Genomic DNA, 56607 nt, shown 5'->3' with positions numbered 1-56607 from the left:
AATCATACTGGGCATTTTCCGGATCACTGCCGTATCATTCACATATTGGATGTCCAGCATCCGCACAATAGGGTTGTCATCTACAAAATCGTAGAGTTTTCTGGAGCCAAGCATAAACCCTGCAACAATGACATCTTTGTGCTTGGGTTTAAACTTATTGGTAATAATACCTTTTTCTACCAGAGGTACTACCCCATCAGAAAACATTTCCGTATGTACGCCCAGGTCTTTATGATTACCCAGACAACTCAAGACCGCATCAGGTATGGCTCCTATACCCATCTGCAGGGTAGCATGGTCAGGGATCATACCGGCGATAAACTCACCCATCTTCTTCTCTTCATCTGTCAGCGTATGCGGCTTCAGCTCAGGCAGGGGCACATCCACCTCGATGCAGGCATCAAACTTACTGATGTGAACCAATCCGTCTCCATGAGTACGCGGCATCTGCGGATTGATCTGAGCGATCACTATTCCAGCTGTATCCACCGCCGCCTTGCTGGCATCCACTGAGATGCCCATAGAACAAAAACCATGTTTATCCGGTGGAGATACGTGGATAAGGGCCACATCTATATTGATGATACCGTTTCGGATCATTAAGGGTATTTCACTCAAAAAACACGGAATATAATCAGCATAACCTTCATTCGTCGCCTGTCTGCAATTGGCCCCCAGAAAAAAAGAATTAACCTGAAAGCTCTTATTGTAATCCGGATTGGTGTAAGGGGCCTTTCCTTCAGTATGCAAATGATAAATTTTCACATTCCGTAACTCATCATGCCGAGCGGCCAATGCATCCACCAAAACATTAGGGGTAGCACCCGCGGTATGCACGAAAACATGATCATTTGATTTTATGTGTTGCACTGCCTGTGCAGGAGTCGTTGCGTTTTTCATATTGCAAAAGTCAGCTTTTCAAAGTACATATCTCAATGATGAATCCAAATCATAAACCTGATTTATATCAGTTTTCGAGACTTCAGGGCAGCTTCCAAAAACGTTTGATGAAATAATGAACCGAGATGCAGGTAGATATACTCCGGCAATGCTGGCAGAGTCCGGCGGTTAGTATATCAACTGGCTAAAAGTAAGCAGTACCGGAAATGCTCGCATTACAAAGAGATAGAAAAACAGTAACAAACGTGCATAATAAATAAGAAGACACCCGGTTTATCCATCTGATAGCCGGGCGTCTAAACGTTTGCGCTTATGATATTTTATTCCATTCTCAAAGTAAAATTGATGGGGACAGTCATATAAACCCTTACAGGATGCCCTCTCTGTTTACCGGGAATCCAGGCTGGAGAACTTTCAATCACACGGATGGCTTCTTCATCACAGCCCGCACCTATTCCTTTTACTACATGTACCTGGGTAGGTTTACCGTCTTTCTCAATCACAAACCGCACAAATACCCTACCGGAAACGCCCAGACGCCTGGCAGCTTCGGGGTATTTGATATTATCAGCTACATATTGGTAAAACTGGCTAATGCCACCGGGAAATGTAGGTTGATCCTCCACTACCTGGAAGATCTCTTCAGCCTTCTCCTCTTCCATTTCCACAGGTATATCTTCATAAACCACATCCTTCACAGACATCTCCTCTGTAAGCTCAACATCCAGGTTAATTTCTACCTGCTCTATGATCTCTTCATCCGGCACTACTTCGATGTTCATAACCTCTAGTTGCTTAGGAGGAGGTGGGGGTGGCTGGGTACTGACCGGTACCTCCAGCATCTCATCAAAGCTATCCTCCACCTGGCCTAAATCAATCACCCCTGAATCGTCAAAAGTCTTCCAGTTAAAAATTATAGTGATTAATAGTAAGCTGATACTCAGCCCGATAAAAAAGAAGAGGGGCTTCAATTCTTTATCTCGTTTTGCCCGCGCTCGTTTTATATCCATTAACCCCTGATACTCTTTTTTTGAGAGTTTTTCAGGATGCAGCACTTCCACTGCTTTCAGACTTTCTGCAAGGCTACCATCCGTGGGTTTAAAAGGATATACAGGATGATCGAATAGCGTTTTCATGGTTGTCCTTGTTTAGTTGATAGTACTAAGGTTAGCATTATCCCCCAGAAATCTTATGACGTTACTCAAGCACCTCATTGATTGTAATCATCTCCTTTTTTTAGTTAAGAATGAGCATAGGAACATGAGAAGTCTTCACAAGCTCATAAACAAGCCTTCCTTCTGACATCATTACATTGTGCCCGTGATCTCTTGTCAGCAGGGTGAGCAGATCGATGTGATGGTTCTCTACAAATTCATTGATGGCATTTACCGTGCCAGTCTCTACTACCGTATAATAATCATGATCTGTACTTTCCAGGTAGTATTCCAGTACGGGTTCTGTATGATCTTCAGCAAATGTCTCCCTGTCAGGATAAAGGTGAAATATGTAAACTTTAGAGTTAAACTTCTGCGCAAAATACCGGATGTTATCAAAAACTTCTGAAAATGCCACATCCCTGTGGTCATTGGCGTAAGTAATGCGTTTTAGCTGATGAGCCACATAATTTTCCGGTACGGTAATCACCGGGCACTCCAGGTTTTTCAGCAAAATCTCTGAGATGGAGGCATGAAATACCTGAGAGGCATCCTTGATCCCCAGTACAACTAGGTTTACATTATTATGCTTTGCAGCTTTGAGGATCTCATTCTGAGGATCTCCATTCACTACCGTCTGGGTGATCAAAAAGGGAGAACCCGATAACTCCAGTTTTCTGAGCCGTTCAAAATTCCTCTCTCCTTCCTCCTGACCATCCGTAGACTCATTAACATGAAGCAGCACTAACTGGACCCGCTCGCCTTTAAAGATCCTGGAAACATACCGCAACGCATTTTTGCTGGCATTGGTAAAATCTACAGGCATTAGTATCTTTTTGATCTGAGTTTTCATGACTATGATATATTACTTCCCTTTTTTAAACAAAGTAATTAGTCAAACACTATGAAAACCTTGATATGGATCACCAGAATATATGATTTAGAGCAAGGGATAAACCTTCATGTGCATATAATTTAGCTTTTTAGCTCTTAGCCTTTGGCTGTTTGATAATTTGACTTCATCATTTTTAAATCTTTTATCTTTTTTGCCTATTGCGTTATTGCCTATTGACTATGGCTTTTGGCCGAAAACTTATATTCATATTCAGTTGGACTACGTGTCCCGGACTACGCGTCCCGGACTACGCGTCACCGAGTCCTAAAATTGCTTCGGCCATGCCGATTTCATGCCTTATAAGTCATTAAATCGGTTGACTTCTATCATATAAACGACCTGACACGTATATTACATTAGAACCAAAATAAAATTCAACGTCATGAAAAAGATCTTAGTACCTACTGATTTTTCCAATGAGGCCACGAATGCCCATATATTTGCTAAACAGGTTGCAAAAAAGATGAATTCAGAGGTCCTTTTCCTTCATGTGCTGGAGGTTCCCTATGGATCGTTCAGCGTTATGGGAGAAGTAGTCACCAACTATTCTTACGAGCACCTGTATGAAACACAGCTGATAGATCGTTCAGAAAAACGCCTGGGAGAATTGGTAGAAGATTTCAAAATAGATGGGGTTTCTGCCAGCTACAAATTGATCTTTGGAAACCCATTTGTACACATAAAAGACACTATTACAGATCAAAAAGTAGATCTGGTGATCATGGGATCCAAAGGAGCCTCAGGACTTACAGAAATATTCATAGGATCCAACGCAGAAAGAGTCATACGCCATGCCAACTGTCCTGTGATCACTATAAAAGGAAGAAGTGACCTTGAAAACATTAAGAGCATTGCCCTGGCAACTGATACTACAGCTGAGCAGGATCTGATAGTTCCTGAAATCAAAAAGTTCCAAAAACTATTTGGCGTGAACCTCCACCTTGTGAGGGTGTGCACTCCCTATAATTACCTCACCGAAGAAAAAGCAAAAGAAGAACTCAAGGAGTTTGCCGAACGAAACAAGCTGGAAAACTATACCATAGGTGTTGCGCATGCTGATTTCACCGATGAGGGAGTGGTGGACTTTGCACTCAAAAATGATATCCACATGATCGCCATGGGAACACATGGCCGAACTGGTCTGGGTCACTTTTTTGGAGGTAGTATTACCGAAGATGTGGCAAACCACGCCCACATTCCGATTCTGACTTTTAAAATACCCAAGAAATAAACTTTTCTCCTGGTCAATAGATTGAATTCACGGACTTTTACTTTATTTAAGTCCGTGAATTATCATCAGATTTTTGCCCGCTTTGTACCCGAAGAAGCCGTCTCCTATTGTGTGAAACTCTGGGAGTACTTTGGCTTTGAATTTAAAATCAAAAAAAGTCGTCAAACCAAGCTGGGAGACTACAGGTACAACCCACAAAGCAAAAAACACAGCATCAGTATCAATAATGACTTAAACCAGTTTTCTTTTCTGGTCACATACCTGCACGAGGTAGCACACTTGATTACTTTTGACAAATATGGTCACAGGGCAAATCCACATGGCACTGAATGGAAACAAAACTTTAAACGAGTTGCCCGGCCTATCTTAAACGAAAAGGTATTTCCCGCACCGGTGCTTTTGGCGCTTCAGAGCTACTTCAAGAATCCAAAAGCTGCTTCTTGCTCAGATCCTGTTCTGTATAACGTTTTAAAAAAATTTGATGCCCCTAATGGCAAAATAGCTCTTAAACAAATAGAGATCGGGTCTGCATTTGACTTCAATGGACGAACGTTCAAAAAGCTGGAGAGGAAGAGAACGCGTGCCGTTTGTCTCGAACTAAAAACCAACAGAAGGTATCTGATCTCTGAAATAGCTGAGGTAAAGCCCGTTTCGGAGTAAAATATAATTATTCAAATAAGTATTATACCTTTTTCAACTCATGTTACGATTGTTTATATTTAAGGATCAATGCCTTAGGATATGTATCCGGAATGTATGCTCAGTCGGGGAATCTTTATTGAATTGAGCGTTTTCGTTTCAGTAATTTATGGATTTCATAGCGGAATGACACTTTCTGTGATGTTATAGACTTATTTTAAGAACATTGATTCAATAGTGAAAATTACCAGCCATGGCTAACACAATCTCCGTGTACAATTTTAAGGGGGGAGTAGGCAAGACTACTACGTCTTTAAACTTAGGGTTTAGTTGGTCGCGATCTTTTAAAGTATTGCTGATTGATTTTGATCCTCAGTGCAACCTCACCAATGCACTTGCAGTAGATAGCCCAAAGCATACACTTTATCATCACATAAAGAGCATCCTGCACGATCATCCGGTAGATATACGCCCGGTAGAGGTGTCACCTTACCTCCATTTGCTACCAGGCGATTATTCCATGGTCAATGCGGAGTCTAATAATCAGTTTATTTCTTTTGGCCCTACAATCATCCAAAAATTGATCTGGGCAGTGAAGAAAGATTATGACTTCATCATTATGGACTGCCCTACTAATTTTGGAATACTGGTGAAAGCTATCCTTGCGGGCTCAAAGAGTATTTTAATTCCTGCTGTAGCAGACACCTTCTCCATAGCCGGAGTACAAAAGCTCCTTACGCACCTGGCTAGCGTAGACCAGACCTACACCCTCAATATCTTAGGTGTTTTCTTCAATATGTACAATCCGCAGCTGCTTAGAAGTCAGGAAAAATTCAGGCAGGCTAAGGAGGCATTTGGGGACCTCATTATAGACCGTACGATAAGCCGGTCAATACGAGTGGGTGAAGCAACGGATATCGGAAAGTCTATTAACCAGTACGATCCTGAAAATCGTGTGGCTCAGGAGTTTATGGAGCTAAGTGATGAGCTGTTAGCTAAGTTTGACAGCCAGTTTTTAAAGTCAGATTACATCATCCCGGATCTCCTGGAAAAAGTCAGGTCTCAAAGCAACTAGCCAATAGAGAGTCTCCGCTGCATCATCTGGCTCACGATCTTATAAAGGCTTACAGGGGTCATCGTCCTCCAGTTTAGTATCTGAAGCTTCCCGCCAAAATTGATGTACTGGTCTATTTCGTAGGCAGCCATCTCCTGCTCCACAAAATCCCTGAAGTTAACCGCTGCTATCCAGCCGTCTTCCACTTCCTCAAACCACTCCTCATAATAGCTATCATCACTTCCGTGAAAGTTAAGGATGTTCTCCCCTACCAGTATAAACTTATTAATTCCCGATGACAGGATATGCTCGACAAGGTTTCGCTTCAGATGCATGATGTCATTGTTGATTGCATCGTTCCACTCACCGATGAACTCGATCACAATAAAACCCTCATTGTAGTTGGCATAAAGTATCTTTAGATAGAGGGTTTCCGAACCAAAGAAGTCCCACCCCGGATCAATAAAATAGCCATAAATATTTTCCGAATAGAGGTCATAATTGTACTCCTTTCCATAGAATGGAGATTCCGGGTCCTCGCTCGGATCATAGAACTGATTCCAACCGTAGTATGGTTCTATCTCATGCACACTGCAAAAGTAAAAAAGGTGCTGGAAGGAGCGTCTTTATAAGGGATTTATATGCGCTTAAGAATCTGATTTAATATTTGATTTAGGTTTTACGACGTTTGGAAATGTCATTATAAAGGATCCGCACTGCATACGAGGAGTGGATAGGGAATGACCCGACGCTATTGCTCCGCTTCATCCATCTCTACGGCCATCCAAATGATCCCGCCAAGAGCCAAAACCCCAAGGACCGCGCCAGCGCCCGTTGGTTCAGAAGTGTAAAAGCTCTGACCGAGACACATCAATGAATTAGGGTCTGATATGGATTGATGCGCTTCAGCTACCCAGAAATAGTGGTCATAATGAAAAAAAACCGAACTTTCATTCAGTCTGAAACTCAAATAGCTTCTAAATACAAGCGGGGTGTCTTCGGTGGAAAAAGTGTACCTCTTCGCTTCAATACCCTGACAGTTGACACGTTCAGAAGTAGTATTTGCGCCAAAATCCATTGGTTTTGTTATGACTTGATCCCATTTGACCTCTAAAGAAGAATGTGGCGGCACAAAACTGTCCTCCGTAGGCCTGGTGATAACTCCGGAAATGTTGAAAGCATAATCATTCGCATTAAACGTAGCCTCATCTCTCCAATGGGGTCTGGAATAACCATCAAGAATGATCGAGGACTTTTTCCAGTCAATGATCAGCGGAACATCCAGTTTGTTTGATATTTCGATTTGAACGGGCCCTCCATAACCACTAAAAGTATACTCTAGTAAAAGGGTATCATTTTCAAAAACAAACGCACCTTGATTATTTTCAGATAGTGAGTTATTTAAGGTATAGTACTGATAAGAAGTACAGGCAGACACAGCCAATAGCGGAATCAGGATCAGGAGTCGCATGTTTGGTTTTACACAAAAAACATACCAATTGTATGCAAAATGCTTGCTGCTCAACTTTGATTGCGGCCGGCCAGGCATACCTGGTTGGACTTGGCGTCCCCGTATTCTCTCCCGATAGCTATCGGGATTGGGTTGAGACTACGCGTCCCGGCATCATGCTCATTTCATGGGTAAGATGTGACAATATACACTGGATATCATGAAAACAGCACCCATCAGCTACTTAAAGAAAAAGACCCGACTTTAATCCAGTCGGGTCTTTTATAAACCTTAATATTTTCCTAGAAATTAAATCTCAATGTAGCATTCCATGTTCTGCCAAAACCAAACCATACGAAGTTTCTTTTATCTATCCCATTCCAGGTTTCAGAAGATGAATCAGCATGGATATTAGTATTGGACTCTGCAATGTAGGTCTCATCAAGAAGATTATTAACGTTTATTCTAAAGGTTCCATTCAAACCAAAAACGTCAAACCTGGCAGTAGTACCTACGTTTACCAGTCCGAATGATGGTAGCTTAAGCGCTCCGTCATTATCAGGATTTTGAAAACCTGAGTCTTCATCAGAAATATCATAATCCGCATAAAGGCCATCAACAAACCTGAAACCTAAATCCACATTTAAGAATCTTGCTACCCGATAATCTGCCTCAACATAAGAGGTAAATTGTGCTGCATCACCTACTTTAGCATCCTTGGTGTATAACGTACCTGTACCGATCTGCTGCTGGCTATCATCAAAAATAGTTGCTGAAAAATCTTTAGTGTATCTCCAGTCTCCCATGGAAAGCATTCCTCTCAGCTTAAGATTATCAATCGGCCTGTAAGTTGTTTCCAATTCGATTCCCTGGTGCAGGACATCCACATCCTTGAACTGGGCAGTACCTTCTACTGAGTTCCCACCTCCAACATCAACATCAAACGACTGGGAGATGAATCGGTTAGCCCATGAAGTAGAGTAAGCATTTAGATTAACTGTCAGGTATCTTCCGAAAAAACCATAACCTAATTCTACGGAGGTAATGATCTCATTTTGAAGGTCAGGGTTTACATCATTGGCGAACCCTGGGAATACAGCATCAAAAAGAGGCTGCCGTGAGATATACCCAGCATTGAAGAACACGTTTGATTCGCCACTGAAGTTATAGTTAGCTCCACCTTTTACGTATCCGCCAATCAGGCTCTTTTTCTCAGAAAGCGGATTACCTACCTGGTCAAAGAAATCTTCTCTCTGGAAAACCTGGTTAGAAACTCCTCCTTGCAATACAGCTGTGATTTTCGAATTATCATTGTATTCAATCAATCCGTTCACACCCTGCCAGTCAACATACCCTATATTGTAGTAGTCGATTTTAGGACCGTTTAACCCGGTATTTTTGAAAGGAGAGGCAGGAATGGTTGTTTCAATAATGAGACCACCGGAGTTTTGATTACCTGTAGAATAATATCCATCAAGACCCAGGAAGTCATTGAGAACTCTATAATGATATCCAGTATATTTTCGCAGATCAACACCAATGGAATATCTGAAATTACCAGCAGTGTAATCCAATGTTGAAATCCCACCAAACCAGTTGTGGGAGTTCATAGATGATCTCCTAATCAAAACGGCTCTATTTACACTATCAGCATTGTAGCCATTAGAACCTATCCTTAAGCCCTCATACCCTGAAATATCTCCACCATAAGGAAGAGTTGTATTTCGATTTACATTGACAACTTCATCAAAATTTATGAAACCATCAGCATCTCTTGGCCCTCTACCGTTTTCCTGGTAATGAGTTGTTAAATCTATATTGAAAGGTAGAATGTCAATATCTCCATTTCTGAAGTTATTTCCTCTAGGCCCCGTTCCTCCACCTCTACCAGCAGATCCGTAAAGTGACGTAGCTAATTTAAGATTGTCAGTAATGTCCCAATCCCAGTTAAGGGTAGCCAATGGTTTGTTGTAGAAATTACGACGCATATTGTACTCTTCTCCATTTAGAGTCCCTCCGTTGGTATTCCACCGGGGATCGATCCCGTCTTCACCAAAGTTTTCATAGTCGCGTATTGAAACCCATGCATCTCTTTGATGGTGCCATTGACCAGCACCTAATACTGAAAGGTTAAATGAGTGATCAGTACCTATTGGATCATATCCAACAGCAGCAAAATAGGTCCATCCCTCACCAGAAGTATTGTAAACATAACCATCGCCAGCCCACCTGCTCAATAAAAATGATGTGGCCCATCCTTTTTCATTTTTGCCTGTTGAGTAACTTAGAGAGGTTTTAGTATACCCATCATTTCCAACAATCTGAGATACAGTCCCATTTCGAGCCAGGTCAGCTGCTTTAGTGAAAATGGATACCGTACCACCAACTGAAGGAACAGCTAGTCTCGATGCTCCAAGCCCTCGCTGGATTTGAATGCCTGATGCAACATCAGTCAGTCCCTGCCAGTTTGACCAGTATACCCAGCCATTTTCCATGTCGTTTACTGGCTGACCATTGATCAGGAATGAAGTATTCCTTTGGTCAAAACCACGAAGAGAGATTCGTGAGTCACCATACCCACCGCCCTGCTTAGTGGCATATACACCAGGTGTACGGTTCATTATTTCGGGGAACTCGAGGTTTCCAACTTTAAGTGTAATATCAGCTGGTGAAATAGAAGAAACAGCCACTGGTGTCTCCCTGGTTTTCGCAACATCAATTACACTGGTAGTAATGACCACCTCTCCAAGAATGCTGGTTCCGGGATTCATCGTAATGGTCATGTTGTTTTCTGCCTGAGCTTCTACAGACTCAAAACCAATAAACGAAACAACCAATGTTGTGCCTTCAGGCACGCTTAGTGTAAAGTTTCCTTCTACATCAGTTATTGTACCTTGCTGTGTTCCTTTTTTGGTAACAGTGGCTCCGGGCAACCCATCTCCTTCATTATCCAACACCCTTCCGCTGACAGAAACGGTCTCCTGCCCAAACACGGCTCCAGATGCTACAAACATCATAAAGGTCAAGGCGAGATTTAGTAAGTTTTTCCTCATTTTGCGATTACTATTTTTGTTGTTAAGCTGTACAAAAGTAGAATTAAACTTTGCACACCTCTTAAGCTGTGAATTATTTTTTCGGTGTAAGTTGTCATGTTAAGTTAACATCTTCAGAGCATAATAGCTTACCGCCAAAAGAAAAATAGAAAGGGTGCAACAGATCCATTAGTAAATTTTGAAAACGATAAAAAGATATTTGTCAATTCCTCCGATATTCAAAATTTCGTACTTAATAATTTGATAATAACTGCTATTTTGAAAGGATTATTTAATGGTGGATTCAGCCTCCATTGCGGCTCTTACAGAACCGTATTTTTGAAGTAGCTCTGCAGCCCTGCTTTCATCTATCTCCAAAGCCTTCGAAAGCATTCTTGCGCCCCTTTTTTCAAGCTTCTTATTTGACAGCTGCATATCCACCATCCGGTTGCCTTTCACCCTCCCCAGCTTCACCATCAGAGAAGTGGAAATCATATTCAGGATCAGCTTTTGGGCCGTGCCTGACTTCATCCTCGTACTCCCGGTAATAAACTCCGGTCCTACAGCTACCTCCATAGGATGAGCGCCCTCCTTACCCAGAGGAGATCCCGGGTTACATGTGATAGCTCCTGTCAGCAGGCCCTTATCCCGGGCAGCTCGTACCCCACCGATGACGTAAGGGGTCGTTCCCGAAGCAGCTATTCCTACTAAAGTGTCCCTGGAGTCAGGTAAATGGTTCTCCAGATCCCTCCAGGCCTGACCGGGGTCATCCTCGGCAAACTCCACAGCTTTTCGGATAGCTCCATCCCCGCCTGCTATCAGGCCAATAACCAGATCATGAGATACCCCAAACGTAGGTGGGCACTCCGATGCATCCACTATGCCCAGTCTGCCGCTGGTACCCGCTCCAAGATAAAAGAGCCGACCACCCCCCTTCATTCTCAGGTAAGCTTCATCTACGAAAGTTTCTATTTCAGGAATAATGCCTTTTACAGCTTCCGCTACTTTAGCATCTTCCCGGTTGATGCTGGTGAGGATCTCCTGAGTAGACATTTTTTCAATGTCGTCATAGTTAGAGGTATTTTCTGTTACCGGAAGTTCAGCCATTTTTTTGATGGTATAAGGTTAACCCTGCGATCGGACTTTGTGCTATCAAATCTACAGTTAAGTTTTTATCCCGGGCAACCTTCAGGAGGACATTACTCAGCAGGTAGGCAACAGATCCTGTAAAGCGAATCTTTTCTCCCTCCAGTCTGTCAACATCACCAAGATAACTGGTAAAGAAAGTCTCGAAAGCTCTATAGACCATTTGATAAATGAAAGGGTCTGCCTGGTTATCAACCATAAAGGATGAGAAACCGGCAATGTATGTATTTCCCTTTCCCTGATAGGTATTTTCTAAAATGGCCGCTTCACTCAGCTGCCCGAATTCCTGAATGAATTTCTCTTTTATTGAAGATGGCAATTGATCCCGCAGGTATCCGGACAAAAGCTGCTTACCCAGATAAAAGCCACTGCCCTCATCTCCCAGGATATAACCTAAAGAAGGAATCCTTTTCGTGACCGACTGGCCATCATAGAAACATGCTGCAGAACCTGTGCCCAGGATACATGCTACCCCTTGTTCCTTTCCCAACAGTGCTCGGGCAGCACCCTGAAGGTCCGAAGCAACGTAAATTTCAGCTGTCTTAAACAGCGTCTGTAAAGAATTATCAACTGTGTGCTTAGTGGAGTCTTCTACTATGCCAGCTCCATAGAAATAAAGTTTTCCTACAGAATCCTGACTGATTGCATCAGGAATAATGTCCAGGATCTTCCCAGGTTTATCTACCTTGGGGTTATACCCCTCAGTTTTAAATTGCGAAACCTTCTGTCCTGTAAGTAACCTCCAGTCGGTTTTAGTGGCTCCGGCATCCGCTATCAGCATTACGTTTGTATCCATGGCTGCACTTAATAGCTCATATTAACATTCACTATCCGTTGTCTATTCCGATCAGAGTCAAACGAAAAATTTAAAGAAACAAATATTTAAATTAGTTCCAGATTCTTTATTCTTTCAAAATGTTTCTTGTTGAGTGTAGCAAGTGTCATACCGTGAGTCAAAGCTCTTTTTTCGGAAAAGATCAATCAGGATGGAAGAGTCTAACAAGATCATGCCATTCTTGAACTATTTAAATGGTCCCTGGCTTCTTGAAAATCTCCAAGCTCTTCTTCTGTCCAGGTAGGAGCGTTCAAGATTAACTTTTCCAGCGTTTCTTTTGAGGTTGCTTTTCTTACCCTTAATTCTGCCTGCAACGTTTTTGTCAACATTTCAAATTTATCCTGAGGAAGCTGTTGAATTAGTTTTAGGATCTGGTTATACTCCACATTAAGTTTTAATTCCATAATTGCTTCTTTACTTCAAAGGTACGAGGTTTGTTAAAATATGTCCAATGATTAATTAAACGAATATCCTCTAACTGAACCCATACAAATTATAGCATACTACACTTTAAATCAATAATTCATCAGTTTCCCTATCTGTTTAAACCGCTTAAAAACCTCATCGGTATGGGGAGCATCTGGTAGTTCTTCGGTCAGGTCCTGTCCTGCCCAATGTTCGTAATGCTTCCCTTCCCGCCACAATCCGGACCCGGATACATCATAAATAATTCCCTGATAAGCCACCCATACTTCATCTCTATCCTGTCCATTGCGTAGGGCTAGTTGTTGCACTGAATAAACATTCATCATTTGAAAGTTACCAAAGTAATCCCACTGCCGCCAAACTCAATATGCTCATCAACAGCTTTCTCCACACTGGAATGTCCCTTTAAGTGGGTGCGAATAACATCCCGCAATATCCCATGCCCTTTACCATGCAGTATGCGTACCTGGTCCGTTCCCAGAAGTAATGCTTCGTCAATATACTCATCAACACGAACAAGGGCCTCTTCCGCTCGCATTCCGCGAATATCAATCTCTCCATTAAATCGAGCCATCTTATCCGTAATATTTATTCCTCCAATCTTTTTTGATCGCTTTTCTTCCTCCCTGAGCTGTTTTGCGGAAGTTTTCTTTAGTTTTTTCAGGTCAATGAATGAAATGATATTACCAAACCGCACCTGCGCCTGCTTTCCCTTTACATTCATCACCTCTCCGGCCGTATCCTGACCATCGATTGTCACTACATCTCCCTGCTTTATTTCTTCTTTCTTTTTGGAGACCTGCTCTTTCGCGGGATCCAGTTTACCAGCCCTGTATTGCTCTAGAGCCCCTCTTGATTGTCTGGTCTTTTCTTTATCAGCTTTGCTTTCCCTGATCTCCCTGATCGTATTTTCAATCCTTTGATTGGCCTCAGAAACTATCCTTCTCGCTTCATCTTTGGCATTCCTTATGAGTTCCTTTCGCTCTTCCTCTACCATAGTCCTCAAAGATTCGTAATCTGCCTTAATACCTGCAATCTCCGTTTCCTCTTTTTCCAGCTTCTTGCTTAGTTTCTGGTATTTGGTTCGCTCCTTTTCCAGCTCATTGAGCAGGTTTTCATAATCTACCTGGCTGGTCCCGACCATGCCCTGAGCGTCTTTGATAATAAAATCCGGTAGCCCGATCTTTTTCGCAATTTCAAAAGCAAACGAGCTCCCCGGCTTACCTACTTCCAGCTCAAAAAGCGGCTCCAATGCGGCCACATCATATTTCATTGCTCCGTTAACAACGCCCTCATTATTTTCCGCAAACTTTTTCAGGTTTTGGTAGTGGGTGGTGATCACTCCAAAAGACTTGCGCTCACTAAGCTGAGAAAGTATCGACTCGGCTATCGCTCCGCCAAACTGCGGTTCGGTACCTGTACCAAATTCGTCAATCAAAAAGAGGCTGTTCCTGTCGGCACGTTCATTAAAGTACTTCATGGAAGTCAGGTGAGCGCTGTATGTGCTCAGATCATTTTCGAGCGATTGTGTATCCCCAATATCAAGAAATATACTTCTGAAAACCCCGAATGTAGACCCCTCTCCCACAGGCAGCAGAAAGCCGCTTTGAAACATATACTGAAGTAACCCGACGGTTTTCAATGCCACCGACTTACCTCCGGCATTGGGACCCGAAATAACCAGTATTCTGTTTTCCTGCCTGCTCAATTCCATACTCAGTGGAACGGTGGCCTGACCTGAAGCCTCATGAGCCAGCCACAGTAAAGGGTGCCTGGCATAGTACCACTTAATCACAGGATTTTTAGAAACTTGTGGTTTGGTTGCTTCTATCTCTTTTGCAAAAGCAGCCTTGGCATGGATGAAATCAATAAGCCCGATAAAAAAAGCTCCTTTTTCCAAATCTGCTATAGAATCACGTACCAGATCGGTGAGCCTGGTCAGGATCTTTGCTACCTCTCGCTTTTCCTGATACTGAAGCTCCCTCACCTCATTGTTAAGCTGCAGTGCTTCTGTAGGTTCTAAAAAGACTGTCTGACCCGTAGCTGACTCATCGTGTACAAATCCCTGGATACGACGCTTGTGTTCAGCTTTTACCGGGATAACAAGCCTTCCATCTCTAATGGTCACGGAACTGTCTTCATCCGTCAGCTTATCCTGAATGGCCTTTCTGAGGATCTTATTGATAACTACCCTCACAGCCTTTTCCTTTTGGATCAGCATTGCCCTGATGGCGGCCAGCTCAGGGCTGGCATTATCCCGCACCTGGCCTTTTTCATCCACAATCTGATCGATAGCATCAATCAGCTCTTTCCCAGCGATAAACCCATAGGTAAGACCACAAAGCTCAGGGTAGTCGTGCTGGTGTTTCTTAAGGTACTGCGTCCAGTCATAAAGCAGTATCAGGAGATTTTTAAGCGAAGCAAAATCATCGCCTTGTAAGAAACTGCCCTTTAATTTTATTTTTTTGAGAAAAACCTCAAGGTCTTGAAAATCTCTGGAAGGAAGTGAATCTCCGGATGTAAGTATCCGAAGCATTTCATCTGTCTGATCCAGCCATTTTCTGATATTTTCGGCATTCGAAGATGGACGAGCCTTAATCAGGAACCGCACCCCGGCATCTGATCTGCACTTCATCCTTATCAATTCGGTCAACTGATCTACACCGAGCTTCTCCTCAATATCTTTTGGGTAGATTATCATCAATAAAAATTCTCCGATTTACTCCTTGCTAGCAGACTGTCAGCTACCTCATTATAGATATTATGAAATTCTTCCATTTCACCTACATAAAACTCGAGGCTTTTTTCATAGTCCTCCTTGTCTATGTCCAGGTCATCAAAAAGCATCCTTTCATAATGGTTGTATACGGCAATGCTACTATCATGGCCCAGGTAGAGTTTTTTTACTTTTGCTTCAAGTAAATGTACGTCGATAAGTACCCGCACCATCTGATCATGGGTCAACACTCCGGGGGGAATTTCCGTATCTTTTTTGGAGCAGCCGAAAAGTACGAGAATCAATATAAAAAAAGATTTTTTCACAGGGTCTTAAGTCTTAGTGATATTTATAATTTTGTAAGGTTATGTTCCATACAGATTCCTTTCGGAAAAGTCAAAATTACGTCGCATGAACGAAATCCTCAAAAAGCTCCGCAAATATGAGATAAGGATCAGAAAAGCGATCACTTCTCAGATGCAGGGAGATTTTCACAGTATTTTCAAAGGTTCTGGTCTGGAATTTGACGATGTTCGGGCCTACCAGTATGGTGATGACGTACGCACCATCGACTGGAATGTAACGGCAAAAGGACACGGAACGTTCGTAAAAACGTTCATTGAAGAAAAAGAGCAGACCGTCATGTTTATCCTCGACGTGTCAGCCTCTCAGGAAATAGGAAAAGTCAACAGGCAAAAAATTGATCTTGGCAAAGAGATCACTGCACTTTTAGCCATATCTGCTATAAAAGAAAGCAGTCAGGTAGGCTTAATGTGTTATTCCGATCAGAGGGAAAAATACATAAAACCAGGCAAAGGCCTCAAACACTCTTACGAGATAGCATCCGGCATTTTTAATCTTAAGCCTACCTCCAGAAAAACAGATCTGGACAAGGCAATCCGGTATGCTCTTGGCTTACTGAAAAGGAGAGCGGTCATATTTTTTATCAGTGATTTTATAGATGAGGACTACATGCATAGCTTAAAAGGTATGGCACGTAAGCATGATCTTATCGTGATCCAATTGTTTGATGCCCGGGAATCCAGGATGCCCAACCTGGGGATTGTACCCCTCCTGGAAAAGGAATCCGGAAAAACCCTCTGGGTCAATACCTCGTCCGGGAGCTTCAGAAATGTTCTAAACAAAACTTATAAGAAAAACACATCAGAACTGGCAGATTTTTGCAGGAGAAACGATGTGAACTATGTGCCGATAGAAACCGGTGAAGACTATGTACCCAAATTGGTCAAACTCTTTAGACATAGAAATAAAAGCAATGTACAGCGTGCCAGGTAAGATCTCCTTTTTTATTACTCTTTTATGTATCTGTTTTCACTCCTCCGCGCAGGAGGTGCAAGTACGTGGTGGGTTTGTAGAAGATCATATGAAGCTTGGTGAAAATGTCCATTACTGGATGAGCGCACGCTACCCGGCCAGTATGGAACTCATCCTGCCCGATAGCAACTACAATTTCTCTCCCTTTGAGATCTCGGGCAAAAAGTACTACCCCTCCAGGATCAATGGCAATACCGTTCTGGATTCAGCCATATACACCCTTCAGAGTTATGAGATCGATCAGGTCCAGTACCTTGACCTGCCCGCTTTCATACTCAATAACGGAGATACTCTTACCATCAGAGCTCCTGAGGACTCCATTTTATTTTCCTCTTTAACAAAAGAGGTAACTGATACAACTAAACTAAGGGAGAACCTGGCCTTCCAGGAAGTGTCCACACAATTTAATTATCCCCTATTCTGGATCATTACCGGAAGTCTGTTACTCATAGCAGTGGTATGCTTACTGATCTTTGGTAAGAAATTCAGGCGAGCATGGAAGCTGAGAAAACTGAGAAAGGAGTATCTCCGGTTTTCAGACAGGCTTACGGATCACATCCGATCTCTAAAGAAGGAGCCGGAGTGGCAAACTGCTGAAGTGGCCATCAGTGACTGGAAGCGATTCCTGGAAATGCTGGAAAATAAGCCCTATACAAAGCTGACTACTAAAGAGATCATGGCATTGGAATACACCAAAGAGCTCAAGGAAACACTCCGGAATATCGACCGTAGTGTATATGGAAAAATGCCCAATGAAGAGCTATACAAGGAGTTTCAGGCGGTGGAAGATTTTACTCAGCATCGATATTCAGTAATTACAGACCAGATAAAGAATGGATAAGCAGATAAGCCCAATAGATTCATGGTTGTCATTTCGGTGGTTCAGACCGGATACGCTTACATCATTTGACTGGGAGCAGCCATTTTGGTTTTATGTTCTGGCAGCTATTCCTTTCATATTTCTGATACGTTGGTTGATCCTAAGTCAATTCAGGGAGCGGCTGCCCATCGCGCTGACCAGGAAAGATATTAAAAGCGACCCCATAAGTTACCTTAGGTTTATCCCTCCGGTGTTATTTCTGGTCAGCCTGGTGCTGATCATCACAGCATTAGCACGCCCACAATCAACAAACGAGCAGGTGGAGCAATGGAGCGAGGGTATAGATATCATGCTGACTATTGACATTTCTGAATCCATGCAGATCATGGATTTTCAACCAAACCGACTGGAAGCTGCCAAGGATGTAGCCCGTGACTTTGTAGCCGGCAGGTTTCAGGACCGCATAGGTCTGGTTGTCTTCTCAGGTGACGCATATTCCAGATCTCCCCTGTCTACTGATTACGAGTTATTAAACTCATATATTGATGACATCTCTTTCGATCTCATCGAAAATCGTGGCACAGCGATCGGGAGCGCTCTGGCAGTAGCTACCAACAGACTAAGAGAGTCGGACTCAAAGTCAAAAGTACTGATCCTCCTTAGCGATGGTGACAATACAGCAGGAAACATTGATCCAATAACTGCGGCAAAACTGGCCCAGGCATATGACATCAAGATCTATACGATCGCCATTGGCAAGGAAGGAAAAGTGCCATTTGGTAATGATTTTTTTGGTCGTCCGCGCTATGTGGAAAATACCCTGGATGAAACCAATCTGAGAGAAATCGCCAGGATCGGTAACGGGAAGTTTTACCGCGTTTCAGATAAAGAGGCTCTCCAAAATGTATTCAATGAAATTGATCAGTTAGAGAAGGCCGAAATCAAAGAAACCCGCTACAAAGACACTACGGATTATTATGTAATCTACCTGAGATGGGGGATCGTATTTCTTCTTCTCTGGCTGATGATCAAGAGCTCTATGATCACTAATGTACTTACTGACTAGTGTCATGACTCTTAAATAAGGACACTAATTCATGCCATCACTAAGTTGATGAGATCCTTGTTTTATAAGTAAGAAGCTGAGTGATGGCATGAATAATTGGTTTACTTTCTTAGTAAACGTGACACTAGCCTTGTAACCAGAAGGTATCAAACAAAAAGTAAACCATTTGCAATCCAAACAAAATCAGGATGACCCCCACTGATCGGTTTAATATCAGAATGGACCTTTGAGTGATAACTGTTCTAAACCTGTAAGCAATTAAAGCCTTGGTAATATCCGTGATCAAGATGGTCGTTAAGGCTCCCAGAAAGAAAAAGATCTGCTGATTTAGCGTAAAGTCATAGTTAACAGAAACAATCCCGATTATTCCCACCCAAAATACTACAATAAAGGGGTTTAAGCCATTTAAAACAAACCCCTTAGCCAGGTACTTCAGGTAAGACCATTCCCTTTTCCCTTCTATTTTGTTCTCATATACCCGGGGTTTCTTAAACCAGGAATACACCCCGTAAGCAAAAAGAACGATAGTCCCGACAATCGCCATCCACATCTTGAACACTGGTCTCTCCAGAAGTGAAGCTACTCCCATAAGCGCCAGAGCCACATAGATAATGTCACTTAGGGATATACCAAAAGCCAGAAAGACGGCTTTATGCAGGCCTTTCTGCACACTCGTCTGAACCAAAGCAAAAAAACCGGGTCCCAGAGAGAAAATAAAGACCAGTCCAAAAATAATTCCAGTAATATATGGGGGCATTATGAGGAAATCAGGTTTTTCTCAGCAAGATATTCCTTCCACTGCTGAGACTTTTCTTTTTTTAATACACGAGGGAATTTATTCTGTCCGCCTTCTTTACCCTGCAGCTTCATCCAGTCATAGAATGCAGACACCGAAAGAACATTCATACTTACGCTCTTAAGGGCATGCCCCCTTTCTACCCGATAGTCATCATTTAGCTTCATCAGTTTTGAGTCTATTGCTGTTCTCAGTTCTTCAGTATCCACATCATCATCTGTACCTATATACCAGCGATGACAGAATAGAGAACCATCAGGCTCTCCCAGTACTGTAAATTCACGGATATCAATATTAAGATCATCGCTTACCAGCTCTACTGCTTTATTCATATTATCCAATGATAGATGTTCACCGCACAGGTTCAGGAAATGCTTGGTCCTGCCGGTGATGAAAATCTCACAATCTTCTTTGGACGCAAACTTAATAACATCACCGATAAGATAGCGCCAGGCTCCTGCATTAGTAGTGAGAAGCAAGGCATATTCTTTATTTTCTTCTACCTGATCGATATGCAGCGTCTCGGGATTTCCCCGGATCGTCCCTTCTTCGGTAAAGTTCTGCTCATTGAAGGGGATAAATTCATAAAAAATGCCATTATTCAGTACCAGACGCATTGATTTGCGGTTTGGAAAGGCCTGAAAAGCAATAAACCCCTCACTGGCAAGATAAGTTTCCATGTAGATGAGAGGTTGTGCAAGCAGCTTATCAAAGCCTTTTCTATAAGGCTCAAAAGATACTCCACCATGGACAAATATCCTTAAGTTGGGCCAGATGTCATGAATGGTCTTTACCTGGTAGTGATTAATAATCTTTTCCATCAGTATTTGCAACCAGGCCGGCACCCCCACGATAATCCCGATATCCCAATTGGGAGCCTTTAGAGTAATTTCATCCAGCTTTTCTCCCCAGTCAGTTGTTTTGGCGATTTTCTTACCCGGCTTATAAAAATGCTGAAACCAAAAAGGTATTTGGGCTGCAGTAATCCCGCTCAGATCACCTTCGAAATACGTCCCATGCTTCCGGAGGTTCGTGCTTCCTCCAAGCATAAGAATGCCTTTTGTAAATTGATCGTCAGGCAAATCATACTTTGACAGTGTCAATATCTGCCGGACACTGGTTTTCTGTATTGACTTCACCATGTCTTTGGTGATAGGAATGTATTTTGATGAAGCCCCTGAGGTACCACTGCTCAACGCAAAATATTTGATCTTGCCGGGGTAGCAAATGTCTGGCTTTCCCTCCTTGGCTAGATGCCACCAGTCATCAAAAATCTTCTCGTAATCATACACCGGAACTGATCCCGTAAAGGCCTCATAAAAATGATCGCCGGTTTTACGCTTAAATGTTTTTAGAATGGAGTGAAAATCAAACTGCTTTCCAAATTTGGTTTGTTGACTATGGATAAGCAGTTTTCTCAGCTCTTGTTTCTGAAGGTCGAAAGCCGAAGTATATTGCTGCTCCAGGCTTTCCCTCAGAGTAATGCCTCTCTTCAGCAGAGTTCCTAGTAATGCCATGCGTTACGCTTTGTCAAGTACTTTGTAGTTTTGCTGGTATTGCGCAAACAATGATAATCATTCGGGATTAAACTTAGTCAATAATACTAAAATTAGCATGGGTCAAATCTCAAACAAAATAGAAGGATTAACAAAGGAGATAAGTAAACATAACGTAACACTGGTAGCCATAAGTAAAACCAAACCCAATGAAATGATCCGGGAAGCTTATGATGCCGGTCATCGGGATTTTGGAGAAAATAAAGTACAGGAACTCGTCAGCAAATATGAGGATCTCCCCAAGGACATTCGTTGGCACATGGTAGGTCACCTGCAACGAAACAAGGTGAAATATATCGTTCCGTTTGTATATTTAATCCACTCCGTAGACAGCATACGTCTGCTCAAAACCATAAACAAGGAAGGTAAAAAACATGACCGGGTGATCCAATGTCTCCTCCAGGTACATATCGCAGAGGAGTCATCAAAATTTGGCTTTGATGAGGCTGAACTACTGGAATTTCTTAACAGTAGTGATCTGGAAGAACTTACCCATATAAAAATTGTTGGTTTGATGGGAATGGCCACTTTTACAGAAAATGAGGAACAGATCCGGAGAGAGTTCAGTGGTCTTAAGTCCCTTTTTGATAAAGTAGCACAGGATTTTGTTTTCAGCAATTTTGAACTCACTGAGCTCTCTATGGGAATGAGCGGTGACTACAAAATCGCTATAGCATGTGGCAGCACGATGGTGAGAGTAGGAAGTTCAATCTTCGGAGAAAGAAACTATGGATAAAAGATACCTGATAATCGGGAGTGTAATGGCCGGACTGGCTGTAATAATTGGTGCTTTCGGAGCACATGCGTTGCAGCCAGTACTAGACAGTACGGGAAGGGCTGAAACATACAATACTGGTGTACAATACCACATGTTTCATGCCCTGGCGATCTTATTTGTCGGTCTCCTAATGAAGCAATGGAGTCACCATTTATTGAAACTGGTAAGCGCTCTGTTCACATTTGGTATAATCATTTTTTCAGGATCATTATATACCCTGTCTGTCACCAATTATACCATTTTAGGAGCTATTACACCTTTTGGAGGTGTCTGTTTTATTGCCGGATGGGTTATCCTGATCTATTATTTTATCAGAAATTAACCCTCACCCTCTTTTTTCAGCACATTCGCAGTGATTTTTATACGCTCTGTACTGTTGGATGCATTGGAGTAGATCGTTACTATTTTGTTCTGCATTCCCATTTTCCCGGTACTATTAAAGTTTACAGTAATGGTAGCAGTTTCACCCGGTGCTAAAGGTTCTTTGTTCCAGTCGGTGGCAGTACACCCGCAGGTTGTCCGAACATTAGAAATGATCAATGGTTCATTTCCGGTATTTTCATAGGTGAATATATGCGAAACTTTATCTCCCTGAGTAATATCTCCAAATTGATGAGCAGATTCCTGAAAAGTAATCTTAGCTCCGGAAACAACCTCTTCAGAATCCGTGTCTGCGGTCTGAGCTACCACGCCAAAACCAATACATAAAATGAATAAACTTGCTAAAACTCTCATATTTTACTGTAATTTTTTACCAAAGTTAACGAAGGGTCAAATGAATAGTTAATAAATTATGACCGAAAGTGAGAAAAAATACGGTGGACGTGTGCGGGTTAGAGTCTGTGGTCTCTTAACTGAAGGAGGCCAATTGCTTTTAATCAACCATAGAGGTCTGGGGCCTAAAGGTCGCCTTTGGGCTCCTCCGGGAGGTGGTGTGGACTTTCAGGAGTCAGCTGAAGAGGCGCTTACCCGGGAGTTTCGGGAAGAGACCGGATTGATCATTAAGGTGAAGGATTTCTTATTTGTCAATGAGTATCTGGATGATAAATACCACGCCATTGAGTTGTTTTTCAGAGTCAGCCGGGTGTCCGGAAGTCTGCATCTGGGATCAGACCCCGAATTGTCTAAAGAAAACCAACAAATCACCGAAATACGATGGTTTTCAGAAGGAGAATTAAAAAAAATGGATAAAAACGTACTCCACAATGTATTAGGCAGGATCTCCGCTGGTCAAAAACCAGAGGAATTAAGTGGCTTTTTTAAATTTGAAAACATTTCGGTAAAATAGCGTTTCGGTAGGAACCGAATTATCTTTATTATTGCAAAAAACCTAATATTAAATGAGCACCACAAAAATCTTAACCATTGTTTTTGGTCTAGTTGCTGCAGGATTAGCCTATTTTCTTTATTATTCCATCAACAATAGCATTGAAGAAACAAAAAGAATCGAGCGGTTAGAAAACAGAATTATTGAGCAGCTAAAAATGATTCGTGAGGCTGAACTTGCATACGAAGCTGTAAATGGACAATATACAAGTGACTGGGACAAACTTTTGGCATTTGTGGATACAGGTAAATTCTACCTGACAGCAAGAAGAGAAACAGTTATTCAGCTGGAATATGGGGCGGATAGTATACATGTGGAAATCGACACTCTGGGGACTGTAGGGGTACAGGATTCCATTTTCAGTAAAGCAAAATGGCCTAAGTTTAAGCTTTCTACCTTACCATATGTGCCTGGTGTAGATCCTCCAACAAAATTTGAAATTTGGGCGGATAAAATTGAAAAGTCCGGCAAAATGGTAAATGCCGTTGAAGTAGTAAACCCTAAACCTGTCAACCCGAATAGAGATCCCGATAGCGAGCTGAAGTCTAAACTGCCACTGCGGTTTGGGTCAAGAACGAGTGTGACTACATCGGGTAACTGGGAATAATATTTTGAGTGCAACCGTCACATCAAATTACAAACGAGTAAAAAAAATACAGGCGGCAAACTTCGACCCGGAGAAGTTGCCGTCTTATTCTTTGTGTCTGCAGATCGGCATTCGAGATTTTCAGTTTTGTGTCATCAATAAGCAGACAAGCAGGTGCCTTGTCCTTGAAGACTATAAACTGGAAAAGGTAAAAACCATCAATACCAGGCTGGAAACCATACAGTCGATCGTCGCTAACCACGCTCTTCTAAGGTCCCAAAAGTGGGATGACATCAAGATCTCTTTTAAGACGCACAAGTTTTCACTGGTACCTAACAACTACTTTATGGCAGAAGTAGCCAGTGATTACCTGGCTTTAAACTCTGAGATCAAAACAAAGATTGAAGAGGTTTATTATTACAAGCATATATCCAGCAGTGCTGTCAATATTTTTACATCCGATAAGAAGGTATTAGAGTGGGTTAAAGAGGTTTATCCTAAGAAAAGCATCCAGGTCATCCATCAGGGAAGCGCCTTCATTGAAGGGATTCTCTCCTATGATGATCATTCGCATGAAAAAACCATGTTTGGTCTCATAGATCGAGGGATTCTTCACCTTGCAGTAACGCAAAATGAAAAGCTGCTTTACTACAACCAGTTTGCAGCTCGTAAAAGTGAGGATTACCTGAAGTATACAATGCTTATTTTTAAAGAGGTAGGTCTGTCTCAAAAATCCAATAAGCTGATCCTATGGGGTATGATCAAAAACGATGGTCCCCAACTAAACTTGCTGAAGAAATTCATTCGAAATATTTCATTGGGTGCCAAGCCCAATTTCCTGAAACTACCGGAAGCATTTGATGATGTGCCGGAACACCGGTATTTTGACCTTTACAGCATATTCCTCTGCGAATAATGAATAAAAAGATTGCCATCTTTCCGGGTTCCTTTGACCCTTTTACGAAAGGGCATGAAGATATCGTTTTAAGAAGCCTCAAGCTTTTTGAGGAAGTAATTGTAGCTGTTGGGTATAATACCAAGAAGAAAAGGTATTTTGATATCGATATGATGCTTGACAAGATCAGGTCAGCGTTTGATCAAGAAGACCGGGTTCAGGTTATTGTTTATGATGAGCTGACGGCCATTTTAGCAGAGAAATATAATGCCAGATACCTGGTCCGTGGATTACGCAATACCACTGACTTTGAATATGAAAACAGTATCTCCCAGGTAAACAAATACCTGAATGACGAACTGGAAACTGTATTTCTTATCACCTCTCCGGAACTTGCTCACATCAGTAGCAGTATTATCAGGGAAGTACACAAATACGGAGGAGAAGTGACCCCTTTCCTGCCTTATAAGCTCTGACTTTTTACCTTTAGAAGTTTATGGTATTCCTGAATGACTACACGGATGGACCGATAACTTCCGTATAGAGCGGCTCTTAATTCTGTTAAAGACATCCATCTGACCTCATCAATGTCTTCTTCCTCCTGGGGCGCCATGCTGGAATCATCCAGACATTGCATCACATACCAGTGCGTTTTCTTGAGGACATACTTCTTATTGGTGACATACGTGTGCCATGTGGCAATGATCTTTTGTGATATCGCTACTTTTACACCAGTCTCCTCTTCCACTTCTCTTACGGCACAGTCCTTTTTATTTTCTCCTTTATCTACCTTTCCTTTGGGAATATCCCATCGTCCTTTTCGGTAAATAAGCAATATTTTACCATCTTTATCCACTACGCCACCGGCGGCCTCTATCACTTTAAACTTGCTTTTGATAAACTTAATAATGGGCTTCTTATCAAGGCTGGTAAACGTGATGGAATCTACTTCTTTAAACTTGTAATCTGTCATTAAATGGAGCAACTCATCTACATTATCAGGCGATGCATCCCGAATCAGCACATCATCCAAAAGAGATTTGGGTTTGATCTTTTTGACGGCCCCATCTATGACCATATCAAATTCCTTCTGCGGGTCAAGTTCAGAATTGTCAATGATTCTTACCGGGATATCGTTGATGAATATTTTCACAAGAAGCTTAGCTTTGCCTACAAATAAAACACAAAAATATTGGCGTGTAAAAATAGCGCCAGCAAGATTTCTAAAAATTAACATATAAAAAATGCCAATTCATCAATACGAAACTACCCTGGCCGAAAAGGTGTCAGAATCTTTAGTTGCAATTGGGGCGATCAAAATCAACCCAAAAGAGCCATTTACCTGGGCATCAGGATGGAAATCACCCATTTATTGTGACAACAGACTAAGTCTTTCTTATCCGAAAACCAGAAAACTCATTACTGAAAGTCTGACCAAACTAATCAAAGAAAAATATCCGGAAGTGGAAATAATCGCCGGTGTAGCTACGGCAGGGATTCCGCAAGGGGTGCTGGTAGCTGAGGCGCTTGATGTGCCTTTTATTTACATTCGGTCAAAGGCTAAAGGACACGGACTTGAAAATCAGATCGAAGGAGTAACTACCAAAGGAGCAAAAGTAGTGGTGGTCGAGGATCTTGTTTCCACCGGAATGAGCTCTTTACAGGCTGCTAATGCTATTCGATCTGCAGGAATGGAGGTTTTGGGCATGGCGGCCATCTTTACCTATGGCTTTTCCATAGCAGATGACAACTTTGCTTCTCATAATATGGACTTGTGGTATTTGAGCAATTACCATACACTGATCAACCTACTGGTACAAAAAGGGAGCATCCCGAAAGAACAACAGGCTACGCTGGAAGCTTGGAGAAGCAATCCGTCTCAATGGGGTGACCAGCAGGAGGCTGAGATTCAATAAAACCGCTCTTCCACCCCTAACCCAAAAAGTGCAAAATCATATTTAACCGGATCTACAGGGTCCAGCTTTTTCAGGTTGGCTGTCAGCTCCAGAGCTGTCAGCCAATCAGTTTGCTTTCGTGTGATCAACCCCAATCGTCGCCCTACACGGTCTACATGCAGATCGCAGGGACAAACCAGCTGACCAGGCAAAATACGGTTCCACAAGCCAAAATCCACTCCCTGCTCATCTTTCCTCACCATCCATCTCAAAAACATATTGACCCGTTTACAAGCGGACTTTCGCACAGGGTTTGGAATGTGTTTGTAAGTGCGTATGGGATGATCCTCCAAAGAGAAAAAATAATCGAAAAATCCTGTAAGATGTGAAGCCGTATCCCCGGCATCAGGCACCGCCCCCATTAAGAAGCCATCTTCCAAACTCTCATACCTTTGATAGTGATGCCTAAAAAACTCAATAAAGTACAAGGCATCGGTACCGTTGAATGTGCGGTGCTTAAAATTAACAAAGGGTTTTAAGTCCGATTCGTTGTGATTTAGAATAAAATCATGTGGAGCATTATCCATGAGCTGGAAAAACTCCCTGCACTTGTTGATGATGGTTTTTCGCTGGCCCCAGGCAAGTACTGACGCCACAAACCCGGCAATCTCAATATCCTGCTTCCTGCTAAACTGGTGGGGGATGGTAATGGGATCATTTTCAATAAATCCGGGACGATTGTACTGATCTACCTTTTCGTCAAGAAACGCTTTAATATCCTCCAAACTCTAGTCCTGATAGTATGAAACCTCTACCCTCGTCTTTGGGTCAATTACACCTAGTCGTTCAAAGCAAATGGGTGTCAACCGAACCAGGACCTTTTCATTGATGCCTGTATTTGGTAAGTTGCCTACCACCCGAACAAACACCTTTTGGTTGTTCATCAGGTTTCGAACCTCGATCAATGAGCCAATGGGAAGTGTCCGGTGAAGGGCCAGATACTTTTCTGTTTCCACGGAGCTATCAATTTTACTGGCCACCCCCTCTTCAAACACTTTCGTAAAACCACTGGAATCGGTTTGCTTTCGAATAGACGCGTAAGCTGTTTTTTTGACATTTTGAGGTTTGGATGGCTTACTTGTGTCTAATTTACCTTTTATAAGAAGTTTTTGTCCTATGGAGAGATAGGTGTTGGATAAGTTATTCCAGATAACAATGCTGTCTGGTTTTACACTAAACTTTCGGGCAATAGACTCCAAAAGTTCTCCATTTTGCACATAGTACTCCGTAAACCCGGAAGGTACTTTTTTCTTTTTATCCTCCTTTTTGACAGGATCAGGATCTTCACTTTCAATGCTATCAGAATCATTGTTCTCAGGTGGAGAAGGTTCTACGAAGGTTCCTTCTTTAGAAACGATAAGCTCCTGCCCGATAGCTATCTCATTGGAAGGCAACCCATTCCAATCTTTCATCTGTGCGACTGACACACCATACTGGCGGGATAATGAGTAAAGTGTCTCCCCGGTCTTTACCGTATGGTATACATTTTTTTGCTCCGGTTTCTCAGCAACTACTTGTGTGGGTTGACTGGTTACTTCTACAGGAATCCGAAGCTCCTGGCCTAACGAAATCTGGTAATCACCAATATTATTCTCCTCAGCAATTATTCTGATCTTAGCATTGTATCGCTTTGAAAGTGAATACAAAGTCTCTCCCTCATCCACTTTATGGATCACGTAAGACTTACCCCCATTCTTTTCAAGACGCAACGAATCATAAGCAGAAGCCCTGAGGCTCACTCCAAACAATAACACACACACTAACACTTTAAAGCTCGATTCCATTGATCTGATTCCTGTTTTTTATAAATACCAAAAGGTTATCTGATAGAAAAAATGCTCCCGAAGCAAATCCGTTCATCCCTTCATCCTGCACTTCGTGGCAAATTTCGCGATCTCCCTTTAGAACAAGAAGCTTTCTATCAAACTTTGTACCTAAACGTTCATAATAGCTGATTATGATATATTCTTCCCACTCAAAATATTCGCATCCCAAACCAGGGTCTTCTTTTTCCAGAAAATCAAACACCGTCCTGAAAGATGTAGTCCCCGGAGCATAATATACAGGATACTTTACCTCGCTTTTTCCTGAAGCCCGCAGGTCTTTTCCCAGCACCGCCAGATCAACCTGTTTCATGCTTGACTGGTCTCCGGGCTCATGTCCCTGCAATGCATCCCTCCCCACTTCCGTCAGCTGAAACTGCTCCACTTCCTTCAAAACTTCCCCCCGGTCCAGGTCATATATCAGTATTCCCTTTTTAGCAGGATCCTGAGGGTCCTGGTACGTCTCAAAAATCAGAATCGGGTAAACCAGCCTGTGTACAGTCGTCCACCAATCAGCTTTTGCCACTTTAAACTCACTGACCTGATAAGATTTCAGGTTTACCAGTCTGTAATCCATGAAATGGGTCTCCTGATCTCTGACTTCAAGAACCATTAAACCATGCGCCTCGTCGATGACCGTTTGCCAGATCAGTCCCGGTAAGGTAAAAGAAAAATCAAAAGAAGCTTTATCAGACAAAGTGATTGAAGTAATTTTAACAAACCTGATTAGCAAAGTTATACACACAAAAATGCCCAAAAAATACATTTATCTTTTCTTACTGTTGGTCTTCGCCAAAACGACCTTTGGTCAGTCTGATAGCACTGTACAGGTGTTTCATATGAAGGTGCTGTCAACCATAGACCCCAGAACCAACCGATATACGGAGCTGGGGCTTGAGGAAGCGCAGGAATTGGACGTGGACTATGTCATCCTGGAGCTGGACACTTATGGAGGTGCACTTAATGATGCGGATGAGATCCGAACCAGAATTCTCAACTTCGACCGACCCATCCATGCCTTTATCAATAAAGATGCAGCCTCTGCAGGAGCATTGATCTCCATCGCATGTGACTCTATCTATATGGCCAGAGGCTCAAGTATAGGAGCAGCAACGGTGGTAACCCAGGATGGAGCAGCTGCCCCGGACAAATACCAGTCATATATGCGGTCCATTATGCGATCTACTGCTGAAGCCAAAGGAAGAAACCCGAAAATTGCTGAAGGGATGGTAGATGAAGATATTGATCTGGATAGCATCGCCACACAGGGGAAGGTAGTAACCTTTTCCGTCTCCGAAGCGATCAAATACGGTTTTTGTGAAGCTGAGGTGGAAGGTATTGAAGACATCATGAAGCGAAACGGCATAGAAAACTACGAGGTGACAGAGTTTAAACTTGGAGCCACAGAGAAGGTCATTGCTTTCTTTTTGAACCCCTTCATCAGTGGGATTTTGATCCTGGTGATCATCGGCGGAATTTATTTTGAGCTGCAAACACCAGGAGTAGGGTTTCCTATCCTGGCTTCCATCGTTGCTATCGTCCTGTATTTTACCCCCTACTACCTTAATGGTCTCGCCGAAAACTGGGAGATCGTGATTTTCGTTGTAGGACTGGCATTGATAGCCCTGGAGGTGTTTGTAATTCCGGGATTTGGTATTGCCGGTATATCCGGACTCGTACTCACACTCGGATCTTTGGTGCTGGTAATGCTTAACAATGATGCCCTGGACTTCTCTTTTGTGAAAATGGACGACATCTTCCTGGCAGTCGCCACCACGCTTGCAGGATTGCTCGGCTCCATCATCATTATGTTTATCGGGGGAATCCGGCTTACAAATACCAAAGTATTTAAACGCATCGCCCTGGAGGATATTCAGGACCAGACACAAGGCTATACCTCCAGCTTTTACAAAAGCAAGTCCATGATCGGAAAAAAAGGGAAAACCTATACCATCCTTCGTCCCAGCGGTCGTGTGGAAATAGATGGAGAGCTCTATGATGCCTATACACGAGGCAACTACATAGATGCAGATACCGAAGTTGAAGTAATTTCCGATGAGGGCACTTCCCTGAAAGTACGGGAGGTAAAACCTTGAGTGTTCTGGGCATCATACCGGCACGGTTTGACTCTCAACGTTTCCCGGGAAAACCACTGGCTGACTGTGGGGGAAAGACCATGATCCACAGAGTGTATGAGCAGGCTTCAAAAGCCAAAACACTCCAAAAGGTCATAGTAGCCACTGATGATAAGCGAATTGAAGCAGAGGTTCGATCCTTTGGTGGAGAAGTATTTATCTCACAAAAAAAACACAGAAACGGAACAGAGCGCTGCGCTGAGGTTATCGAACAGTATCCTGATTTCGACCAGGTCATCAACATTCAGTGTGATGAGCCCTTTCTGCAACCGGAGGTCATCGCCCAATTATGTGAAATGCTTGAAGAAAATGCTACTTTGGCTACATTGGCCACCAGCATGACAGCTGCTGATGAGCTGAACAATCCCGGCAATGTGAAGGTGGTTTTCACCAATGGTATGAAGGCTCTCTACTTTAGCAGGAGTCCTATCCCATTTAGTCACGCAGATGCCGAACAAATCCACTATAAACACCTGGGTATATACGGATACCACCGCGAAATATTGAAAGAGGTAAGCAAACTGCCTCCTTCAAAACTGGAACAGGCAGAGAAGCTGGAGCAACTAAGGTGGTTGGAAAATGGCTACAGTATCCAACTTGGCTTAACTTCGCATGATAGTGTGGGCATCAATACCCCGGAAGACCTGAGACTGGCATTGGAAAAATTATGAGAAAATTTCTAAAGACAACAACCTGGATATTTATGATCCTGGCAGGTGTATTCTTTTGGATGGGACTGAGAGGTGAAAACGACCAGACCAATATGGAATACACAATCTACGCCCTGGTAATGATCATCATTGCCTGGGGTACCAATTTTTATCTGAAAAGGAGAGGATGATCTAAGTTTCCTTAAATTAACCTCATGAAGAAGCGCCGCAAAACGGATAAGTGCCTCAACTGTGGGAATGACTTAAAGTCTGCCTATAACTTCTGTCCTGAATGTGGCCAGGAAAACAATAACAATCAGGTTTCATTCGGTCAATTACTGAAAGATTTTTTCGCTAACTATTTCTCGCTGGACTCACGGTTTGGACGCAGTTTTAAGCCTTTTTTCATCCAGCCGGGTACCTTAACCCGGGAGTTTATGGAAGGGCGAAGGGTAAAATATGCTAATCCTATCCGTCTTTACCTGGTGATTAGTTTAATCCACTTTTTTGTGTTTTCAATCTCCAGTAATAATGAAGAAAGTGAGCGTTCCGAAAATACCGGAATACTTCAAAACATGGCCGAAGACTCCGTGGAGCGAAAAAATACCATCCGGTACTCATTTGACACGGATAGTTTAAACTTTACAGTAGACTCCCTCCCTACCTCAGTGCCGGATTCCGGGTATTTTGTTTTTGAGCAGAAAAACCTGGATATCATCAACGGTATGTCCGACGATTACGCCACGGAAGAGATCCTGGATTCACTGAACACACACATGCGGCCCTTTTGGGAGCAGGTAATTGTAAAGCAGATCATTAAAACCCAGAAGAAAGGAAACTCAACCTTCATGTCTTATGTGATCAAAAACATACCGATCCTGATGTTTTTCCTGCTTCCGATTTACGCCCTGATTTTGAAAGTGTTTTTCAGAAAAAGGCTTTATATCAATCATGTTGTTCACTCCCTGCATGTGCACTCATTTCTTTTTGTGGTGCTCACACCTTTTTGGCTATATTCCATTTTCAAAGAGCCCCCTGGGTTTCTGGGGTTGCTGATTTTTCTGGGCGCCTGGTTTTATCTGATCGTTTCTTTCAGAAATACGTACAATATCAGGTGGAGAACCTCCATTTTTAAAGTCTTTTTTAGCGGCTGGATCTACTCGTTTGTCTTACTTATTGCCATGGTCTTTATTTTCATCATTAGCTTCCTAACTTTTTAGATGCAGGATTTTTTCAATCAAAGGGTCAATCACTTCCACCAGAAATACCTGAAACATAAGCAAAGCAGCAACTACCTTTCGCTCTTCAGAGGGTTGGCTTTTATTGCAGGAGCCGTGCTTTTGATCCATTATTTCAGCTCGGATAGCATTCCCTCTTTACTGATTTCGGTCATACCTTTTTTAGGACTCTTTATACTGATCCACTATCATAAAAAGGAGGAATTTCAAACGGAATATTTCCTTACATTAAGCAAATTAAATCAAGAGGAAATCCAGCGACTTGATCTGCATTTGAAAGATTTTGATCCCGGAGAAAAATACAAAAATGAAGAGCATCCCTACGCTCAGGACCTTGACCTGTTTGGTCAGAGTTCACTCTACCAGCTCTTAAACCGATGTAAAATTAAGGACTCCAAAGACCTCCTGGCCAGATGGATGACCACAAAGGCCAACTATCAGGAAATATTCCACCGCCAGGATGCCGTAAAGGAGTTGGCCGATTCAATTGATTTCAGTCAGCAGTTTCAGGCCATCTCTAAAATCGAGGTGGAAAAGCGCAAAAAGAATGACCCAAACTTGCAACAAAGAGACCTGGAAAAGTGGACGGCAAATCCTGTACAATTTTCGAAAGGAAAATTATGGAAAGCCCTGACATGGATACTTATCATTATCATGATTTCAGCTGCAGGGCTATTTTTCTTTGCTGGTCTACCACACCATATTTTTTACCTGCCGCTTATCCTAAATGGGATATTCCTGACTATGACTATCAAATACCTCAGAGAGCTTACCCTAGGCATCGATAAGTCCTATTTCCTGATCTCCACTTACCAAAAAGCCATCGGGCTTACGCAACAAAGGAAATTCAAAAGTAAGTACCTGAACGATATCCAAAAGGAATTAAAGGCAGATGATGCTCATCAAGCTATCAGTAAACTTGCTTCTCTTACCCATAGGCTCAGCTCCAGAGCCAATATTCTCTATGGTCTCCTTGATGCTGTATTTCTCCTTGATGCTTTTTTACTTACAGACCTGTACCACTGGCGGTTGACACATCGGGACCATATTTTCAGGTGGTTTCAGGCTATCAATAAAATGGAATGTCTGATCAGCCTTGGGGGTTTTGCACAATCCAATCCCCGATATTCTTTTCCGAAGATAAAAAAAGATCCTTTCCATTTCGAAGCACAAAAACTGGGACATCCTCTGATCCATTCCTCACAAAAAGTAAAAAATGATTACCAGATCAGCGGATCCGGGCAGGTAGACATCATCACCGGATCAAATATGTCCGGTAAATCTACCTTTCAGCGGACTGTCGGTATCAATATGGTACTGGCACAAATGGGTGCTCCTGTAGATGCCGAAAGCCTGAACATGAGTCTCACACACATCTTCACGAGCATGCGAACCAGGGATAACCTGGCTGAAAATACGAGTTCATTCTATGCAGAGCTTAAGCGGATCCATCAGCTTCTTGAAGAATTGGAAAAACATCCCTCCACCTTTTTTCTGCTGGACGAGATACTGAAAGGCACCAACTCCGAAGACCGGCATAAAGGCGCCGTGGCATTAGCCGGAAAGCTTACCGCCAAACCTGCTTTCGGGATGATCTCAACCCATGACCTGGCGCTGGGTAACCTGGAAAAAACCGAGAAGAAAGTACGAAACTTCAGTTTCAACAGCACGATCCGGGGCAATGAGATCCTGTTTGACTACAAGCTTACACCCGGCACCTGTAAAAGCTTCAATGCAAGCAAACTGATGGAAAAAATGGGCATCATGTAATGGACCTGGTAAGCATCATCATGCCGGTAAAAAATGCAGCGCCATTTCTGAAGGACTGTCTGCTCTCCATTCAAAACCAGACCTATCGCGAGTGGGAACTGATTGCAGTAGATGATCACTCTACGGACAATAGCAAACATCTCCTCGACAAGTTTTGCGATTCAGATCATCGAGCCAAAGTCTTTAAAAACCCGGGAAGTGGTATCATTAGCGCTCTGCAACACGCATTTTCAAAATGCAAAGGCACATTGATCACCCGAATGGATGCAGATGACCTGATGGTTGTCGGACGACTGGAAAAGATGGTAAAAGCGCTGAATGATGCTGATAAACCGACCATTGTCACCGGCCTGGTTGAGTACTTTTCAGACTCACCCGTCAGCCCCGGATACAGACAGTATGAAAAATGGCTAAATGCAATAAACAGTAAGGGAGTACAGTGGGAAAACATCTACCGGGAGTGTGTCATTGCTTCGCCAAACTGGATGACCAGAAAATCGGACCTTTTAAGATCTGGTGGGTTTCAAAACCTGATCTACCCTGAAGACTACCACCTGGTACTGCGGTGGTATCAAAATGGTTTTGCTGTTGCCGCGATTCCGGAAACTACCCTTTTATGGAGAGAACACCCCGGCAGAACCTCCCGAAACTCGGAGAACTACAATCAGCAGGCTTTTTTTAATTTGAAAATCAACACTTTCATCGACACGGACTTTAGGAAAGAAAACCTGGTTATCTGGGGAAATAACCCCAAAACCAAACTCGTTGAAAAAACACTGAATGACCGCAATATCCCATTCCATTCAATGGACCTGACTGACTATAAAAAAATCGAAAGGCTTCGGAACCCACAGGTACTAATTGGGGTTTATCCTCCTGCTACAGAACGAATGAAAATCGAACAGTATTTGCAGTCACTAAATTTTACGATCGGGAAGGACTACTGGTTTTTATAATTATGTTGGTAAAAACCAATAATATAGAGTCATATCAGTATTGTTGTTGGTAAATCCCAACATAATACCACCAGATAATCGATTTTCAGGAAACATTTCACTATATTTATTGGTAAATACTATCATAAAGACATCAAAAAAGATATAACGATGGCAAATCCCAACGAATGGATTGCAATGAGCGATAGTGCTATAATCAATGCAATTGGCGCCTATATTAAACACCAGAGATTAGAACAAAATAAAACCCAGGCGCAACTAGCAAAAGAAGCAGGGTTGAATCGCTGGACGCTTAGTCAAATTGAAAATGGAGAACCCATAACACTTTCTTCCCTCATACAGATATTACGTGTGCTTGACTTATTGCACCTCCTGAAAATTTTCACAATTGAAGAAAAGATCAGCCCGATTGAGTATGCAAAATTAAAAGAAAAAAAACGACAGAGGTCGAGACCAGGCAGCAAAAAAACCAATATAAATGAAGATCTGGGATGGTAGACTATGCATATGTCAATATATGGAATACTTTGGTTGGTGTGGTGACCTGGGACGACAAGTTGCAAATTGCTGATTTCCAATTTGATAAAAACTTTTTAACCAAAAACTGGGATCTTTCTCCTGTAAAGATGCCAGTAAGCAATGGCGACCGTGTTTATAGATTTCCTGAATTAATACCGGAAAAAAACAGTGTTGGGGATACTTTTAAAGGGTTACCTGGTCTGCTAGCCGATTCCCTGCCTGATAAATACGGTAATTTATTAATAGAAAAATGGTTGGTCCAAAATGGACGTCCGCCTCATAGCCTGAATTCCGTTGAGATGTTATGCTTTATAGGTCGGCGGGGTATGGGGGCCTTAGAATTTGAACCAGCTCAACAAAAATCGAATAAAAACACATTCGCTATTGAAATAAAAAGCCTTATTGATGCAGCCAAAAAAATCCTTTCAGATCGTGATGGTTTCAAAGCGAATTTAAGTGCTGATGAACAGCAGGCTATGAACGAAATTTTAAAAGTCGGAACATCTGCCGGAGGCGCAAGGCCCAAAGCAGTTATTGCGTTTAATAAAAAGACAAAAGAAGTAAGGTCCGGTCAAACGAAAGTACCCAAGGGATTCGAACATTGGTTACTAAAACTTGATGGAGTTAGTGGAGTGCAGATTGGTGAAAGTTTCGGTTGGGGACGTGTAGAATATGCCTATCATTTAATGGCAAAAGAATGTGGTATAGATATGACTGAATGTGAACTCCTCGAAGAAAATGGCAGGGCTCACTTCATGACGAGGCGATTTGACCGAGAGGACAACAATACCAAACACCATATTCAAACTTTATGCGGTATCCGGCATTATGATTATAATAATTTGTATGCATACAGCTACGAGCAGGTGTTTCAAACCATGCGCTTATTGCGCTTATCTTACCCTGAAGCTGAGCAAATGTTCCGCAGGATGGTGTTTAATGTTTTAGCAACCAATTGCGATGATCACACCAAAAATTTTTCATTCCGGTTAAAACAGGGAGAAAAATGGGAACTAGCCCCGGCCTACGATGTTTGTTACTCGTATGACCCTAAAAACATCTGGGTAAACCAACAGACTTTAAGTATAAATGGTAAACACAAAAACATTTCATTGGGGGATTTAATGACCATTGCCAAAGCAAATAATATTAAAACGGGTGAAAAAATAATTCAGGAAATGAATGCCGTAATTAAAAATTGGGTGGACTTTGCCAGTCAGGTGAGTGTAAGGGATGACCTGGTGCAAACCATTCAAAGAAACCTTCATACCTTATGACCGCTTGTTTGGCACACAGTATTCCTCGATAACAGGTAAAAAATGAAATCTAGTGCCTAATGGAACAAATATTCACCTAATACATCAATCTGTCAATCAACTATTTACGTAGCATTTTAATATACTGCATTTTTACAATTTATTACTAGTTGCGAAATTCGCATACAGAAATACACAACATGTCAAAAGACCGAAAAGTAAACATCGGGATCGTACAGATGGAATGTAGTAGCGATCCCGAAGCAAATTTTAAAAAAGCACTGGCAGAAACCGAAAAAGCCGCCAGGGAGGGCGCGCAGATCATTTGTCTGCAGGAGCTTTTTAAATCGCTCTACTTCTGCGATGTAGAGGACTATGAAAACTTTAAGCTGGCTGAAGCGATCCCCGGCCCCAGCACAGAGGCCCTCTCTGAAATCGCCAAAAAACATGAAGTGGTGATCATTGCCTCTCTCTTTGAGAAAAGAGCCGAAGGTCTGTATCACAACACTGCCGCGGTGATCGATGCAGATGGAAAATACCTGGGGAAATACCGTAAGATGCACATCCCTGATGATCCCGGCTATTACGAAAAATTTTACTTCACTCCCGGTGATCTGGGCTTCAAAGTGTTCAAAACGCGCTATGCCAATGTCGGTATACTGATATGCTGGGACCAGTGGTATCCTGAAGCAGCCCGCATTACTTCGCTCATGGGTGCCGACCTCCTCTTCTACCCTACAGCCATTGGCTGGCACAAAGATCAGGATGAAGCTACCAACAAAGAGCAGCACAATGCCTGGCAAACGATACAAACCTCGCATGCTGTGGCAAATGGAGTACCGGTGGTATCTGTCAACCGCACGGGATTGGAAGGCGATATGCAGTTTTGGGGCGGTTCTTTTGTGACCAATGCCTTTGGCTGGGTAGAATACAAGGCTCCTCACAACCAGGAAGTTACCAACGTAATCCCGGTAGACCTGAGCAAATCGGACGGATACCGTACTCACTGGCCTTTTTTACGCGATCGGCGCATTGATGCGTATTCTCCCATCCAAAAGCGATATATAGACGAGGAATGAGTAAAACACCAGGAAAAGACGGTTTTCATTTCCCAGCAGAATGGCATCCCCATGTAGCAACGTGGCTCAGCTGGCCACATAACCAGGACTCCTGGCCGGGCAAAATTGAAAAGGTATACAAACCATATTGTGAATTCATAAAAGCAATAGCAACCGGTGAGAAAGTTTGCATCAATGTGAGGGATGCGGAGATGGAAGCTTTCGCTAAAATGGAACTGGCTAAAGTAGGTGCAAACCCGGATCAGATAGCCTTTTACCATCACCCTACCAATGATGCCTGGTGCCGTGATCATGGCCCGGCCTTTGTCATCAACCCCGAAGCTAAAACCAAAGCCATTATCAACTGGGGTTATAATGCATGGGGCGAAAAATACCCGCCCTACGACCTGGACAACCAGATACCTGCCAGGGTCAGTCAGCAACTTGACCTGCCGGTCTATGAACCGGGGATTGTGATGGAAGGCGGCTCTGTAGATTTTAACGGAGCGGGTATAGTGCTCACCACCACCTCCTGCCTTCTCAATAAAAACCGCAACCCTCACCTTTCCCAACAAGAAATAGAGCAATACCTGAAGGACTTTTATGGTGTGGAAACCATCTGGTGGCTGGGCGACGGGATCGTTGGAGATGATACGGACGGGCACATTGATGACATCACGCGTTTCGTCAATGAAGATACCGTAGTAACCGTGGTAGAACCTGATCCCGAAGATGATAACTACCAGCCTTTACAGGAAAACCTGGAGCTCCTGAAAAAGCTAAAGCTGCCAGACGGACGGCCCCTCAAAGTGGTAGAACTTCCTATGCCCGGTCCGGTCACCTACGATAACCAGAGGCTGCCTGCCTCCTATGCCAATTTCTACATTGCCAACAGTTGCGTAGTAGTACCAACTTACCGGGATCCGGAAAATGACCAAAAGGCTTTGGAGCTTCTTACACCACTGTTTCCAAACCGGAAAGTGATCGGTATAGACTCTACTGATATCGTATGGGGGCTTGGTAGCTTCCACTGTCTCAGTCAGCAGGAACCGGATGTAAAATAGAAAAGCGTGAACCCCTTAAATGTGAATCAAGATCGGCTAAAAATCAACGATCTCCTTCTTCCATTAGTCGTCCTCTACCAAACTGCAGGTACAGCATGGCTCCCACTATGGGCACTAAAAGGACGGTCAAAACCCACAATAGCCTGGTTTGAAGCGACAAAGAACTTCTGAAAATACTCACAAGGCAAACAACTGGTAATACAAATACCGCTAATAAAACAATCAGGATAATAGTCTGAATGATCAAAAGAGTTGATGTATCAGAGATGACTTCCATGGCGGATTAAAATGATGGTCTCCTCTAATGTAACGGAAAGTTACCTCACATCAAAGAGGTATTTGAAAATTATGAAAACATAAACTCATGAAGTGTATTAAATTAGTTCCTCTTAATAACCCTTACGGAGTGTTCAATCCCTTAGATTGCAGCAATGCTTTACGGCTATGACTCAATACATATCGCATACGTTCTACCTGATCATTGGTAAAAATATGTGCGCAGGAGTCGGGTATCCAATCCATATAGTTACCAACCATCGCAGGAGTGCCGTCACAGGCCTCAAAGGTTTCCGGACAACCGACTGTAGGGTCATCAACCGGCGGAGTATCATTGCAGTAATCATTTGTAGCGCAATCTCCATTTCCCCATAGGTGCAAAAGGCCCAGGTAATGTCCCACTTCATGAGTAAGCGTCCTACCCAGGTTGTATTCAGAGCCCTGTGTGGTCTCTCCGAAGTGCCAGGAGTTGATCAGTATACCCTCTGACTGCAAAGGCTCCCCCGGATGCATCAACTCTATGCCCGGCAGATCAGAAGACGGTCCCGTAGCCACCCCCAGGTAAAGATCAATGGTGGACTTTTCAAAGGGCTCAACCCAAATGTTCAGGTAATGGGTATAGTCCCAATAGCCATACCACGCGTTATAATCAAATCGATAATTACCGGAAACGGGATTGTCCAGCTTAGAGATATCTACCCGATTGATCCCATTAGTAGGATTACCCTCCGGATCCGTTTTAGCTAAAACAAACTCAATCCTGCTATCTGCTCCATGGGGGTGGGTATTGTAACCACGGGTTCCTTCCTTTCTACGGAAATCCTCGTTAAGGATAGCCATTTGTCGATGGATCCGCTGGCGTGAAAGATTAAACCCCACTCCTTCTGGTTCCCCGTGATGTAAAACATGCACTACTACCGGCACTCGTAAGACCGAATCCTCTTCCGGAGGCTCTTCGGGGGTAACAAGTGCATCAGGATCATGCTTTTCACAGGAAATGAGCATAAATATTCCTGCAAACACAATAACCGGGATCTTTTTCATAGCTCTTTGATCCAGTTTTGACGCAAATAAGCCAACTCAAACCCGGACTTTAACATGTTACGATAGCTTGGCACTGGTCTTCCCACTGTATCCTCAGCTGTTTCTGACACCATATACCTGCAGCCCGCCGACTGTGCTTCCTCAATCCGCGTTTTCAAAAGTAGCTTTTGTGCCCCAAGACCTCTGTATTCGGGCAGAGTGCCTGCAAACGCCATAGAAGCATACTCTCCATGCTCATGGTAAGCAGCGGCAGCCACCGGAGTATCTCCATAATAAGCGAGGAAATGTTTGTACCAGGACTTGCCTACCGTACCTGCCAGCCAGCCAATCAGTCGCTCATCTTCCCAATCAAAACTATTGAAGATAATGCGGGCATATAGTTCTGCTTCCCGGGATAAGACCCTCCTCACCTTCAACTTAGATTCTACCTTTGGCGCTGGCATATTTGCGGCCCTGGCCAGCTTAGCCCAGTTGTTGTGATGTCTGAATCCCGCATCGCGCAAGATGACTCTGGTAGCATCATCTACTGTATAAGGACTAAGCTGAACAAAAAACCGCACACTCCCGGCTTTCCGAAAAAAATGGGTCACCATGTCTAAAAGCGCCGGAGTTATTCGTTGATGAACTCCCAGGCCAATGACCCTGTTCAGGGCCAGGATGTCCATTTCGGGTACGGCGCAGGCTAATGCCCCGTCAATGACACTACGGTATGTTTTTAACGGTCCATCGTCTTCATAATAACGACTCCAGTAAACAGCCTCTGATAGTTCCAGAGCAGACAAGTGCTGCCGGTCAATAGTTTCAATCATTTTTACGCTTTTAAAAAATTCCTGAACCTATAATCGGGCGGCGTTGAGTAAAGGTTGGGCAAAAAGGGTAATCAAAAGGTGAACAAAGAGCTAAAACCCACAAATCATGCAGGCTCTACATGAACAAGGACATCCGAAATCTCGGGAAATTTTTCTTTTAGCGCTTCCTTTACCTGATGTGCTATGGTGTGTCCTTCGGAAACTTTTTTATCCCCATTTACTACAAGGTGCAGATCAATGTGATAATTGAATCCGGATTTTCTAACATAGCATTTTTCCGTACCCCTGACGCCTTCCACCTGTGTAGCCACCCTTCTGATCTCTGCTACAAAATCACTGTAAACATCCTCATCCATAATTTCACTTAGCGCCGGTCTAAAGATCAGGTAGGCGTTATAAATGATTATACCTGAGGCCAACAGGGCCGCCCAATCATCAGCAGTTTCATACCCTTCCCCTAAAAAAACAGCTATCGATATCCCAACAAAAGCCATCAATGAAGTGATCGCATCACTGCGATGGTGCCAGGCATCCGCTTTGAGGGAAGTGCTTTTTGTATTTTTCCCTCCTCTTGAAACGACCCTGTAAAAAACCTCTTTAATGATAACAATAGCACCCAGGATAATAAGTGTGTAAGTTTCCGGGACGCTATGAGGAGTATGGATATTTTCAATTGATTCCGTGGCAATAATGGTAGCTGAAATTACAAGAAAACCTACCACTGCAAAAGTGGCTAATGGTTCTGCTTTTCCATGTCCATAGGGGTGGTTTTTATCAGGTGGTCTGGTCGCATATCGCAATCCCACCAAAACAAGTATTGAAGAAAAAACATCCGTAGTAGATTCAATAGCATCTGCTATCAATGCATATGAATGTCCAAAGACACCTGTTACACCTTTGGCAATCGCCAAAAAAGCATTCCCGAAAATGCTTAAATAAATGGTTTTTACAGCTATTTGCTTATGTTGTTCCATAACCGCACACGTATCTCTATGTAAAAACAATTGAATCTGAGATGTATTCCCGATTCAACGGTCAACACTCGTAAAGTTCTTTGAAATAAGTTAATAATGAACCTTTTTTATCAAATTGCAGACAATGAAAGATGAAGCAACCTTTAAGTCCGGATTTGTCACCATCATGGGCAAACCCAATGTGGGTAAGTCTACTTTAATGAACCGACTGACAGGAGAGCGTATTTCCATTACCAGCAATCGCGCTCAGACGACCCGGCACAGGATCTTTGGGATCATCACCACTGATGACTATCAAATTGTGTACTCCGACACCCCCGGCACCCTTGACCCAGCCTACAGGCTGCAGGAAAGGATGATGGGTTTTGTGAAAAAATCACTGGAGGATGCGGATCTGATCCTTTACATGGTGGAGCTTGGTGAGAAAAACACCCACCAGGAGTGGATTGACATGGCCCGAAGCACCGGTATCCCCCTGCTGTTTGTCATGAATAAAACAGACCTGGGCAAAGGGTCTCAGGTGATGGACAAAGTTGCTTACTGGAATGAGGAATTGGATTGGGCAGAGCCTGTTGCTGTGTCTGCCGCCACCGGCGAGGGAATAGAGCTCCTTCAAGCAAAGATCATAGAGCATCTGCCGGTACATCCTCCCTATTTTCCGGAAGATGAAATGACCGATAAATCCGAGCGGTTTATCACTGCTGAGATCGTCAGGGAAAAGATCTTCATGCAATACAAACAGGAAGTCCCCTACAGCAGTGAGGTACTTGTCACTTCATTTAAAGAAGAAGAAAATATCATTCGAATAAGGGCGGAGATATTCGTGGAGCGTAACAGTCAGAAAGGCATCATCATTGGCAAAAAAGGAGAAGCGATCAAAAACCTCGGCATAGCAGCACGACAGGACCTGGAGGACTTTTTTGGAAAGCAGATCCATCTGGAGACCTTTGTGAAGGTGGAAAAGGACTGGCGAAAAGATGATCAGAAACTTCGTAGGTTCGGGTATTAAAAATCAATACGCATCAGTGAAAGCTATTTTATAATCCGTACCCTTTTCTTGCTCTTTTCCGCTTTTGCCCACCCGGATTATGGAAAGCCCTTCACAAACGAATCATCGTACTTTATTATGATTGACATCAGGTATTCTTCCATAGCAACAGGTGTACGACAGTTTTGCGAAAAGATCATCACGTTATAAGAGGTTTTCACACAAAAACACCAATATTCCCCTTTAGAAAAGGGGCGCAGGGGAATGTTTATAAGCAAGTTTGTTTTTGTGTGAAAATTGTAGGGAACATTCAGGAATGCAAACTGTCGGCCCCTGGCAAACAAATCCTCAATTTAAAAGAGAAAAAGGTTCTACCTTTGCGGCGATTATGGCAAACATTGTAGCAATAGTAGGACGACCGAATGTAGGTAAATCCACTCTTTTTAACCGGCTTATAGAGCGAAAGCAGGCCATCATGGATAATGAGTCCGGGGTGACCCGGGACCGTCACTACGGATATGCGGAGTGGAATGGAAAGCATTTTACCGTGATCGATACAGGTGGGTACGTAGAAGGGTCTGACGATATTTTCGAGGGAGCTATACGTACCCAGGTAAAAGAAGCGCTGCAGGAAGCCAATGTCATTCTATTTATGACCGATTGCCACACGGGGCTACACGGTCTGGATACTGACTTTGCTAATGTGGTTCGAGAGACTGGAAAACCGGTGATCATTGTTGCCAACAAGGCCGATAATGCTGAGAAATCCTACATGGCCAGTGAATTTTATCAGCTGGGTATTTCTGATTCCATTTACCCGGTCGCCTCCACCAGTGGAGCAGGGACTGGTGATCTCCTCGATGAGGTGGTTACGCACTTTGAAGATGAGCCTGAAACAACAGACGAAGAAGAAAGCATACCACGTATCGCCATCGTAGGAAGGCCCAACGTAGGCAAATCCTCCTTTCTCAATGCTTTGCTGGGCAAAGACCGCAGTATCGTTACAAACATTGCCGGAACTACACGAGACGCCATAGACAGCCGGTACAATCTATTCGGAAAAGATTTTATCCTTACCGATACCGCCGGAATCCGTAAGAAAGCCAAGGTAAAAGAAGACATTGAGTTTTACTCTGTGCTGCGAGCTATCCAGGCGCTGCAGGACTCGGACGTATGCATTGTAGTACTGGATGCGGAAAATGGCCTGGAAGCCCAGGATACGAACATCATCAACCTGGCTCATAAGTATAAGCGTGGATCGGTCATCATGGTCAACAAGTGGGATCTCTATCAAAAAGAGACCAATTCAGCCGAAGACTACCGCAAACACATTGCCGCTAAGCTCGGTCCCCTCTCCTATGTACCGGTAGTTTTCACCAGTGTGCTCAACAAGCAACGGATTTTTAAGGCCATCGAACTGGCACTGGAAGTAGCCGAGAACAAAAAGCGAAAGATCGCCACCTCCAAGCTCAATGCGGCCCTGCTGCCCGAAATTGAGAAGTACCCGCCACCGGCTGTCCGCGGCAAGCACATCAAGATCAAGTACATTACTCAGCTACCCACAAAGAGCCCCACATTCGCTTTCTTTTGCAACCATCCAAAGGACATCAAAGAAGCCTACGAACGGTTCCTTACCAACAAGCTCAGAGATCATTTCAATTTTTCGGGAGTACCTATAAAGATAGTTTTCAGGCAGAAGTGATGGCTATAAACCACCAATTTCAAAAATAATGTATCACGTTTAATGATTATTCCACTCCTAAAACGCTAGATTAAAAATTCTAATTTGGTTGACAATTTTAAACTTTCAAGGAATACGACTCAACCCCTTCAGTCCCAATTCACCCATTAGAATCAGACCATGGATGTTTAATGGTGTTGGAATCTGCAGCCAGATTAAAGCAATCACATAACACAAATAACATTATAATGCTTAGACTCTTTATTCTAATTTCTATTTCATTTTTATTATTGAAATGTAGCCAAAAGAATAGGACGCAAAAAATAGATAATGGCACTTGCACTAAGGTTTTTAAAAGTACTGAAGCCGGAATTTCATTAAAACATAGTGATATATGGCAGGTATATGACTATAAAAAATCAAATGACAATGCAGTAGGAGTAACATACTATGATACACTAAATTGGGATAGAAGATACGATGCTCAAATCGACATTGTAACTGGAATCTTTAATGGACTTGATTCGTCTCAGGTAATGGGTACTCATTATATGTATTTCAAACATTTGATGAACACAGATACCATGTTCAAGTTGATGGAGGACACTGTTGCTATAATTGATGATCAGAAATGGAAAAAAATAGAATACCTGGAATATAAGCCTGATAGCAAGCCCACTCGAAATTTTGAATACTTATTTTATAAAAACAGAAGAGCAGTCATGATGTCCATTTATATAAAGAATGGACCAATTGAAAATATTGAGAATGAGCTTGAATGCATACTTAATTCAATTAAATTGATTGAATAAGGAGATACCCGTCAGACGGTTCGGAACCATCTGACGGGTGACAGGTAAATATGTCGAGGCTTCCATGCTATTTTTTGCATATCAACTTTCTAGCCCACAAGCCGCCTATGTAGCTCCTTAAGAAACTCAAGGTTACGCAATTGATACTTCCTGATTTTTCGGACCGAAAAATATGCGACAAAAATACCCATTGGCGCCGCAACAATCAGCCCTATCACTGATTCCTCATTGTGTAATACTTCGATAAACGTTTTGTGTTCAAAGTAGACATGTATCGACAATACGGTCAAGACATAAAGAAATGGAAGCAAAAAGAGGTAAACCTTACTTGATTTACCCTGCAACCATTTAGACAACAGTTTGATTCTCATGCCCAACCAGCCTTCCAGCGGCTGATCATACCTATGATGACTCATTTTATACCATGAAAACAGACCTGAAATGAGAGCAACCATAGTAATAACTCCCAGGATTACATTATTGATCAGGTAAATGAGATCATCTTGCCTGTTTACTGAAGTAATTATCAGGTAAACAATCAAGCCCAGGCTGACCAGTGCAGATATGCCAATGATCAACACAAACTTGTTTACAGTCTGTTTAGCTTTTGAGGTAAGTAATAAATTCAGCTCTTCCCGGCTCCTCTGATTGATATCGCTATCCACCTTTTTCCATACTTTTATTAATTCATCATTTTCCATGACCTTATTGGTTTAAATTCTTTTTCAGCATCTCTTTGGCTCTATGGATCCGTACCCCAACGTTTGACTTTGAAATACCTATGATCTCAGCAATCTCATCATAGCTCTTTTCCTCAAGGTAGAGCAACATGACTGATTTGCTGATTTCATCCAGGTGATAGATCGCACTCAGTAATAACTGCAAGGATTCGTGCGTCGTGATCTCTTCAAAAAGATTTGAGCCATCAGGTAGTTCCGGTATGGAATCTTCATACCTCATGCGGGAGGTCCTTTTAACTCTGGAAATAGACGTGTTTATGGATACGGCATAAACCCACGACCCAATGCTCTGTTTATTTTTGATACTGGGGTATGATTTCCAAAGCTGATAGATAATCTCCTGAAGGTTATCCTCCCTGTCAGTTTTATTCTTAAAATAAACCAAACTGACCTTATGCAAAATCCCCTGGTAACTTGAGAGCATTTCCAGGAATTCTTCTTTGAGAGATTTCATCAGTGACAAGTTTCCTATAAAGTATCGTTTAAGAAGACTTTATTACAAAAATGTCTGAATTTTTGAAGGGAGTGTTGAGATTACCCCCCCTGGTGGTCGCCTGGGGTCCCTTATATGCATGTAGCTATCGCAGAAAACACAAGGGGATCGATTTGATTTTGCCCCGTTATTGGTCTTTTAACCAACAATCAAGATGGATGCAAGAAGCGGATTTTATTTTTCTTCCGGCACTACACTACCGATGACGCATTTTTAAAACATACTGTATTTCAGAGTTTTACAATATCGTCATCAGTCATTTGGTGGCCCTATCTAAAAGGGCTAAGCCCTTAAATTGACTTTACGGAAATGCTTACTATCTTCATGAGGTAGTTTATTAAAAAAAATCAAATGGAATCAACTAAACCTGTCAATGCCCTCAAAACGCTCAAGATCATCCATTGGGCGATTACCGGCGGCCCTGTCATTTTCGCTTTGGTCGTCTATATTCAAATTTCTTCATCTGCCGATCCACAGCTCATAGACCTGGAAAACATCCTGACCTTTTTACCCATTGGGTTTGCCGTTCTTCTGATCCCCGTATCCGTCTTTATGTTCAGCTCCACCCTGAAACAAAACCTGGAAGGCAAAACAGAATTGTCTCATAAGATAGCAGCCTTTCAAACCGCTCATATTATAAGATTAGCCCTATTGGAAAGCGGCGCTTTGTTCGCTGCTGTTGGCAGTTTCATAACCAACACCTATGCCAATCTTGGTGCGCTTGCCGTCCTCGTGCTCATTATGGTTTTATCAGCACCTTCAGTATTTAGTCTGGTAGAAAAGTTAAACCTGACACCCGAGGAATCGAAATTATTGGGGGGTTAGGAAAGACTACCCATCAGATGGTTCCTAACCGTCAGACGGGTAACAACTTTCTTCAATATCCCTTCCAGGCTTTGGAACCCTGGAAGGGATATCAATAAATAAATTCAACTCTGATTGATAAAGAAAATATGCCGGACTCACGAATACCATTAGAACCAGAAAAGACCTATCACATTTGGACACATGCCAATGGAAACGACAACCTCTTTCTTTCTGATGAAAACTATCGTTACTTTTTAGAGAAATATACCCATCACGTTTACCCGATCGTAGAGACTTTTGCTTATTGTCTGATGCCCAATCACTTTCATCTGATGGTGAGAGTACGGGAAGAGGAGGTGTTACGCTCCCTTCCAGGCTTTGGAACCCTGGAAGGGAGCGACCTTTTCAAAGCCATAAGTCTTAAGTTTTCACATCTTTTAAATGGTTATACCCAGGCTTTTAACAAGATGTATGACCGGAAAGGCAGTTTATTCATGGATCGGTTCAATCGCAAACTGATCAACTCGGATAGCTACTTCACTGCCTTAATTGCATACATTCACAATAACCCCATTCATCACGGTTTTGTAAGCGATCTTAATGACTGGCCGCATAGCAGCTGGCATAGCTACCTTCTGGACAAACCAACAAAGCTAGCCAGGCAAGAAGGATTGGATTGGTTTGGAGGAAAAAGTGAGTTCGTGAAGTTTCATCAGGAAATGAAAAAGAAAGATGTGATGCTCGAATTTGAAGATTAAGAGAGTGATCCCTTCCAGGGTTTGAAACCCTGGAAGGGATAAGTTTGGAACCCTGGAAGGGATAACGACCCTTAATCGTACCAGATTGGAATTGAAATGAAACATATTCCTAATTGATCATATCGCCTTTCTGTTCGACCACCCGCTTCAGTTCACTTTTGCTCTTATCCAGGTACAAGTGAGCCTCCAGCTAAGCTTTGATGTCCCCGTAACAAACCAGCAGATCACCTCTTTACAAAGTTCCGAACCGTCAGACGGGTGATACCAATCCCACCTGTACCTCTTAAGTATTTATTCTCTTCTTTAGGACCCACTATTATGAAAAATAATTTACTTGCCTTTAACGGGGGATGTTTGTAAGTTGTGGCGTAAACCGTCAGCTTGCCAAATGACCTCACCTGAAATACTGAATATTACCGGCCTTTCACTGGATATACTCGGGGTTACACTATTGTTCTTTTACGAACCTCCCAGGCCGGAAATTGGTGCCATTTTACTCGAAAGTGCTCCCTCTAAGGAAGAAAGAAATAAAACCCGAAAAGTCAAAAGACGCTTTTCTCGTTTAGGGCTTATTTTAATTATTATTGGGTTCCTGTTTCAAATAGTTTCAGCTGTCCTTGATCATTCATAGATCCAGGATAAAAAAATTAACAATGGCTAAGAAAAATAACAACAAAGAAGAGCCCCTGGCAAAACAACTCTGGAAAGCAGCTGATAAGCTCAGAAAGAACATTGACGCAGCAGAGTATAAACACGTGGTACTTGGGCTGATTTTTTTAAGATACATCTCGGATGCGTTTGAAGACCTTTATCAAAAGCTACAGGCAGGCAAAGGGGAATATGCCGGAGCAGACCCGGAAGATAAGGACGAGTATAAAGCAGAAAATGTATTCTTCGTTCCCAAAGTAGCCCGGTGGAATTACTTATTGGATCAAGCCAAAAAACCAACCATTGGCAAGTCTATTGATGATGCCATGGACGCTATTGAAAAGGAAAACCCTTCGCTTAAAGGTGTATTGCCTAAGGTTTATGCTCGTCAAAACCTTGATCCTGTTAGTTTGGGAGAACTACTCGATCTAATCGCTAACATCGCTTTAGGTGATACTAAGAAACAAAGTGCCGATGTACTCGGCCATGTGTTCGAATACTTCCTGGGTGAGTTTGCTTTAGCAGAAGGAAAGAGAGGCGGCCAGTTCTATACGCCTAGGAGTGTAGTAGAACTTCTAGTGGAGATGCTTGAACCTCATAAAGGACGTGTTTTTGACCCTTGCTGTGGCTCTGGGGGGATGTTCGTACAGTCTGAAAAGTTTGTGCTGGAACACCGGGGAAAGATCAATGACATTTCCATCTACGGGCAGGAAAGCAACCAAACCACCTGGCGACTGGCTAAAATGAACCTGGCTATCCGTGGTATAGACAGCTCACAGGTAAAATGGAACAATGAAGGTTCATTTCTCAATGATGCTCATAAGGATACCAAAGTAGATTACATCATTGCCAACCCTCCTTTTAATGTAAGTGACTGGAACGGCGATCTGCTTCGCAAAGACGGGCGGTGGCAATACGGTGTGCCTCCGGAAGGTAATGCCAATTATGCCTGGATACAGCACTTCCTGTATCACCTGGCCCCAACCGGCCAGGCTGGTTTTGTACTGGCCAAAGGCTCTTTAACCTCCAAATCTTCCGGTGAGTGGGGTATACGAAAAAACCTGGTAGAAGCCGACCTGATCGACTGCATTGTAAACCTACCAGCCAAACTGTTCCTCAATACCCAAATACCTGCTTCACTTTGGTTTATGAGTAGAGATCGATCCAACCATAGGTTTAGGGATAGACGAAAAGAAATCCTGTTTATTGATGCCCGTAACCTGGGACACCTGATCAACAGGCGCACCAAAGAATTTTCAGAAGAAGACATTAAGAAAATTTCCGACACGTATCACAACTGGAGAAATCCGGATGGTGATCCTGCCACGGCAGGCAAGTACGAAGATGTAAAAGGCTTTTGCAGTTCTGCCTCAATAGAACGAGTGAAAGAACTGGACTATGTACTCACTCCGGGCCGATATGTAGGTTTGGCAGAGGAAGAAGATGACTTTGATTTCGCAGAGCGGTTCACGCAGCTAAAGGCCCAGTTTGAAGAGCAGCTAAAAGAAGAAGGCCAGCTCAATGAAATTATTTCTGCTAACCTTAAAAAGATTAAGATTTCAAATGATTAAGTCTTTAAGCAGAAATATTCCTGAGGAACGGGAAAATGGCAATGACCGATTTCGGGTTGAGTACGGCGATAAATCAGATTTTGACGTCTTAGAAATATCTATAACCAGATCAAAGACTGGTGAGCTAAAGGTGTTTCATATAAACCAAGTTGATCTCCCAGAAGTAGATTCAGTTCACTTCTCAACTTCGATACAAAATGAGCATTTGATTATTAAGTGGGATCAAAAGATATCTTCGAAAATCAACGAAATTACTTTACCGGGTAAAAAGGATATTGAAGCTCGTCTTCATAAAGCTCTTGCTATCCTATATGAGAAGGATTCGTTCCTCCTGCAAGAAGCAGTCAATATTAATGAAAGAACTGTAACTCATAAGCTAGGAATGTATTTGGATAAGTTATTTCCTAATTTGGACGTGGATTGTGAATACAATCGGATATATAATGAAGATGTATTTGAGTACTTCAAAAAGGAAATTAATCTGCCAAGGATCGAAGGAGGGATAGAATTAGAGGATACAGAAGCCAAGACTGTTTATCCTGATATTATAGTTCATAAGCGAGGAACACGGATCAATCTGCTAGTCATCGAAGTGAAGATGGCGTGGAAGAATTCAAAAGGCGATTTTGACATTAAGAAAGCCATAGCCTATAAGAGTAAGAAATCACTTGGTTATCGGTATTCAGCCTATTTAGAACTTGGGCAAGAGGGTGTAACGAAATTAAAATGGTTATGAGTGAATGGATTGATTCTGATATAGGCAGGATTCCAGCACATTGGAACATTAAGAAAATTATTGAAGTAAAGTCTAACGACAAAAGAGCAATTGCAATGGGGCCGTTTGGCTCTAATATCAAAGCTGAGAACTTTGTTGATGCAGGTGTTCCTGTAATCAGAGGAACCAATATGAATTACTCAAAGTATGTTGACGGAGAGTTTGTATTTCTAACTGAAGAAAAAGCTGATGAGCTTATTGCTAGCAATTGTAAACCAAAAGATATTGTTTTCACTCATAGAGGTACAATTGGACAAGTAGCATTAATTCCTGAAGATAGATATGATCGCTATGTGATATCTCAATCAGGAATGAAACTGAGTCTAAATGAGGAATTAGTTGATGCGGATTTTTTATTCTACTTCTTTAAATCATCTCAAGGTCAATTTCAAATCTTAAAAAATGAATCCCAGGTAGGTGTTCCATCAATAAGTAATCCACTTACTTCATTGAAGGAGATTGATATTCCAGTACCTCCTCTAATTGAGCAAAAACATATCGCCTCCATCCTTTCCAGTTTAGACGACAAGATCGACCTGCTCCACCGCCAAAACAAAACCCTGGAGCAAATGGCGGAGACGCTTTTTAGGGAGTGGTTTGTGGAAGAAGCAACACAGGATTGGGAAGTTAAAAAACTTGAGAATATCCTTAACATTTCTTCAAGTAAAAGAATTTTTTACAAGGAATATGTTGGCTCTGGTGTTCCTTTTTACAGGAGCAAAGAAATAATCGAGCTAAGTAAAGGCGGTTCAACAAATTCAGAACTTTATATAACTGAAAAAAGATTTGATGAGATAAAGACCAAGTTTGGAGTGCCATCTGAAGGTGATATTCTGCTTACGTCCGTTGGCACATTAGGCGTTTCCTACCGTGTTCGTGAAACTGATAGATTTTACTTCAAAGATGGAAACCTGACTTGGTTTAAGGATTTTCATGGCTTATCTAGTGCTATTGTCTATTGCTGGCTAAATTCTAGTTTAGGAAAGGAAGCTCTTAATAACATAACGATTGGAAGCACACAAGCTGCTTTGACCTTATTTGGACTTAGAAATATTGAATTAAGCATACCTCCTAAAGTAATTCAAGAAAAACTCGATAATGAGTTGGAAGTCATTTTCAGAAAACGAAATCTGAATTTGGATCAAGTAAGAACCCTCGAAAATCTTCGAGATATGCTACTACCAAAGCTGATGAGTGGAGAGGTGCTGGTAGAAATTTAATATAGAAATGGAAGATCTAATCTCACCTAAATATAAAATGGAGCTGGTTCGGAAAGTTGAACAGGCTATCTGGGATGAATATTCTTCATATAGGAATGTCAGATTCTACATCGAAAAGTGGCATGAAGTGGTTGACGAGGAATGGAGTGATCGTTGGGAAAATTTCTCAATTGAAACTAAAGGAAATGGCGAAATTGATTTATCAGCAACTTTACATGGGATAGATGGTAAAACCATGTTAAGAATCGCTATCGATATAGGGGTTGAAACGCCCGATTTTATTCCGTGCATTCCTACGTTCAGAAACGAACTAAAATCTGATTACAATACCGCAAGCGCAACATTCGAAAAGGCTTTTAAGCAAATTGAATCTCATTCGGATACAGCTATTGGGTTAGCTAATTCAGCTTTGGAGAGTATTGTAAAAGAAATTCTAAAAGATGACCGAATCAAGAGCAAAACAAAGGGGAAGGAAACATTATATGACTTGACCTGTGCGATTTTGAAGGAATTTCAACTATTTCCCGGTTCAGATATGCCCATGGAGGTGAAAACCATTGGTAGTTCATTGATAGCAATAAATCAGAGTGTTGAAAAATTGAGAAGTGAAAAGACTCACTTTCATGGGAAAACAAAGGATGACTATGTAATAGAAGATCCTTTATATGCCTATTTCATCATAAATACTGTATCAACGGTGGGCCTTCTGTTAATCTCATTATATAAAAGTAAATATCCTAAGGAAGATGATAGCGATAGTATTTTCGAAAGTGATGATCTGCCTTTTTGATTTATGAAGCTTACAATAGAAGAATCGAATGGAACCGCATAACACACCTTCGGGACACTTTGCCGCCTAAGCTGATGAATGGGGAGGTAAAGATGTAAATGGAATAAGTATGAAAAGATTAATTGAGTTATCGGCAGCAGAAGCAAGAGGTTTTCTCTTAAAGGCAGAAAGCTATGTTAATTTTGACCTGCCACTGTATTTCAAGTTTCAAGAGCTACTAGATGCTGTTAGTGCCGAACTTAATGGAAAACTACTGTCGGACTATCGGTTATCATCCCCAAGAGGTTTTGATGACATAAACTACAAGCTGCTTACGAATAAGGATGGAAAATACGCATGGCGGCCATTCCAAATGATTCATCCGGCAATCTATGTTTCATTAGTAAATAGGATCACTGAGGATGACAATTGGGCAACCATTATCGACCGCTTCACCTTTTTTAGATCGAATGAAAAAATTGAGTGCCATAGTATTCCTGTAGTTTCAGAATCAGAAAACAAATCTGATAAAGACTCTCAGATTTATACTTGGTGGCAAATGATTGAGCAAAGGTCTATTGCATTGGCATTAGACTATCAATACATGATTCAGACAGATATTTCAGACTGTTATGGTTCTATTTATACCCATTCTATTGCTTGGGCAATCCATACTAAAGAGGAAGCCAAAAAGCGGGAAAACAGAACGAGAAATTCACTAATTGGTGTAGCAATCGATAATCACCTTCAGGACATGAGTTTCGGGCAAACCAATGGGATTCCACAAGGTAGTATTCTCATGGATTTTATTGCAGAAATGGTTCTTGGATATGTAGATTCCCTTCTGACAGATAAAATTAATGAAATGGGGATTACAGAATACCGCATTCTAAGATATCGTGATGACTATAGAATTTTTTCCAATAATCCTTTTGATTCAGACCAGATCGCCAAAGCTCTCTCAGAAATCCTCACAGAAATGGGGCTCAAACTTAATGCGGAGAAAACCGAGGCATCTGATGATGTCATTAAGAACTCATTAAAACCAGACAAACGCTATTGGATTGCAAATAAGCGAGTCACTGAAAACAAACAAAAGTGGCTTATCCAGCTATACCTACTTTCAGGACAATTTCCCAATTCAGGGACACTTTTCAATCAAATGAGAGATTTTCTAAGAATTGTTCAGTCAAGTGAAAGGAAAGACTCTAACATTCACACTTTAATCAGTCTTGTAGTTGAGATTGCTTACCGCAACCCAAGGGTAGCACCAACAATAATTGCTGTCCTTACCTTTCTACTCAATCAAATAGAAAATGAGGATGAGAAGAAATCAACCATACAGAGAATAAGGACAAAGTTTCAGCAGATTCCCAATTCTGGTTTACTCAAAGTTTGGTTGCAAAGGCTATTCTTGAAAATTGATGATACGATTGAATATGAGGAGAGAATTTGTCAGAAGGTAGTAAATGTTAATACTCAAATATGGAATACTGATTGGCTAAATGCTAGGTTGAAAAAAATTATTGACAGTACAGTAATTGTCGATTACGCAAGTATTGAAGCTTTACAGGGAGTAGCCTCAGAGGAAGAAATCGAGGAAATAGTTGAAGTCAAAGCGTATGATTATCAGGAATAATTGATGAATAAACAACATGCAACCCTATAACACCGACATCATCTTTTACTCCTCCCCCGAAGGTCACATCCGGGTGGAAGTTTTGTATGGCAATGAGACCTTTTGGTTGCCACAAAAGGGTATGGCTGAGCTTTTCGGAGTAGAAGTACCGGCCATCAGCAAGCACCTCAAAAATATATTTGAAAGTGGTGATCTTCAGGAAGATCAAGTTATTTCCAAAATGGAAACAACTGCCAGATATCTGAAACCGCAATATCTTGCGATTCAAAAAAACAGGAGAAAAATGACTGACCAATATCAAAATAAAACTGAACTCCTGACCTTGAAAAACCATCAGGAAACAATTTTATCAAGTATAATGGTTTGGGTGATAAGGTTAGAATTTAACGCTGGAAAAAAGCTAATAAAAAATCGTAAATTTGTTTAAATGGCTAAAGCAGACTACATCATATCATTGATCAAATCGCATTACAACAATGAGCCGGAACGGTTTACCACTGTTGCTTTGCAAATTGCTGCCCATGAGGCTAAGTTGGGGCATACATTGGTTGCCAACGACATTAAGGCCATAATAGACAAGGCAAAAGAGACAAAACACAAAACCAAAGCATTTACTCCTGATTTGCAAGGATTGATACTGGAAGATGTCCCAGCGGTCAATCTTTCGGATATAATTGCTTCTAATGATATTAGATCCAAAATCACTCGTATCATTTCAGAATTTATCCAAAGGGATAAGCTACGTAAACATGATTTGGAAAACCGAAGAAAGATTTTGCTTTCCGGACCTCCCGGAACAGGGAAAACCCTGACTGCTTCCATAGTTGCTAATGAATTGAACTTGCCTCTTTTTACCATTCTCATGGATAAAATGGTAACAAAATATATGGGTGAGACCAGTGCTAAGCTACGCCAGGTGTTTGATTTGATTGAACAAAAGCAGGGCGTATATCTTTTTGATGAATTTGATGCCATTGGTGGGGAAAGAAGCCGTGATAACGATGTGGGAGAAATGAGAAGGGTATTAAACTCTTTCCTTCAATTCATAGAAAGAGATCACTCAGATAGTCTTATTATAGCCATTACAAATAACAAGGCCCTATTAGACCAAGCCCTTTTCCGCAGGTTTGACGATGTTATTCTCTATCACTTGCCTGATGAAAATGAGAAGTTGGAATTGCTAAAGAACAGGCTCACTAAATTTAGCAAAAAAGTAAAATTTAATGAATTGCTGCCCAATATAAACGGCTTAAGCCATGCCGAAATTTCCCTTGCATGTATAGATGCCATTAAGGAAACAGTCTTAAATGAGAAACAACAAATGGATAACAAGTTGATCTTAAAGGCTATCAAAGACCGGAATGCAGCATATCACAAATAATTTATTGGCATGGCAGAACCATACAAGCACATTTTTATTACGGGGAATGTAAAGGCAGAAAAATATAAAGTTAGAGGCACTCCCGTTACCCGTAATCCCCTACCAATTCGTGATAGAATTGCACATAGCCAAAAACTTCTTCAACAATTTGATGCTATCTG

At 42.2% G+C, this 56607-nt stretch carries 61 protein-coding genes (2 of these 61 only partly in view); 36 read left to right on the top strand and 25 right to left on the bottom strand.

Annotation, left to right across the window (positions count from 1 at the left end; all coding sequences use genetic code 11):
- The 3 genes from AC3E9V_RS09750 to AC3E9V_RS09740 all read right to left on the bottom strand — a co-directional run.
- On the bottom strand, positions 1 to 900 hold the 5' portion of the coding sequence (locus AC3E9V_RS09750; protein ID WP_488753001.1) for an acetyl-CoA hydrolase/transferase family protein. It extends 375 nt beyond the left edge of the window; only the first 900 of its 1275 coding nucleotides appear in the window; it begins with the start codon at positions 898 to 900; its stop codon lies off the left edge, out of view.
- 320 nt (positions 901 to 1220) lie between these two features.
- Positions 1221 to 2036: an energy transducer TonB gene (locus AC3E9V_RS09745; protein WP_488753000.1), complete on the bottom strand. Its 816-nt coding sequence runs from the start codon at positions 2034 to 2036 to the stop codon at positions 1221 to 1223.
- Positions 2037 to 2136: 100 nt separating this feature from the next.
- Positions 2137 to 2907 (bottom strand): universal stress protein, encoded by a 771-nt coding sequence (locus tag AC3E9V_RS09740; protein ID WP_488752999.1) that lies wholly within the window; start codon positions 2905 to 2907, stop codon positions 2137 to 2139.
- A gap of 424 nt (positions 2908 to 3331) precedes the next feature.
- On the opposite strand from AC3E9V_RS09740, the gene AC3E9V_RS09735 reads away from it, so the two are divergent.
- The 3 genes from AC3E9V_RS09735 to AC3E9V_RS09725 all read left to right on the top strand — a co-directional run bounded on the left by AC3E9V_RS09735 (position 3332) and on the right by AC3E9V_RS09725 (position 5894).
- Entirely contained in the window at positions 3332 to 4180 is an 849-nt protein-coding gene (locus tag AC3E9V_RS09735; protein WP_488752998.1) for a universal stress protein, read from the top strand.
- A gap of 54 nt (positions 4181 to 4234) precedes the next feature.
- The gene (locus tag AC3E9V_RS09730; RefSeq protein WP_488752997.1) at positions 4235 to 4840 is read left to right on the top strand and encodes a SprT-like domain-containing protein; all 606 of its coding nucleotides are present in this window, start codon (positions 4235 to 4237) and stop codon (positions 4838 to 4840) included.
- Between the two features lie 232 nt (positions 4841 to 5072).
- Positions 5073 to 5894: a ParA family protein gene (locus AC3E9V_RS09725; RefSeq protein ID WP_488752996.1), complete on the top strand. Its 822-nt coding sequence runs from the start codon at positions 5073 to 5075 to the stop codon at positions 5892 to 5894.
- Here the strand turns inward: AC3E9V_RS09725 and AC3E9V_RS09720 are convergent.
- From AC3E9V_RS09720 to AC3E9V_RS09680, 9 genes are all read right to left on the bottom strand, one after another.
- Positions 5891 to 6463, bottom strand: a complete 573-nt coding sequence (locus tag AC3E9V_RS09720; RefSeq protein WP_488752995.1) for a hypothetical protein — start codon at positions 6461 to 6463, stop codon at positions 5891 to 5893. The genes AC3E9V_RS09725 and AC3E9V_RS09720 overlap by 4 nt on opposite strands.
- A gap of 161 nt (positions 6464 to 6624) precedes the next feature.
- Positions 6625 to 7344 (bottom strand): hypothetical protein, encoded by a 720-nt coding sequence (locus tag AC3E9V_RS09715; protein WP_488752994.1) that lies wholly within the window; start codon positions 7342 to 7344, stop codon positions 6625 to 6627.
- Positions 7345 to 7625: 281 nt separating this feature from the next.
- Positions 7626 to 10376: a TonB-dependent receptor gene (locus AC3E9V_RS09710; protein ID WP_488752993.1), complete on the bottom strand. Its 2751-nt coding sequence runs from the start codon at positions 10374 to 10376 to the stop codon at positions 7626 to 7628.
- Positions 10377 to 10643: 267 nt separating this feature from the next.
- Positions 10644 to 11462 carry an N-acetylmuramic acid 6-phosphate etherase gene (murQ, locus tag AC3E9V_RS09705; protein ID WP_488752992.1) on the bottom strand — a complete coding sequence of 273 codons (819 nt, stop codon included), beginning with the start codon at positions 11460 to 11462 and terminating at the stop codon, positions 10644 to 10646.
- A complete protein-coding gene (locus AC3E9V_RS09700; protein ID WP_488752991.1) occupies positions 11455 to 12297 on the bottom strand; it encodes an N-acetylglucosamine kinase in 843 nt (280 codons plus the stop codon). Before AC3E9V_RS09700 ends, murQ begins: the two co-directional genes overlap by 8 nt.
- A gap of 209 nt (positions 12298 to 12506) precedes the next feature.
- On the bottom strand, positions 12507 to 12740 hold the full coding sequence (locus tag AC3E9V_RS09695) for a hypothetical protein (protein ID WP_488752990.1): 234 nt from the start codon (positions 12738 to 12740) through the stop codon (positions 12507 to 12509).
- Positions 12741 to 12851: 111 nt separating this feature from the next.
- A complete protein-coding gene (locus tag AC3E9V_RS09690) occupies positions 12852 to 13085 on the bottom strand; it encodes a cytochrome b5 domain-containing protein (RefSeq protein ID WP_488753658.1) in 234 nt (77 codons plus the stop codon).
- The gene (locus AC3E9V_RS09685) at positions 13085 to 15463 is read right to left on the bottom strand and encodes an endonuclease MutS2 (protein WP_488752989.1); all 2379 of its coding nucleotides are present in this window, start codon (positions 15461 to 15463) and stop codon (positions 13085 to 13087) included. Before AC3E9V_RS09685 ends, AC3E9V_RS09690 begins: the two co-directional genes overlap by 1 nt.
- Positions 15463 to 15804 (bottom strand): DUF4296 domain-containing protein, encoded by a 342-nt coding sequence (locus tag AC3E9V_RS09680; RefSeq protein ID WP_488752988.1) that lies wholly within the window; start codon positions 15802 to 15804, stop codon positions 15463 to 15465. Before AC3E9V_RS09680 ends, AC3E9V_RS09685 begins: the two co-directional genes overlap by 1 nt.
- Before the next feature lie 85 nt (positions 15805 to 15889).
- Here AC3E9V_RS09680 and AC3E9V_RS09675 point away from each other — a divergent pair, with 85 nt between their 5' ends.
- The 3 genes from AC3E9V_RS09675 to AC3E9V_RS09665 are packed head-to-tail and all read left to right on the top strand — an operon-like array spanning position 15890 to position 18699.
- Positions 15890 to 16774, top strand: a complete 885-nt coding sequence (locus tag AC3E9V_RS09675; protein WP_488752987.1) for a DUF58 domain-containing protein — start codon at positions 15890 to 15892, stop codon at positions 16772 to 16774.
- Entirely contained in the window at positions 16710 to 17654 is a 945-nt protein-coding gene (locus tag AC3E9V_RS09670; protein ID WP_488752986.1) for a LapA family protein, read from the top strand. The genes AC3E9V_RS09675 and AC3E9V_RS09670 overlap by 65 nt, the downstream gene beginning before the upstream one ends.
- Positions 17647 to 18699, top strand: a complete 1053-nt coding sequence (locus AC3E9V_RS09665; protein ID WP_488752985.1) for a vWA domain-containing protein — start codon at positions 17647 to 17649, stop codon at positions 18697 to 18699. The genes AC3E9V_RS09670 and AC3E9V_RS09665 overlap by 8 nt, the downstream gene beginning before the upstream one ends.
- Before the next feature lie 124 nt (positions 18700 to 18823).
- Here AC3E9V_RS09665 and AC3E9V_RS09660 read toward each other — a convergent pair whose 3' ends face one another.
- Both AC3E9V_RS09660 and AC3E9V_RS09655 read right to left on the bottom strand, forming a co-directional pair.
- On the bottom strand, positions 18824 to 19456 hold the full coding sequence (locus tag AC3E9V_RS09660; protein ID WP_488752984.1) for a LysE family translocator: 633 nt from the start codon (positions 19454 to 19456) through the stop codon (positions 18824 to 18826).
- The gene (locus AC3E9V_RS09655) at positions 19456 to 21012 is read right to left on the bottom strand and encodes a GH3 family acyl-acid amido synthetase (RefSeq protein WP_488752983.1); all 1557 of its coding nucleotides are present in this window, start codon (positions 21010 to 21012) and stop codon (positions 19456 to 19458) included. Before AC3E9V_RS09655 ends, AC3E9V_RS09660 begins: the two co-directional genes overlap by 1 nt.
- A gap of 97 nt (positions 21013 to 21109) precedes the next feature.
- Between AC3E9V_RS09655 and AC3E9V_RS09650 the strand changes: the two genes are divergently transcribed.
- Positions 21110 to 21787, top strand: a complete 678-nt coding sequence (locus tag AC3E9V_RS09650) for a YggS family pyridoxal phosphate-dependent enzyme (RefSeq protein WP_488752982.1) — start codon at positions 21110 to 21112, stop codon at positions 21785 to 21787.
- Positions 21780 to 22151, top strand: coding sequence for a DUF423 domain-containing protein (locus AC3E9V_RS09645; protein ID WP_488752981.1), 372 nt, complete (start codon positions 21780 to 21782; stop codon positions 22149 to 22151). Before AC3E9V_RS09650 ends, AC3E9V_RS09645 begins: the two co-directional genes overlap by 8 nt.
- Here AC3E9V_RS09645 and AC3E9V_RS09640 read toward each other — a convergent pair.
- Positions 22148 to 22564 carry a DUF1573 domain-containing protein gene (locus tag AC3E9V_RS09640; RefSeq protein ID WP_488752980.1) on the bottom strand — a complete coding sequence of 139 codons (417 nt, stop codon included), beginning with the start codon at positions 22562 to 22564 and terminating at the stop codon, positions 22148 to 22150. The genes AC3E9V_RS09645 and AC3E9V_RS09640 overlap by 4 nt on opposite strands.
- Positions 22565 to 22622: 58 nt before the next feature.
- Between AC3E9V_RS09640 and AC3E9V_RS09635 the strand changes: the two genes are divergently transcribed.
- From AC3E9V_RS09635 to coaD, 4 genes are read left to right on the top strand one after another with little or no spacing between them, the layout of a single operon-like run.
- Positions 22623 to 23117, top strand: coding sequence for an NUDIX domain-containing protein (locus AC3E9V_RS09635; RefSeq protein WP_488752979.1), 495 nt, complete (start codon positions 22623 to 22625; stop codon positions 23115 to 23117).
- A gap of 52 nt (positions 23118 to 23169) precedes the next feature.
- A complete protein-coding gene (locus tag AC3E9V_RS09630) occupies positions 23170 to 23763 on the top strand; it encodes a hypothetical protein (RefSeq protein WP_488752978.1) in 594 nt (197 codons plus the stop codon).
- A gap of 4 nt (positions 23764 to 23767) precedes the next feature.
- Complete coding sequence (locus AC3E9V_RS09625) at positions 23768 to 24658, top strand: DUF3822 family protein (RefSeq protein WP_488752977.1); 891 nt, start codon at positions 23768 to 23770, stop codon at positions 24656 to 24658.
- Positions 24658 to 25113, top strand: coding sequence for a pantetheine-phosphate adenylyltransferase (coaD, locus tag AC3E9V_RS09620; protein WP_488752976.1), 456 nt, complete (start codon positions 24658 to 24660; stop codon positions 25111 to 25113). The genes AC3E9V_RS09625 and coaD overlap by 1 nt, the downstream gene beginning before the upstream one ends.
- Here the strand turns inward: coaD and AC3E9V_RS09615 are convergent.
- Entirely contained in the window at positions 25101 to 25790 is a 690-nt protein-coding gene (locus AC3E9V_RS09615) for an NUDIX hydrolase (protein ID WP_488752975.1), read from the bottom strand. The two genes, coaD and AC3E9V_RS09615, sit on opposite strands and share 13 nt — an antisense overlap.
- Positions 25791 to 25881: 91 nt before the next feature.
- Here AC3E9V_RS09615 and pyrE point away from each other — a divergent pair, with 91 nt between their 5' ends.
- Positions 25882 to 26553, top strand: a complete 672-nt coding sequence (gene pyrE, locus AC3E9V_RS09610) for an orotate phosphoribosyltransferase (RefSeq protein ID WP_488752974.1) — start codon at positions 25882 to 25884, stop codon at positions 26551 to 26553.
- On the opposite strand, the gene AC3E9V_RS09605 is transcribed toward pyrE, so the two are convergent.
- From AC3E9V_RS09605 to AC3E9V_RS09595, 3 genes are read right to left on the bottom strand one after another with little or no spacing between them, the layout of a single operon-like run.
- Complete coding sequence (locus AC3E9V_RS09605; protein ID WP_488752973.1) at positions 26547 to 27317, bottom strand: TIGR02757 family protein; 771 nt, start codon at positions 27315 to 27317, stop codon at positions 26547 to 26549. The two genes, pyrE and AC3E9V_RS09605, sit on opposite strands and share 7 nt — an antisense overlap.
- A 3-nt stretch (positions 27318 to 27320) precedes the next feature.
- Positions 27321 to 28376 carry a LysM peptidoglycan-binding domain-containing protein gene (locus AC3E9V_RS09600; protein ID WP_488752972.1) on the bottom strand — a complete coding sequence of 352 codons (1056 nt, stop codon included), beginning with the start codon at positions 28374 to 28376 and terminating at the stop codon, positions 27321 to 27323.
- Complete coding sequence (locus tag AC3E9V_RS09595) at positions 28360 to 29112, bottom strand: DUF4905 domain-containing protein (protein ID WP_488752971.1); 753 nt, start codon at positions 29110 to 29112, stop codon at positions 28360 to 28362. Before AC3E9V_RS09595 ends, AC3E9V_RS09600 begins: the two co-directional genes overlap by 17 nt.
- Before the next feature lie 52 nt (positions 29113 to 29164).
- On the opposite strand from AC3E9V_RS09595, the gene AC3E9V_RS09590 reads away from it, so the two are divergent.
- The 10 genes from AC3E9V_RS09590 to AC3E9V_RS09545 all read left to right on the top strand — a co-directional run bounded on the left by AC3E9V_RS09590 (position 29165) and on the right by AC3E9V_RS09545 (position 39061).
- Positions 29165 to 30511, top strand: coding sequence for an NfeD family protein (locus AC3E9V_RS09590; protein ID WP_488752970.1), 1347 nt, complete (start codon positions 29165 to 29167; stop codon positions 30509 to 30511).
- The gene (gene kdsB / locus AC3E9V_RS09585; RefSeq protein WP_488752969.1) at positions 30508 to 31221 is read left to right on the top strand and encodes a 3-deoxy-manno-octulosonate cytidylyltransferase; all 714 of its coding nucleotides are present in this window, start codon (positions 30508 to 30510) and stop codon (positions 31219 to 31221) included. Before AC3E9V_RS09590 ends, kdsB begins: the two co-directional genes overlap by 4 nt.
- Entirely contained in the window at positions 31218 to 31391 is a 174-nt protein-coding gene (locus tag AC3E9V_RS09580; RefSeq protein WP_488752968.1) for a hypothetical protein, read from the top strand. Before kdsB ends, AC3E9V_RS09580 begins: the two co-directional genes overlap by 4 nt.
- Positions 31392 to 31415: 24 nt before the next feature.
- Positions 31416 to 32420: a DUF3667 domain-containing protein gene (locus tag AC3E9V_RS09575; protein WP_488752967.1), complete on the top strand. Its 1005-nt coding sequence runs from the start codon at positions 31416 to 31418 to the stop codon at positions 32418 to 32420.
- The gene (locus tag AC3E9V_RS09570) at positions 32421 to 34208 is read left to right on the top strand and encodes a MutS-related protein (RefSeq protein ID WP_488752966.1); all 1788 of its coding nucleotides are present in this window, start codon (positions 32421 to 32423) and stop codon (positions 34206 to 34208) included. It begins immediately after the preceding gene.
- Complete coding sequence (locus AC3E9V_RS09565) at positions 34208 to 35164, top strand: glycosyltransferase family 2 protein (RefSeq protein ID WP_488752965.1); 957 nt, start codon at positions 34208 to 34210, stop codon at positions 35162 to 35164. Before AC3E9V_RS09570 ends, AC3E9V_RS09565 begins: the two co-directional genes overlap by 1 nt.
- 150 nt (positions 35165 to 35314) lie before the next feature.
- Entirely contained in the window at positions 35315 to 35662 is a 348-nt protein-coding gene (locus tag AC3E9V_RS09560; RefSeq protein ID WP_488752964.1) for a helix-turn-helix domain-containing protein, read from the top strand.
- The gene (locus AC3E9V_RS09555; protein WP_488752963.1) at positions 35656 to 36960 is read left to right on the top strand and encodes a type II toxin-antitoxin system HipA family toxin; all 1305 of its coding nucleotides are present in this window, start codon (positions 35656 to 35658) and stop codon (positions 36958 to 36960) included. Before AC3E9V_RS09560 ends, AC3E9V_RS09555 begins: the two co-directional genes overlap by 7 nt.
- A gap of 179 nt (positions 36961 to 37139) precedes the next feature.
- Positions 37140 to 38018 (top strand): carbon-nitrogen hydrolase, encoded by an 879-nt coding sequence (locus AC3E9V_RS09550; RefSeq protein WP_488752962.1) that lies wholly within the window; start codon positions 37140 to 37142, stop codon positions 38016 to 38018.
- The gene (locus AC3E9V_RS09545) at positions 38015 to 39061 is read left to right on the top strand and encodes an agmatine deiminase family protein (protein ID WP_488752961.1); all 1047 of its coding nucleotides are present in this window, start codon (positions 38015 to 38017) and stop codon (positions 39059 to 39061) included. Before AC3E9V_RS09550 ends, AC3E9V_RS09545 begins: the two co-directional genes overlap by 4 nt.
- A 43-nt stretch (positions 39062 to 39104) precedes the next feature.
- On the opposite strand, the gene AC3E9V_RS09540 is transcribed toward AC3E9V_RS09545, so the two are convergent.
- From AC3E9V_RS09540 to AC3E9V_RS09525, 4 genes are all read right to left on the bottom strand, one after another.
- A complete protein-coding gene (locus AC3E9V_RS09540; protein WP_488752960.1) occupies positions 39105 to 39338 on the bottom strand; it encodes a PLDc N-terminal domain-containing protein in 234 nt (77 codons plus the stop codon).
- Between the two features lie 122 nt (positions 39339 to 39460).
- On the bottom strand, positions 39461 to 40381 hold the full coding sequence (locus AC3E9V_RS09535; RefSeq protein ID WP_488752959.1) for a M43 family zinc metalloprotease: 921 nt from the start codon (positions 40379 to 40381) through the stop codon (positions 39461 to 39463).
- On the bottom strand, positions 40378 to 41190 hold the full coding sequence (locus AC3E9V_RS09530; protein WP_488752958.1) for a GNAT family N-acetyltransferase: 813 nt from the start codon (positions 41188 to 41190) through the stop codon (positions 40378 to 40380). The genes AC3E9V_RS09535 and AC3E9V_RS09530 overlap by 4 nt, the downstream gene beginning before the upstream one ends.
- 104 nt (positions 41191 to 41294) lie before the next feature.
- Positions 41295 to 42164 carry a cation diffusion facilitator family transporter gene (locus tag AC3E9V_RS09525; protein ID WP_488752957.1) on the bottom strand — a complete coding sequence of 290 codons (870 nt, stop codon included), beginning with the start codon at positions 42162 to 42164 and terminating at the stop codon, positions 41295 to 41297.
- A gap of 124 nt (positions 42165 to 42288) precedes the next feature.
- On the opposite strand from AC3E9V_RS09525, the gene era reads away from it, so the two are divergent.
- From era to AC3E9V_RS09510, 3 genes are all read left to right on the top strand, one after another.
- The gene (gene era, locus AC3E9V_RS09520) at positions 42289 to 43173 is read left to right on the top strand and encodes a GTPase Era (RefSeq protein ID WP_488752956.1); all 885 of its coding nucleotides are present in this window, start codon (positions 42289 to 42291) and stop codon (positions 43171 to 43173) included.
- Between the two features lie 367 nt (positions 43174 to 43540).
- Positions 43541 to 44854, top strand: coding sequence for a ribosome biogenesis GTPase Der (gene der / locus AC3E9V_RS09515; protein WP_488752955.1), 1314 nt, complete (start codon positions 43541 to 43543; stop codon positions 44852 to 44854).
- 227 nt (positions 44855 to 45081) lie between these two features.
- Entirely contained in the window at positions 45082 to 45645 is a 564-nt protein-coding gene (locus tag AC3E9V_RS09510; RefSeq protein ID WP_488752954.1) for a hypothetical protein, read from the top strand.
- A gap of 89 nt (positions 45646 to 45734) precedes the next feature.
- On the opposite strand, the gene AC3E9V_RS09505 is transcribed toward AC3E9V_RS09510, so the two are convergent.
- Together AC3E9V_RS09505 and AC3E9V_RS09500 are read right to left on the bottom strand one after the other, a co-directional pair.
- A complete protein-coding gene (locus AC3E9V_RS09505; protein WP_488752953.1) occupies positions 45735 to 46346 on the bottom strand; it encodes a hypothetical protein in 612 nt (203 codons plus the stop codon).
- A gap of 4 nt (positions 46347 to 46350) precedes the next feature.
- Positions 46351 to 46839, bottom strand: a complete 489-nt coding sequence (locus AC3E9V_RS09500) for an RNA polymerase sigma factor (RefSeq protein ID WP_488752952.1) — start codon at positions 46837 to 46839, stop codon at positions 46351 to 46353.
- A gap of 390 nt (positions 46840 to 47229) precedes the next feature.
- Here AC3E9V_RS09500 and AC3E9V_RS09495 point away from each other — a divergent pair, with 390 nt between their 5' ends.
- The 10 genes from AC3E9V_RS09495 to AC3E9V_RS09450 all read left to right on the top strand — a co-directional run.
- Positions 47230 to 47703: a hypothetical protein gene (locus AC3E9V_RS09495; protein ID WP_488752951.1), complete on the top strand. Its 474-nt coding sequence runs from the start codon at positions 47230 to 47232 to the stop codon at positions 47701 to 47703.
- 128 nt (positions 47704 to 47831) lie between these two features.
- Positions 47832 to 48443, top strand: a complete 612-nt coding sequence (locus AC3E9V_RS09490; protein ID WP_488752950.1) for a transposase — start codon at positions 47832 to 47834, stop codon at positions 48441 to 48443.
- 653 nt (positions 48444 to 49096) lie between these two features.
- Entirely contained in the window at positions 49097 to 50662 is a 1566-nt protein-coding gene (locus AC3E9V_RS09485) for a type I restriction-modification system subunit M (protein ID WP_488752949.1), read from the top strand.
- Entirely contained in the window at positions 50655 to 51398 is a 744-nt protein-coding gene (locus AC3E9V_RS09480; protein ID WP_488752948.1) for a hypothetical protein, read from the top strand. Before AC3E9V_RS09485 ends, AC3E9V_RS09480 begins: the two co-directional genes overlap by 8 nt.
- Positions 51395 to 52657, top strand: a complete 1263-nt coding sequence (locus AC3E9V_RS09475; RefSeq protein ID WP_488752947.1) for a restriction endonuclease subunit S — start codon at positions 51395 to 51397, stop codon at positions 52655 to 52657. Before AC3E9V_RS09480 ends, AC3E9V_RS09475 begins: the two co-directional genes overlap by 4 nt.
- Before the next feature lie 7 nt (positions 52658 to 52664).
- Complete coding sequence (locus tag AC3E9V_RS09470) at positions 52665 to 53447, top strand: abortive infection family protein (protein WP_488752946.1); 783 nt, start codon at positions 52665 to 52667, stop codon at positions 53445 to 53447.
- 109 nt (positions 53448 to 53556) lie between these two features.
- Positions 53557 to 55065 (top strand): RNA-directed DNA polymerase, encoded by a 1509-nt coding sequence (locus tag AC3E9V_RS09465; protein ID WP_488752945.1) that lies wholly within the window; start codon positions 53557 to 53559, stop codon positions 55063 to 55065.
- 121 nt (positions 55066 to 55186) lie between these two features.
- Positions 55187 to 55492, top strand: coding sequence for a hypothetical protein (locus tag AC3E9V_RS09460; RefSeq protein ID WP_488752944.1), 306 nt, complete (start codon positions 55187 to 55189; stop codon positions 55490 to 55492).
- 78 nt (positions 55493 to 55570) lie between these two features.
- A complete protein-coding gene (locus tag AC3E9V_RS09455) occupies positions 55571 to 56446 on the top strand; it encodes an AAA family ATPase (protein WP_488752943.1) in 876 nt (291 codons plus the stop codon).
- A 9-nt stretch (positions 56447 to 56455) separates the two neighbouring features.
- Positions 56456 to 56607, top strand: the 5' end (the start) of a protein-coding gene (locus AC3E9V_RS09450; RefSeq protein WP_488752942.1) for a S8 family peptidase. 2566 nt of this gene lie beyond the right edge of the window; the window shows 152 of its 2718 coding nt (coding positions 1-152); the start codon lies at positions 56456 to 56458; its stop codon lies beyond the right edge, outside the window.

Source organism: Marinoscillum sp. HNIBRBA16962, from assembly GCF_057801515.1.
This window is presented reverse-complemented; position numbering and strand designations above follow the sequence as displayed.

Excerpts from the sequence above, each read along its gene's own strand:
- AC3E9V_RS09745 (WP_488753000.1), bottom strand. The coding sequence starts at position 2,036 with ATGAAAACGCTATTCGATCATCCTGTATATCCTTTTAAACCCACGGAT.
- AC3E9V_RS09740 (WP_488752999.1), bottom strand. The coding sequence starts at position 2,907 with ATGAAAACTCAGATCAAAAAGATACTAATGCCTGTAGATTTTACCAAT.
- AC3E9V_RS09735 (WP_488752998.1), top strand. The coding sequence starts at position 3,332 with ATGAAAAAGATCTTAGTACCTACTGATTTTTCCAATGAGGCCACGAAT.
- AC3E9V_RS09725 (WP_488752996.1), top strand. The coding sequence starts at position 5,073 with ATGGCTAACACAATCTCCGTGTACAATTTTAAGGGGGGAGTAGGCAAG.
- AC3E9V_RS09715 (WP_488752994.1), bottom strand. The coding sequence starts at position 7,344 with ATGCGACTCCTGATCCTGATTCCGCTATTGGCTGTGTCTGCCTGTACT.
- AC3E9V_RS09710 (WP_488752993.1), bottom strand. The coding sequence starts at position 10,376 with ATGAGGAAAAACTTACTAAATCTCGCCTTGACCTTTATGATGTTTGTA.
- murQ (WP_488752992.1), bottom strand. The coding sequence starts at position 11,462 with ATGGCTGAACTTCCGGTAACAGAAAATACCTCTAACTATGACGACATT.
- AC3E9V_RS09700 (WP_488752991.1), bottom strand. The coding sequence starts at position 12,297 with ATGGATACAAACGTAATGCTGATAGCGGATGCCGGAGCCACTAAAACC.
- AC3E9V_RS09695 (WP_488752990.1), bottom strand. The coding sequence starts at position 12,740 with ATGGAATTAAAACTTAATGTGGAGTATAACCAGATCCTAAAACTAATT.
- AC3E9V_RS09690 (WP_488753658.1), bottom strand. The coding sequence starts at position 13,085 with ATGAATGTTTATTCAGTGCAACAACTAGCCCTACGCAATGGACAGGAT.
- AC3E9V_RS09685 (WP_488752989.1), bottom strand. The coding sequence starts at position 15,463 with ATGATAATCTACCCAAAAGATATTGAGGAGAAGCTCGGTGTAGATCAG.
- AC3E9V_RS09675 (WP_488752987.1), top strand. The coding sequence starts at position 15,890 with ATGAACGAAATCCTCAAAAAGCTCCGCAAATATGAGATAAGGATCAGA.
- AC3E9V_RS09670 (WP_488752986.1), top strand. The coding sequence starts at position 16,710 with ATGTACCCAAATTGGTCAAACTCTTTAGACATAGAAATAAAAGCAATG.
- AC3E9V_RS09665 (WP_488752985.1), top strand. The coding sequence starts at position 17,647 with ATGGATAAGCAGATAAGCCCAATAGATTCATGGTTGTCATTTCGGTGG.
- AC3E9V_RS09660 (WP_488752984.1), bottom strand. The coding sequence starts at position 19,456 with ATGCCCCCATATATTACTGGAATTATTTTTGGACTGGTCTTTATTTTC.
- AC3E9V_RS09655 (WP_488752983.1), bottom strand. The coding sequence starts at position 21,012 with ATGGCATTACTAGGAACTCTGCTGAAGAGAGGCATTACTCTGAGGGAA.
- AC3E9V_RS09650 (WP_488752982.1), top strand. The coding sequence starts at position 21,110 with ATGGGTCAAATCTCAAACAAAATAGAAGGATTAACAAAGGAGATAAGT.
- AC3E9V_RS09645 (WP_488752981.1), top strand. The coding sequence starts at position 21,780 with ATGGATAAAAGATACCTGATAATCGGGAGTGTAATGGCCGGACTGGCT.
- AC3E9V_RS09640 (WP_488752980.1), bottom strand. The coding sequence starts at position 22,564 with ATGAGAGTTTTAGCAAGTTTATTCATTTTATGTATTGGTTTTGGCGTG.
- AC3E9V_RS09635 (WP_488752979.1), top strand. The coding sequence starts at position 22,623 with ATGACCGAAAGTGAGAAAAAATACGGTGGACGTGTGCGGGTTAGAGTC.
- AC3E9V_RS09630 (WP_488752978.1), top strand. The coding sequence starts at position 23,170 with ATGAGCACCACAAAAATCTTAACCATTGTTTTTGGTCTAGTTGCTGCA.
- coaD (WP_488752976.1), top strand. The coding sequence starts at position 24,658 with ATGAATAAAAAGATTGCCATCTTTCCGGGTTCCTTTGACCCTTTTACG.
- pyrE (WP_488752974.1), top strand. The coding sequence starts at position 25,882 with ATGCCAATTCATCAATACGAAACTACCCTGGCCGAAAAGGTGTCAGAA.
- AC3E9V_RS09600 (WP_488752972.1), bottom strand. The coding sequence starts at position 28,376 with ATGGAATCGAGCTTTAAAGTGTTAGTGTGTGTGTTATTGTTTGGAGTG.
- AC3E9V_RS09590 (WP_488752970.1), top strand. The coding sequence starts at position 29,165 with ATGCCCAAAAAATACATTTATCTTTTCTTACTGTTGGTCTTCGCCAAA.
- AC3E9V_RS09580 (WP_488752968.1), top strand. The coding sequence starts at position 31,218 with ATGAGAAAATTTCTAAAGACAACAACCTGGATATTTATGATCCTGGCA.
- AC3E9V_RS09575 (WP_488752967.1), top strand. The coding sequence starts at position 31,416 with ATGAAGAAGCGCCGCAAAACGGATAAGTGCCTCAACTGTGGGAATGAC.
- AC3E9V_RS09570 (WP_488752966.1), top strand. The coding sequence starts at position 32,421 with ATGCAGGATTTTTTCAATCAAAGGGTCAATCACTTCCACCAGAAATAC.
- AC3E9V_RS09565 (WP_488752965.1), top strand. The coding sequence starts at position 34,208 with ATGGACCTGGTAAGCATCATCATGCCGGTAAAAAATGCAGCGCCATTT.
- AC3E9V_RS09560 (WP_488752964.1), top strand. The coding sequence starts at position 35,315 with ATGGCAAATCCCAACGAATGGATTGCAATGAGCGATAGTGCTATAATC.
- AC3E9V_RS09555 (WP_488752963.1), top strand. The coding sequence starts at position 35,656 with ATGGTAGACTATGCATATGTCAATATATGGAATACTTTGGTTGGTGTG.
- AC3E9V_RS09550 (WP_488752962.1), top strand. The coding sequence starts at position 37,140 with ATGTCAAAAGACCGAAAAGTAAACATCGGGATCGTACAGATGGAATGT.
- AC3E9V_RS09545 (WP_488752961.1), top strand. The coding sequence starts at position 38,015 with ATGAGTAAAACACCAGGAAAAGACGGTTTTCATTTCCCAGCAGAATGG.
- AC3E9V_RS09540 (WP_488752960.1), bottom strand. The coding sequence starts at position 39,338 with ATGGAAGTCATCTCTGATACATCAACTCTTTTGATCATTCAGACTATT.
- AC3E9V_RS09535 (WP_488752959.1), bottom strand. The coding sequence starts at position 40,381 with ATGAAAAAGATCCCGGTTATTGTGTTTGCAGGAATATTTATGCTCATT.
- AC3E9V_RS09530 (WP_488752958.1), bottom strand. The coding sequence starts at position 41,190 with ATGATTGAAACTATTGACCGGCAGCACTTGTCTGCTCTGGAACTATCA.
- AC3E9V_RS09525 (WP_488752957.1), bottom strand. The coding sequence starts at position 42,164 with ATGGAACAACATAAGCAAATAGCTGTAAAAACCATTTATTTAAGCATT.
- era (WP_488752956.1), top strand. The coding sequence starts at position 42,289 with ATGAAAGATGAAGCAACCTTTAAGTCCGGATTTGTCACCATCATGGGC.
- der (WP_488752955.1), top strand. The coding sequence starts at position 43,541 with ATGGCAAACATTGTAGCAATAGTAGGACGACCGAATGTAGGTAAATCC.
- AC3E9V_RS09510 (WP_488752954.1), top strand. The coding sequence starts at position 45,082 with ATGCTTAGACTCTTTATTCTAATTTCTATTTCATTTTTATTATTGAAA.
- AC3E9V_RS09505 (WP_488752953.1), bottom strand. The coding sequence starts at position 46,346 with ATGGAAAATGATGAATTAATAAAAGTATGGAAAAAGGTGGATAGCGAT.
- AC3E9V_RS09500 (WP_488752952.1), bottom strand. The coding sequence starts at position 46,839 with ATGAAATCTCTCAAAGAAGAATTCCTGGAAATGCTCTCAAGTTACCAG.
- AC3E9V_RS09495 (WP_488752951.1), top strand. The coding sequence starts at position 47,230 with ATGGAATCAACTAAACCTGTCAATGCCCTCAAAACGCTCAAGATCATC.
- AC3E9V_RS09490 (WP_488752950.1), top strand. The coding sequence starts at position 47,832 with ATGCCGGACTCACGAATACCATTAGAACCAGAAAAGACCTATCACATT.
- AC3E9V_RS09485 (WP_488752949.1), top strand. The coding sequence starts at position 49,097 with ATGGCTAAGAAAAATAACAACAAAGAAGAGCCCCTGGCAAAACAACTC.
- AC3E9V_RS09480 (WP_488752948.1), top strand. The coding sequence starts at position 50,655 with ATGATTAAGTCTTTAAGCAGAAATATTCCTGAGGAACGGGAAAATGGC.
- AC3E9V_RS09475 (WP_488752947.1), top strand. The coding sequence starts at position 51,395 with ATGAGTGAATGGATTGATTCTGATATAGGCAGGATTCCAGCACATTGG.
- AC3E9V_RS09470 (WP_488752946.1), top strand. The coding sequence starts at position 52,665 with ATGGAAGATCTAATCTCACCTAAATATAAAATGGAGCTGGTTCGGAAA.
- AC3E9V_RS09465 (WP_488752945.1), top strand. The coding sequence starts at position 53,557 with ATGAAAAGATTAATTGAGTTATCGGCAGCAGAAGCAAGAGGTTTTCTC.
- AC3E9V_RS09460 (WP_488752944.1), top strand. The coding sequence starts at position 55,187 with ATGGCTGAGCTTTTCGGAGTAGAAGTACCGGCCATCAGCAAGCACCTC.